Here is a 56,940-nt window from a genome sequence, read left to right on the forward strand (position 1 = left end):
GGCACTCTGTCCACGATGAGCAGCTCGTAGCCGCGCTCGGGAACGAGGCGAGCCTCGAGGCCCTCGCGCGTGCCGAGCACCAGGATCTCGGCATCCGGATCCCGCTCGCGCAGCTCGTCCGCGACGGCGAGCAGAGGGTTCACATGACCGGCGGTCCCACCACCGGCGAGCAGGTACGTCGTCACCCTCCGACCCTAACCCGCCGCGCTCAGCGTGCCGCGGCGGCGGCCGCCCGCTGCCGGCGCGCGGCAGCCTGCTGGATCGCCGCGCGGCGCTTGGCCTCTGCGGCCGGCAGCGTGCGGGCGAACGACAGCAGCACTCCCGAGGCGACCAGCACCGAGAGCAGAGAGGTGCCGCCCTGCGACATGAAGGGAAGCGGGACGCCGAGCACCGGGAACACACGCAGGACGACGCCGATGTTGATGAGCGCCTGGCCCACGATCCACACCGTGATGGCGCCCGAGACGATGCGCACGAACGGGTCGTCGGTCTTGCGGATCACGTGGAACGCGCCGACCGCGAACAGGGCGAACAGGGCGAGCACAACGGCGCAGCCGATCAGGCCGAGCTCCTCGCCCACGATCGCGAAGATGTAGTCGTTGGCCGCCGCCGGCAGCCAGTCGTACTTCTCCTTCGAATTGCCCAGCCCCAGGCCGAACACTCCGCCGCCCGCGAGTCCCCAGATGCCGTGCAGGGGCTGGTAGCAGCTGTTGTAGTAGTCGGCCAGGCAGTCGGCATCGAGGAAGCTCATGATGCGCCGCATTCGGTCGGGGCTGGTCACCGCGAGTGCGGCCACGACGCCGACCGAGACGAGCAGCGGCAGGATGAAGATCCGCAGCTTGACGCCCGAGAAGAACAGGGCGCCCAGCAGGATCAGCACGAGGATCATGGCCGTGCCGAGGTCGTGGCCCCCGAGCACCGTGGCGATCACGAGGGCGCCCACGGGCACCACCGGGATGAACACGTGACGCCACAGGCCCAGAAGCGTCTGCTTGCGGAACAGCACGTAACCCATCCACAGCGCGAGCCCGAGCTTGAGGAATTCGGCCGGCTGGAACTGGAAGCCGGCGATCATGATCCAGTTGCGGTTGCCGTTGGCCTCGACTCCGAGGCCGGGAACGAAGACGAGCAGCTGGAAGAGCACCGCGCCGATCAGGGCGGGCCACGCCGCCCGCTTCCAGAACCCGAGCGGAAGCCGGCTCGCGATGAACATGAGCGGAATGCCGATCACGGCGAACACCGCCTGCTTGATCACCGCCTCATAGGGCGGTTCACCGGCGGCGGTCGCCGTCGCGGACGTGGCCGAGAGCACCATGACCAGGCCGAATCCGGTCAGCAGCAGCGCCGTCGAGGCGATCAGGAGGAACTCGCTCGGCACGGGTGCGAACACCCGGCCCAGCGACACGCGCGCGGCCAGACCGCTGCGCGAAGGAGGGTCAGCTGGGATCCGAGAAGGGCGCTGCGTCGGAGGGCTCTGCGTCGTCGTCGCCACCGGCCCCCCTCGCAGTTCTGTTTCGCACCGCTTCGGCGAAGCGCCGCCCGCGGTCGGCGTAGGAGGAGAACTGGTCGAAGGATGCGGCGGCGGGGGCGAGCAGAACCACGTCCCCGTCACGCGCGATCCCGGCCGCCAGTTCGACAACCCGTGCCATGACCTCTTCAGTCTCTGCGGCGTCCACCTCGAACACCGGGACTGCGGGCGCGTGTCGTGAGAACGCCGAGACGACCGGATCGCGGTCCGCGCCGATCACGATCGCCGCCTTCGCGCTCGCGCCGCGGCCGGCCACGAGTTCGGAGATGTCCACGCCTTTGAGCAGGCCCCCCACCACCCATACCGCGCCCGGGTAGGCCGCGAGCGACGATGCCGCTGCGTGCGGGTTGGTCGCCTTGGAGTCGTCGACCCAGGTGACGCCCTCGATGACCTCGATCACCTCGATGCGATGCGGGTCCAGCCGGAATCCCCGCAGGGCGTCCCGGATCGCGGCCGGCGTGACTTCGAGCGAGCGCGCGAGCGCGGCCGCCGCCAGAACGTTGGCCACGATGTGGGGGGCGGCCAGACCGTGCTCGGCGAGATCAGCGACCGTCGTCAGCTCGAGCGCGCTCGTGCGTCGATCCTCGAGGAAGGCCCGGTCGACGAGGATGCCGTCCACCACGCCGAGGTCGCTCGGACCCGGCACCCCGAGGTCGAAGCCGATCGCACGGGCGCCCTCGATGACTTCGGCGTCCTCGACCATCGTGCGGGTGGCGGCATCCGCCTTGTTGTACACGCACGCGACGCGGGTGTGGTCGTACACGTGCGCCTTCGCGTCGCGATAGGCCTCGAATGTTCCGTGCCACTCGAGATGGTCATCGGCGAGGTTGAGGCACACGCTCGCGTGCGGCGAGACCGGGTCGGTCCCGCTCTGCAGACTCAGGTACCAGAGCTGATGGCTCGAGAGCTCCACCACGAGAACGTCGAACCCGGCGGGGTCGCGCACGGCGTCGAGCACCGGCGTGCCGATGTTGCCGACGGGCGCCGCGCGCAGGCCGCCCTCGACCAGCATCTCGGCGGTGAGCCGCGTCGTGGTGGTCTTGCCGTTCGTCCCGGTGATCAGCACCCAGTCCGCGGGCGATCCGTCTGCGCGCAGCACTTTGTCGCGGACCCGCCAGGCCAGCTCGATGTCGCCCCAGAGGGCCACGCCGGTTTCGCGAGCCCATGCGATGACCGGATGCTGCGGCGCGAAGCCCGGCGAGGCGACGACGACGTCGGGGGCGAAGTCGACGAGCTGCTGCGGCACCGTCGTCAGCGTTCCCGTCCACAGCTGCGCGCCGATCACCGGCAGCAGGCCCACGTACTCCTCGGCCGCCTGCTCGGTCAGCACCAGCACGTCGGCGCCGAGTTCGGCCAGGGTGTCGGCCGCGGAGAACCCGGTCACGGAAAGCCCGAGCACCGCCACGCGCAGACCCGTCCAGTCGGCGTGCCAGCTCGTCAGGTCTTCGAGCCTCGTGGAGGTCATGTCTGCGTGAGCCACTCGACGTAGAAGAAGCCGATGCCCGACACGGCCAGCAGCCCGGCGATGATCCACATGCGCACGACGATCGTGATCTCCGACCACCCGCGCATCTCGAGGTGGTGGTGGAACGGGCTCATGAGGAACAGGCGTTTGCCGCGGGTGAGCTTGAAGTACAGCCGCTGCAGGATCACCGATCCGGGACCGATGACGAAGACGCCGGCGATGAGCACCGACAGCAGCTCGGTGCGCGTCAGGATCGCCATCGCGGCGATCACGCCGCCGATCGACATGGATCCGACGTCGCCCATGAAGACCTGGGCTTTGGGCGCATTCCACCAGAGGAAACCGACGAGCGCTCCGATGAACGCCGCGGAGACGATCGCGAGATCGAACGGGTCGCGGGTGGCGTAGCACGCCGAGGCGACGCCGTCCGAGAGCTCTGCTCCCCCGCTGCAGGACTGGTTGAACTGCCAGAAGGCGATGAGGCTGTAGGCCCCGACGACGAAGACGCCCGCACCGGCGGCGAGCCCGTCGAGGCCGTCCGAGACGTTGACGCTGTTCGAGTACGCGACGCCCACGAACGAGATCCACGTGAGATAGAGCAGCCACCCGATGATGGGGCCGAGCGCCATGAAGGACAGCATGGGCACGTCACGGAAGAACGAGATGTACGCCGACGCCGGAGTCTGATTCCAGGCGTTCGGAAAATTCAGCGCAACGATCGCGAAGGGCACCGCCACGAGGATCTGCCCGACGATCTTGCGCCAGCCGGAAAGGCCCAGGCTGCGCTGCCGGCGCACCTTCATGTAGTCGTCGATGAATCCGACCGCACCGAAGCCGACCATCATCCAGACCACGAGCCAGCCGGAGATCGTCGGGGGGTTGTTGCCGGTGAAGGCGCCGGCGAGATAGCCGACGATCGTGCCGGCGATGAAGATCGTGCCACCCATGGTCGGCGTGCCGCGCTTCTCGCCGTGGCTGGGATTGTGCACGTCGTCGGGCGTGCGGATGACCTGCCCCCAGCCCCATTTGCGGAAGAAGCGCAGGAAGACGGGTGTGAGGAAGAGCGTGAATGCCAGCGAGATCGCCGCTGCCGTCAGAAGTGATCTCACGAGAACGATTCTCCCAGACGATCGCCGAGGAACCGCAGACCCGCCGAGTTCGAGGACTTGACCAGGACGCGGTCGCCGTCCCGCAGCTCCCCCATCAGGTAGTCGTACGCCTCGTCGGCCGTGGCGAAGAAGATCGCCTCGGCATCCCAGGACCCTTGTGCGACAGCCTCGAGATACATGCGCCGGGCGGCAGGGCCGATCACGACGATGCGCTGGATGCCGAGCCGGACGGCCAGGAGGCCGACCCGGTCGTGCTCCTCGTCGGCATACTCTCCGAGCTCGCTCATCGCACCGAGGACAGCCACCGTGCGCTCGCCCGGACCCGTGATCTGGGCGAGCGTGCGCAGCGCCGCCGCCATCGAGTCCGGGCTGGCGTTGTAGGCGTCGTTGATGATCCGCACCCGGTCCGACCCGAGCGGCTGCATGCGCCACCGCTCGGCGAGCTCGACGGTCTGCAGCCGCGCGACGCACGCCTCCAACGACACGCCCAGGGTGATCGCGGCCGCGATGGCCGCGAGCGCGTTCATGACGTGATGCTCGCCCAGCACGCGCAGGTGCAGCGGCTCGGTGCGACCGTACGCCGTGACGAGGCAGCGCGTTCCGTCCGCCGTGACTTCGACGTCATCGGCGCGCACGTCGGCTCCGGGACCGCGACCGAACCAGCGGACCGTCACCTCGCGCTCCGTCGCGATCGGCGCCATCGCGGCCACCCGTGGGTCATCGGCATTGAGGACCGCGACACCCCCGGGCCGCACGGCACGGACGAGCTCGGACTTCGCGCGGAACGTCCCCTCGATCCCCCCGAAGCCGCCCGCGTGGGCGAGGCCGACCATGAGGACGACCCCGATGTCGGGCTCGACCAGACCGGCCAGGCGTGCGATCGCTCCCGGGCCGCTCGCACCGAACTCACTCACGAGATATCGCGTGTCAGGGCCGACGCGGAGCATGGTCAGCGGGGCGCCCACCTCGTTGTTGAACGATGCGCGCGGGGCGACCGTCGCTCCGTCGTCCTCGAGGATGCGGGCCAGCAGGTTCTTCGTGGTCGTCTTGCCGTTCGAGCCGGTGATTCCGACGATGCGCAGGCCTCCGGCATCCCGCACCTCGCTCACGACGTGCCGGGCGAGATCGGCCAGCGCGTCGACCGCATCGGCGACGACGATCTGCGTGACCGGGGCGGCGACGACGTGCTCGACGATCGCGACGGCCGCGCCGTTTCGGACGGCCGCGTCGACGAACAGGTGCCCGTCGGTGACATCGCCCGGCTTGGCCACGAAGATGCCGCCGGTCTCGATGAGCCGGGAGTCGGTGTCCACGGCGCCCCCGACGACGTCCTCCGTCGAGGCGTCGGGGCCGAGATGCAGCTGACCGTCGAGCACATGGGCGAGCTGAGCGAGTGTGAGGGAAATCATCGGGTCTCCGGCCGGTTCGGGCGCCGCTCGAGGGTCGGCAGGGATCAGCCGAACTTCGGAAGCACCGTCGGCGCCGTCGTCGCCGGCATGACGCGGTAGGTCTTGAGGACCTGGGTCATGGCCTTCTGGAACGCGGGCGCATTGGCCGAAGACGAGGTTACCGTAGTGGGTTCGTCGAGCGTCACGGCGACCAGGTACTGCGGGTCGTCGGCCGGGGCGAAGCCGATCATGGTGGTGTAGTACACGCCCGCCTTGTAGCCCCCGTTGCCGTCGGATTTCTCACCGGTTCCGGTCTTGGTCGCCAGCCGGTAGCCGGGAACCTCGATCTGCTTGGCGTAGCTGGCCTGCATGGCGACGTTCTCCAGGATCTCCCGCATCTGCGCGGAGGTCTGGGCGCTGATGACCTGGGTCGGCGCCGGAAGGTCGGGGGTGACGACGGTGCCGTCCGCCTTCGTGCACGACTCGACGATCGAGAGCGGCATCTTGGTGCCGCCGTTGGCGACGGCGTCGTAGGCGCCCATGAGTTCGGGCACGGTCGTCGTCAATCCCTGACCGAAGGAGGTGTTGTACACCTGCTGGTTGTCCCACTGATCGGGCGGATACAGCAGGCCCTTCGACTCGCCCTCGAAGCCGACGGCGCTGCCGGTGCCGATCCCGAACTTCTGCAGGTAATCGAACCGCGTCTGCGGGGTCACCTTCTCACTGAACTTCGAGATGCCCGCGTTGGACGAGTCGATGAGCACACCGGCGAGGGTGTAGTCGTACATGTCGTGCTGGAACGCGTCGCGGACGGTCGCCCCGTTCGGGAACTGCTCACGGCTGGAGGCCTGAACCGTCGAGTTCAGGTCCTGGCCGCCGGCATCCAGCACGATCGAGCCTGTGAGGGCCTTGAAAGTCGACCCGGGCTCGAACGTGTCCAGGAAGATGTGGCTGTTGCGGTCGGTCTGCTCCGACGCATCGATGTTGTTCGGGTCCACGCTCGGGAACTCGGCGGCGGCGCGGATCTTCCCGGTCTTGACCTCGACGACGGTGATCGTCCCGCGCTTGGCGGCCATGTCCTGCACCTGCTCGCCGATCAGCTGCTGCAGGTACCACTGCAGGTCGCGGTTGATCGTCAGCTGCAGGGTGCCGCCGTTGACGGCGGGCTGCTGGATCTCGGTTCCGGGGATGACGACGCCGTCCTTGCCCTTCTGGAACGACAGTGTTCCGTCCGTCGCGAGCAGGCAGTCGTTTTGGCTCTTCTCGATGCCGGCGAGCGCCTCGCCGTCCACCCCCATGAAGCCCACGAGGTTTCCCGCGACGGCACCGTCCGGGTACGTGCGGGCGGGGTGGGCATCGAAGGTCAGGTACGGCGCTCCGATGTCCACCAGCGCGCGGTACTGCTCCGTGGTGAGCCCCCGCTTGAGATAGGCGAACTGCGAGTCGGCGTTCTCGGCGAGGGCATCGGCGACGATCTTCTGCACCTCGTCCGGAGTCTGACCGGTGATCTCGCCGATCTCGGCCGCGACGTCCTTCCACGGCGTGACCACACGCGTTCCGTCCTCGTCGGCACGAGTGAGCGGTCCGACGTTCTTCGGATCGAGCACGCCGTCGTAGAGCAGGATGCTGCCGGCGAGCGTCTGCCCGGACTCGTCGACGATCTCCCCCCGCGTGCCGTACAGCGTCCGCGACGCGCCGAGGGCGACCTGCATCGAATCGGCGATGTGGTCATCCGCGTTAACGATCTGGATGTCCACGAGGCGCACGATGAAGCCGGCGAGCACAGCGAGGACGACGGCGAGCGCGACCACCGTTCGGCGGCGCGGGCTCCGCGTGCTTCTGGTGGTCATGTACTCAGTGTGTGGTCGGGGTGGGCAGTCCGTCGGTGATCGGAGGCGGTGTGTTCGCCACTCCGCCGTCGGTCACCACGACATCCGCCTCGACCGGCGCCCCCTCGATCGTCGCGTCCGGGGCGGTCACGAGGGGCGTGTCGGTGATCAGCTCGTTCGGGACGGCGGCGCGGCCGATCGCGTCGACCGACGAGGCGCCGAGCGCTGCCTGGCCGGCCCCGAGGAGTGCGCCGTCGCTCAGACGCAGGTAGCTGGGCGCCTCTTCGATCACCATGCCGAGGGCCGAGGCGTTGGCTGCCAGGTACTGCGGCGAGCTGAGCCCGGCGACGTCGTCGTAGAGGATCTGCTTCTGGAAGGTGAGCTGCCGCGCCTCCTGGGCCAAGGCCGACAGTTCGTACGAACTCTGGGTGGTCAGGATCGACAGAGCCATCTGCGCGGTGCCGATCGTCAGCGCGCCGGCGAGAGCGACGATGCCGTAGATCAGCTTCGGCCGGCGGCGACGCGAGGGCTCTGCGACGACCCGAAGCCGGCGCTCCGGGGACGTGCGTCGTCCCGCAGAAGAGAGAGCGCCCGCTCCGAGGACGTCGGCGGACAGGGCGTCGACGGCGCTCACGCGGCCTCCCTCACGCGCTCGGCGGCACGCAGTCGCACCGGCGTGGCCCGGGGGTTGCGCTCGCGCTCCGCGTCGGAGGCGAGCTCGGCGCCCTTGACCAGCAGCCGGAACCGCGCCGCGTGGTCAGGCAGCTCCACCGGGAGCCCGGCGGGCGAGGTCGAGGATGTCGCCTCTGCCAGCGCGCGCTTGACGAGCCGGTCCTCGAGGGACTGATAGGCCAGGACGACGATGCGTCCCCCGACCGGGAGCATCTGCAGCGCCGCGGGAACGGCGCGCTCGAGCACGGCCAGCTCGCCGTTGACCTCGATGCGCAGCGCCTGGAACACGCGCTTGGCCGGGTGCCCGGCCCGCTGGGCGGCGTACGGTGTCGCAGCGATGAGGATCTCCACCAGCTGCCCGGAGCGCTCGATGGGCGCTGTTTCGCGCGCCTTGATGATGGCGCGGGCGTAGCGGCCCGACAGCTTCTCTTCTCCGTAGCGCTCGAAGATGCGGCGCAGCTCGCCCTCGCTGTAGGTCTCGAGCACGTACGACGCCATCGGCCCGGTCGTCTGGTCCATGCGCATGTCCAGCGGGGCATCCTGCGAGTAGGCGAACCCGCGCTCGGCGACATCGAGCTGCAGCGAGGAGACGCCGAGGTCGAACAGGATGCCGTCGGCGGCCTCGAAGCCGGCGTTCTTGACGGCCGCCTCGATGCCGTCGTACACCGTGTGCACCAGCGTGATCCGGTCCTCGAACGGCGCGAGCCGCTCCCCCGCGATGCGCAGGGCATCCTGGTCTCTGTCCAGGCCGATCAGGTGGATGCTGGGGAATCGCTCGAGGAAGGCCTCCGAGTGACCGCCCATTCCGAGGGTGGTGTCGACGAACACGGCGCCGTCCTTCTCGAGGGCGGGTGCGAGCAGTTCGATGCAGCGGTCCAGAAGGACCGGTGTGTGGATGTCACGCGGGTTCATGAGGTGCGGGGATCGTGCTCCCCAGATCCTGATCCCCATCCGCTCTGACCTGGCACCGGGGAAGTGTGCCAGGGCGTGAGCGGCTGGGAGTCAGGGTCGGGGGCTCAGAACAGGCCCGGAATCACCTCCTGCTCCAGTTCGGCGTAGCTTTCCTCGTTGCCCTCGGCGTAGGCGTTCCATGCGTCGGCGTTCCAGATCTCGGCGTGAGCGCCCACTCCCGTCACCACGAGCTCCTTCTCGAGCCCGGCGTAGGAGCGCAGCGCCGGCGGGATCGTGATGCGGTTCTGGCTGTCGGGCTTCTCGGCGCTCGCACCCGAGAGGAACATCCGCAGGAAGTCGCGCGCCTGCTTGTTCGAGAGCGGCGTCTCGCGGATGCGCTCGTGGATGCGCTCGAACTCGTCGGCGCTGAAGACGTAGAGGCACCGCTCCTGGCCGCGCGTGACGACGATTCCGCCGCCGAGGTCTTCGCGGAACTTCGAAGGCAGGATGACCCTGCCTTTGTCGTCGAGCTTGGGAGTGTGCGTGCCCAAAAGCATTGCCATCACCCCCTTCGTCCGGCCCCCGTGGGATGATCGCCACTTTACTCCACTTCACTCCACTTTGTCACCCATTCGTGACACAACGGAGCTCTCCGGCTCCCTTCGCGCGCTCCGGAGCAAAGAAAAAAGCACCGACCCGGAGGTCGGTGCTTCTGTGACGATCAGCGTCGGATTCGGCTCACTGCCCTTCGCGGCGGCGATCCCATCGATCGTTCATGCGATCCATGAACGAGGAGGCAGGTCGCGCCTTCGGGGAAGCCGGTGCGGCCTCGACAGGGCCGCGCGGGATGCCGCGGGTCGGGGTGACGGCGAGGATGACTCCACCCAGCATCACGACGAAGCCGATGACGCCCACCACGATGAGCTGCGTCGACACGCCCACGATGAGCGCACCGAGGCCGACGAGCACGAGGATCGTGCCGTACACGATGTTGCGATAGCTCAGCGTGCGGCCGTCGGTAGGCGCGCTGACCACGTCGGCGTCATTGCGCATGAGATGGCGTTCCATCTCGTCGAGCAGACGCTGCTCCTGTTCGGAGAGTGGCATGCATCCCCCTCTGATTGCTCGGACCCGTCGATTCTACGCGTGCCGTGGATCACTAGGCTAGGCCCGTGTCACCCTCCTCGGATGCCGTTGAAGCTGTTTCCCAGCGTCTGAACATATTCCTCTCGGGCCAGAGGGCCGCGACGGCCGATCTCGGGCCCGAGGCGAAGCTCCTGGTGGATGCCGGCGCCACCGCGCTGGACGGCGGAAAGCGACTGCGCGGTCGGTTCTGCCTGGCCGGGTGGAGGGCAGTGGAGGAGGCCGCGCGACCGGTCTCGACGCCGCCCGACGATGTCATCGCAGCCTCGGCCGCGCTGGAGATCTTCCACGCCGCCGCTCTGGTCCACGATGACGTGATCGACAACTCCGACACCCGCCGCGGACGCCCCGCCGCTCATCGAGCCCTCGAGACCGCGCACCGTTCACGGGAGTGGGCGGGAGACCCGGCCGCCTTCGGCCGGTCGGGAGCCGTCCTGCTGGGCGATCTGCTGGTGGCGTGGAGCGACGATCTGCTCGAAGAGGGCCTGGTCGCGGCATCCGGTGCACGTGCGGCCGCCACCCGCCGGGAGTACGCGATCATGCGGCGCGAAGTGACGATCGGCCAATTCCTCGACATCGCAGAAGAGTCGGCCTACGTGAGGGAGCCGGACGAGCTGCACGCCGAGCGCGCGCTGCGGGTCGCGTCGCTCAAGTCGGCCCGGTACAGCATCCAGCAGCCGCTCGCCGTCGGCGCGGCGCTCGCCGGAGCGGACGAGGACCAGCAGGCTGCCCTCGCCGCGTTCGGGCACCCGGTCGGCATGGCCTTCCAGCTGCGCGATGACGTGCTCGGCGTCTTCGGCGACGAGGCCGTCACCGGCAAGCCTTCCGGCGACGACCTGCGCGAGGGCAAGCGCACCGTGCTCATCGCCTACGCGCGGGAGCGGCTCGCTCCCTCGGCACGCCGGATCATCGACGAGCTCGTGGGCGACCCGGGTCTGGATGCCGACCAGATCGCATCCCTGCAGCGGACGATCGTCGAGACCGGCGCCCTCGACCGGGTGGAGCAGCTCATCGCCGAGTACGCGCGCCAGGGTGAGCGTGCTCTCTCGGGTGCCCGCCTGGGCAATTCCGCCGTCGGCGACCTGCGCGATCTTGCGCGCGCGGCGACGGTGCGGACGACCTGAGTCGCGGCCGGGTTCAGGCCAGGGCCTGCGCGACCCGCCGCACTTCGCTCTTGCGACCGGCGCGCAGGGCGTCGACCGGCGCGATGCCGATCGACTCCTCCGGGTTCAGCAGCCAGTCGATGGCCTCGTCGTCGGTGAATCCCGCGTCGTGCAGCACGAAGAGTGTGCCGCGCAGGGAGCCGATCGGCTCCCCGTCCATGATGAAGACGGCGGGCACCTTGAACGCGCCCTCGCGACGCGAACCGACGAGCTGCCGCTCGTCGAGCCGCCGACGGATGCGGCCGAGCGGTTCGCCGAGGATCTCGGTCAGATCGGCGAGCGTGAGCCATTCGGTGTGCACGGGCGTGGCGTCAGAAGTCACGGATCAATGATCGCATCATCGCGCCGGACTGCTCCACCTCGCCTGGGCCCGCGTGGCTCATTTCACTCCAGTCACATTAGCAACGTGAGTTGACAGGCGTTTACTTCCGTGACACGGTTCTTGCCAAGCCATCGAGGGAGATCTCTTGCGATCCGACAGCCCCCACCTGCCCGACCGCGCACGACGAGGGGTCGGCACCGGCATCCCCGTAGCGCTGGCAGGATCGCTCGCGGTGCTCATGAGCGCGGCACCCGCTCACGCAGCGGGATCCGGCGGCTCGGAGGCGTCGTCTCCGCTCAGGCTGCTGGCCTCGCCGGGCGGGGCCCTGACCGCCCTCGGTGCGACAGTGCGAGCTCCGGCCGCAGCGATCGCGGACACGTACGAGGTGCAGGCGGGCGACAGCGTCTCGACCATCGCGGCACGTCACGGTCTGCGCACCGCTGACGTCCTGGCCGTGAACGGGCTGACGTGGTCCTCCATCATCCAGCCCGGCCAGATCCTCCTCCTGGCCGGATCGGCATCCATCGAGCCCGCACCGCCCGCGGCGGCACCGCCCGCCGAGACGGCGGCGCCGGGCTCCTATGTCGTGGCCGCCGGAGACACGATCAGCTCGATCGCCGCTCAGCACGGCGTGTCAGTGGATGCCGTCCTGGCAGCCAACGGCATGAGCTGGTCCTCGATCATCTACCCGGGAGAGAGCATCGCGGTCCCCGGCGCGGCGGCCGCCGCATCCGCTCCCGCCGTCCCGATCCCCCAGGCCGACCCTGTCGCTCCCCCGGCCCCGGCGGCCGCCGGCACCTACGCCGTCGCCGCCGGCGACACCATCAGCGCGATCGCGCAGCTGCACGGCCTGAGCACGCAGATCCTTCTGGACGCGAACGCCCTGGATCGATCGTCGATCATCCACCCGGGGCAGATCCTCGCGATTCCCTCTGCCGCATCCCTCGCGCTGGTCGCCGACACCGCACCCGCACAGGCACCGACCCCGTCGAGCGCTCTGGACGCCGAGCAGGCCGCCAACGCGGACATCATCATCAGCGTCGGGCGGGAGCTCGGCGTCTCCGATCGCGGCATCGCCATCGCGCTCGGCACGGCGATGCAGGAATCCTGGCTGCGCAACCTCGACTGGGGCGACCGCGACTCGCTCGGCCTGTTCCAGCAGCGCCCCAGCACGGGATGGGGCTCGCCCGATCAGGTCCGAGATCCGGTGCGCGCTGCCCGGACCTTCTACGGCGGTCCCGCCGACCCCAACGGCTACACCACGCGCGGCCTGCTCGACATCGACGGCTGGACCGACCTGTCCTTCGCCGACGCCGCACAGGCCGTGCAGATCTCGGCCTTCCCGGAGCGCTACGCGCAGTGGGAGCAGCCCGCCTACGCGTGGCTCGCAGCCCACGGGTGACCGCCCGCGAGCACCGCATCGCGGCCTTGCGGACGGCTGAGCCAGGGGTGAGGCGCTCCGCGGGCTCGCAGGTCCTCGTCCGTAGACTCTGACCGTGAGCACGAGTCAGCAGGCCGACCCGCTGATCGGACGTCTGGTCGACGGCCGATACCGGGTGCGCGCGCGCATCGCGCGCGGCGGCATGGCGACCGTCTACGTCGCGACGGACCTGCGTCTGGAGCGTCGGATCGCGCTCAAGGTCATGCACGGGCACCTGAGCGATGACACCGTGTTCCAGAGCCGCTTCATCCAGGAGGCGAGATCGGCGGCCCGGCTGGCCGACCCCCATGTGGTCAACGTGTTCGACCAGGGCCAGGACGGCGACATGGCGTACCTGGTCATGGAGTACCTGCCCGGCATCACGCTGCGCGAGCTGCTGCGCGAGCAGCGGCGTCTGACGATCCCGCAGACGGTCACGATCATGGACGCCATCCTGTCGGGCCTGTCCGCCGCGCACCGCGCCGGCATCGTGCACCGCGACGTCAAGCCCGAGAACGTGCTGCTGGCCGAGGACGGGCGCATCAAGATCGGCGACTTCGGCCTCGCGCGTGCGACCACCGCCAACACCGCCACCGGCGCCCAGCTGCTCGGCACGATCGCCTACCTCGCGCCGGAGCTGGTCACGCGGGGCATGGCCGACGCGCGCAGCGACATCTACTCGCTGGGCATCATGCTGTACGAGATGCTCGTCGGCGAGCAGCCCTACAAGGGCGAGCAGCCGATGCAGATCGCTTTCCAGCACGCCACGGATTCGGTGCCCAGACCGAGCGTCAAGAATCCCGGTGTGCCCGAGCAGCTCGACGAGCTGGTGCTCTGGGCGACCGAGAAGTCCCCCGACGACCGCCCTACCGACGCACAGGTCATGCTCGAGCGGCTGCGAGAGATCGAGCGCGAGCTCGGGATCGCTCCACAGGTCGCACGCACCCTGTCCGCGGGCATCATCCGCGAAGAGGTCGCGGGCGACTCGGGCGATCTCACCCAGGTGCTGCCCGCTGCGATGACCGCCCCGACGAACGCGGTGGTCGACGTCGACAACGCGACCCGGTTGCGCGCGGCCACCAAGCGCCGCTCGGTCAGGGGCGGGTGGCTGCTGACCCTGGTCCTCCTGCTGGCGGCACTGGCCGCGGCGACCGGGTGGTGGTTCGGTTCGGGTCCCGGCTCGCAGGTCGTCGTCGCCGACGTCGCGACGCTGACGTTCGAACAGGCGCAGCAGCGCCTCGCCGAGGACTCGCTCCAGGCCGTGCCGCAGAACGTCTATGACGTCGACGTCGCACCGGGCGTCGTGGTGGGCACCGACCCGTCCGCCGGGTCCCGGCTCGACAAGAACGCGACAGTGGCCGTGCTGATCTCGCAGGGTCCGCAGCCGCAGACCGTGCAGGCGCTCGCCGGCACGAGCGCGACCGATGCCCGCGGCATCCTGCAGGCGATCAACCTGACCGTCGCCGACCCCGATCAGCAGTACTTCACGGACGAGGCGGAGGGCACCGTCATCGGAGTCTCGGTGACCCCCCGTGCCGGAGGCGATCCGATCGACTGCACACAGGGATGCAGCGCCCTGGAGGGCGACACCGCGACCCTGTCGGTGTCGGTGGGTCCGGTGCCCGATGTCTACGGCCAGAGCGTCGATTCGGCGACCACGCTGCTGGCCGAGAAGGGTCTGTCCGTCGCAGGGACGGCGGACGAATTCCGCGACGACCTCGACGCCGGCCTGGTGGTGTACATCGCCGAACGCGACGGCGGCGGCAACTGGCGGCCCGGCGAGTCGGTCACCCTGGTGGTCTCGGCCGGTCCGGAGCTGTTCCCGGTGCCGGACATCGTGGGCCTCACGCGCGACCAAGCCAAGGCGAAGCTCACCGACGCCGGCTTCGACTATGAGTATGCGACCCTGTGGGACGCGGTCCTCGATGGGATCACCGAAGTGGAATCGCAGCTTCCGGCGGCCGGCACGGAGGCCGCCAAGGGCACGGTCGTCAGCTTCCGGATCAACGGCGCCTTCTGACCCGCGCTACCTCTTGTCGAGCTCCTCGGCCACCAGGAACGCGAGCTCGAGGCTCTGCATGTGGTTCAGGCGCGGGTCGCACAGGCTCTCGTAGCGCGTCGCGAGCGTGGCCTCGTCGATCATCTCCGAACCGCCGAGGCACTCGGTGACGTCGTCGCCGGTGAGTTCGACGTGGATGCCGCCCGGGTGCGTCCCGACCGCGCGGTGCGCATCGAAGAAGCCGCGGACCTCGTCCACCACGTCGTCGAATCGGCGCGTCTTGTAGCCGGTCGGAGTCGTGATGCCGTTGCCGTGCATCGGGTCGGTGACCCACAGCGGCGTCGCACCCGAAGCGCGGACCGCTTCCAGCAGCGGCGGCAGCGCATCGCGGATCTTGCCCGCGCCCATGCGCGTGATGAAGGTCAGCCGGCCGGGCTCGCGGTGCGGGTCCAGCTTGTCGATGAGCGCGAGCGCGGCATCCGGCGTCGTGGAAGGTCCGAGCTTCACACCGATCGGGTTGCGGATCTTCGAGAAGTAGTCGACGTGCGCGCCGTCGAGCTCGCGGGTGCGCTCGCCGATCCACAGGAAGTGGGCGGAGGTGTTGTAGGGCGTGCCGGTGCGCGAGTCGATGCGCGTCATCGGCCGCTCGTAGTCCATCAGCAGGCCCTCGTGGCCGGTGTAGAAGTCGACCCGGCGAAGCTCGTCGAAGTCCGCGCCGGCAGCCTCCATGAACTTGATCGCCCGGTCGATGTCGTGCGCCAGGCGCTCGTACGCCTGGTTGGCGGGGTTCTCGGCGAAGCCCTTGTTCCAGCTGTGCACCTCGCGGAGGTCCGCGAAGCCACCCTGGGTGAACGCGCGGATCAGATTGATCGTCGACGCGGCGGTGTGGTAGCCCTTGAGCAGCCGGGCGGGGTCGGCGCGGCGCGAGCCCTCGGTGAAATCGAATCCGTTGACGATGTCGCCGCGGTAGGCGGGCAGCGTGACGTCTCCGCGCGTCTCGGTGTCGCTCGAGCGGGGCTTGGCGAACTGCCCCGCCATGCGCCCCATCTTCACGATCGGCATGGCGGCGCCGTAGGTCAGCACGACCGCCATCTGCAGGACCGTCTTGATGCGGTTGCGGATCTGTTCGGCGGTGGCGCCGGCGAAGGTCTCGGCGCAGTCGCCGCCCTGCAGCACGAAGGCGCGACCGGATGCGGCATTCCCGAGCTGCTCGCGCAGGTTGTCGACCTCGCCCGCGAAGACCAGGGGCGGAAGCGTCGCGATCTCGGCGGAAACGGCCGCCACAGCGTCCGCGTCATACCACGAGGGCTGCTGCTTGATCGGCAGAGTCCGCCAGTGGTCGAGTGCGTCAAGCTGCTGGAGCATCCGCTCAGTCTATCCGCGCCGCGGTGCTCCCCCGGCCCGCGTGACGGCCGCCCGGCGGCTCAGGCAGCGGGCTTCGCCGGCAGCCGGTTCTTCACGGTCGAGGCGTACACGTCGTCGTACGTCTGCTCGCCCAGACGCTGCAGCGCCACCATGATCTCGTCGGTGACCGAGCGCAGGATGTACCGGTCGCCCTCCATGCCGGCGAAGCGGGAGAAATCGAGCGGCTCGCCGATCACCATCCCCACGCGTCCGACGCGCGGGATGCGACGGCCGATCGGCATGACGGTGTCGGTGTCGACCATCACGACCGGGATCACCGGCACGTGGGCCTCGAGCGCCATCCGGGCAAGGCCCGTCCGGCCGCGGTACAGCCGGCCATCGGGACTGCGCGTCCCCTCCGGATAGATGCCGAGCAGATCGCCGCGGCCGAGCACCTGCAGTCCGGTGTTGAGGGAGGCCTCGGAGGCCTTGCCGCCCGTGCGGTCGATCGGGATCTGACCGGTGCCCTTCATGAACATGCGGGTCGCCCAGCCCTTGAGCCCCCTGCCGGTGAAGTAGTCGCTCTTGGCCAGGAACGACATCGGCCGGTCGATCATCAGCGGCAGGAACACCGAGTCGATGAACGACAGGTGGTTGCTCGCGAGGATGGCCGCGCCTTCCACCGGGACGTTGCGCCGCCCGACGATCCAGGGGCGGAAGATCGCCTTCAGCAGCGGTCCGATCACGATGTACTTCATCAGCCAGTAGAACATCGGCTACGCGCTCCCCACCGTCTGGGTCCGGGGGTGGGTGGTCGCGAGGTCCGCCGCACCGATCAGGCCCGCGTCGTTGCCCAGTTCAGCGATCGCGAAGGCGGCGATCGGCCGGTCGCCGTACCCGGGGAGCGAGGTCTCGTAGGCGATCCGCACGGGGCCGAGCAGGTCCTCGCCCAGTTGGGCGACGCCGCCGCCGATCACGAACAGCTCAGGATCGAGCACGGCCTGGAACCCGCCGCACGCCTCCCCCAGCGCGGTCGCCACGCGCCGCAGCGCTTCGACCGCCCCCGGATCGCCGGCGAGGACCAGCCGCGAGACGGCCGGTCCGCTGATGGCGCCCTTCTGCGCGCGGACGTCGGCCAGCGCTGCGCCGATGCCCCCGGCATCCGCGATCTCGTTCGCCTGCCGCTGCAGGGCGCGACCCGACGCATACTGCTCGAGGCATCCGTTCTGGCCGCAGCCGCACGGCAGGCCGTCGCGGGTGAAGCGGATGTGCCCCAGCTCTCCGGCGATGCCGTGGCCCCCGCGGTACAGCGCACCGCTCGAGATGACGGCGCCTCCGACGCCGGTGCCCATCGTCAGCATGACCATGTCGTCGACGTCGCGGCCGGCGCCGAAGCGGAACTCGGCCCAGCCCGCGGCGTTCGCGTCGTTCTCGATCGTCACGGGGACGTCGATGCGGGCTTCGAGGATCGCCTTGAGCGGCTCATCGCGCCACGCGATGTTGGGGGCGTGGATCACGTTCGCGCGGTCGCGGTCGATGAATCCGGCTGCGGCGACACCCACCGCCGCGATCTCGTGCGCGGCGCTGAAGTGACGGGCCATGTCGATGACGGCATCCGCGAGTGCGCGCGTGTCGACGGGTGTGTCCACACGCAGCTTCTCCACGATCCGGCCATCGTGGCCGACGACACCGCCGGCGATCTTGGTCCCACCGATGTCGATTCCGACCTTGAGCACTGCACTCCTCTGTTCCGACCCGCGCTGCCGCGAGCGAACCGGCGCGGCGGCGGCGGCGCCTTGCAGTCTAGTGGCCTCCTGCGGGCGGCCCCATGCCTGCGGCTCAACCCCCTCGGATACACTCGGATCAGACCTACCCGAGAACGCGACCGGTACCGAAGGAGTTGCCGTGGTTCAATTCGAAGTCCCCGCCATCGTGCCTGCTGATCCGCAGGCCAACATCACCGACCTGCTGGTCGACCGCGTGAAGGCGACGCCGCAGCTGGCCCTTTTCGCCGTCCCCGACGGGGACGGCTGGCGCGACATCACCGCCGCCGAGTTCCAGTCGCAGGTCATCGCCCTGGCCAAGGGATTCGTGGCGGCCGGCATCGAGCCCGGCGACAAGGTCGGGTTCATCGCCCGCACGACATACGACTGGACGCTGGTCGATTTCGCCCTGTTCTTCACCGGTGCCGTGATGGTGCCGATCTACGAGACCAGCTCCCCCGCCCAGATCGGCTGGAACCTGACCGACTCGGGGGCGATCGCCTGCATCGCCGAGTCCGCGGATCACTCGGCCCGCCTCGACGAGGTCCGCGCCGACGTGCCGCTGGTCAGGTCGGTGTGGGAGATGCACCGCGGCGATCTGGACAAGCTGGTCGCGCAGGGCAAAGACGTGACGGATGCCGAGATCGAGCGCCGCCGCAACATCGCCGGCGGCTCCGACATCGCGACACTCATCTACACCTCCGGCTCGACCGGCCGGCCGAAGGGGTGCGTGCTGACGCACAGCAACTTCGTGGAGCTGGTCCGCAACGCGACGCGCTCCAACCAGGAGGTCTTCGAGTCCCCCGGTGCGTCCACGCTGCTGTTCATCACGACCGCGCACATCTTCGCGCGGTTCATCTCCATCCTCGACATCCATGCCGGCGTCAAGACGGGGCACCAGCCCGACACCAAGCAGTTGCTGCCGGCCCTCGGGTCGTTCAAGCCCACGTTCCTGCTGGCGGTGCCGCGCGTGTTCGAGAAGGTCTACAACTCCGCCGAGCAGAAGGCGGAGGCGGGTGGCAAGGGCAAGATCTTCCGCGCCGCCGCCCACACCGCGATCGAGCATTCCTCCCTGCTGCAGGAGGGCAAGAAGATCCCGTTCGGCATGAAGATCAAGTTCGCCCTCTTCGACCGGCTCGTCTACAGCAAGCTGCGCACCGCGATGGGCGGCCGGGTCGAGTATGCGGTCTCGGGCTCGGCTCCCCTGGGCCCGCGTCTCGGGCACTTCTTCCACAGCCTCGGCATCACGATCCTCGAAGGCTACGGACTCACCGAGACGACCGCGCCCGCGACGGTCAACCAGGCGAGCAAGTCCAAGATCGGCACCGTCGGCCCGGTCATCCCCGGTGTCGGCATCCGCATCGCCGATGACGGCGAGATCCAGGTGCGCGGCGTCAACGTCTTCAAGGAGTACTGGCGCAATCCCGAGGCGACGGCCGCGACCTTCGACGGCGACTGGTTCAAGACGGGCGACATCGGCGCGTTCGACTCGGAGGGGTTCCTCACGATCACCGGTCGCAAGAAGGAGATCATCGTGACGGCCGGTGGCAAGAACGTCGCCCCCGCCGCGCTCGAGGACCCGATTCGCGCGAACCCGATCGTCTCGCAGGTCGTCGTGGTCGGCGACCAGAAGCCGTTCATCTCGGCGCTGGTGACCCTCGACAGCGAGATGCTGCCCACCTGGCTCGGCAACAACAGCCTGCCGACGGACATGACGCTGGCGGATGCGGCGAAGAACCCGGCCGTGCGCGCCGAGGTGCAGCGTGCGATCGACGGCGCGAACGCCAACGTGTCGCGCGCCGAGTCGATCCGCAAGTTCACGATCCTCTCGACGGAATGGAGCGAGGCCAGCGGGCACCTCACCCCGAAGATGAGCATCAAGCGCAACGTCATCATGGAGGACTTCGCCGACGACGTCGACGAGCTCTACAACGTGCCGGTGAACACGACGAACGTCTCGCTCGGCTGACCGGCAGGTTCGAGGACGGCCCCGCAGCTCACGCTTCGGGGCCGTTTCCGTTGCCCCGGTTCACCCTCCGTTCGTCCGTCACCGAGGTACGCCCCGGGGCCGCTTTCGCGTGCACAGGTGACGGACGAACGGAGGGGAAAGAGGTGCCGGCGCAGCGTCGTCTCGGTCGGCCCGGTCGACCCGCCTTCGTTCGTCCGTCACCGAGGTACGCCGCGGGGCCGCTTTCGCGTGCACAGGTGACGGACGAACCGAGGAGGAAGAGGGACGGATGCTGCCGCTTCTGCGCCCTGCCCGAGAAGGCAGGGCGTCCTCGAGGAGGCAGGGGCGTTTCCACAAGAACCCCGCGCCGGCACTCAGAACCAGTCGGACTCGCGGATCTCGCGCATCGCGATGCGGCGGGACTCCGCGGGGAGCCGCTGGAGGTACAGCATTCCGTCGAGGTGGTCGGTCTCGTGCTGCAGCGCCTGGGCGAGCAGGCCATCACCCTCCAGCACCACTTCCTCGCCGTCCAGATCGACGCCGGTGACCCTGGCGTGCGGGTACCGCAGCGCCTCGTGCCACAGCCCGGGAACGGACAGGCAGCCCTCCCCGACGAGTTCGGGCTCACCCGAGACCTCGGCGAGCACGGGGTTGAGGACGTACCCGATGTCGCCGTCGATGTTGTAGCTGAACGCACGCAGTCCCACGCCGATCTGGGGAGCGGCCACGCCGGCGCGACCGGGCAGCTCGACAGTGTCGACCAGATCGCGCACGAGCGCCCGGATGCCGTCGTCGATCTCCTCGATCGGCGCACTGACGGCGCGCAGCACCGGGTCGCCGAAGACGCGGATGGGTCGAACGGCCATGCGCTACGCCGCGGGCGTGAGGGCGCGCAGGCCCTCGACGACGGTGGCGGCCAGGTCGCGCGCGGCCAGGCGGGTCGCCGGTTGCAGGTCCCGGAACGAGATGGCACTGCCGGCGGCGATGTGCGGATCGTAGGGAACCCGCACGACTGTCCGCACGCGGGTGCGGAAGTGTCCCTCGAGCTCGTCCTGGCGCACGAGCGGCGTGCCGGGGCGCGAGTTGTTCAGCACCACGATGGCGTTGCGCACCTGCTCGGAGTAGCCGTTCGTCTCGAGCCAGGTGAGGGTCTCCGAGGCCAGGCGCGCCTCGTCGACGCTCAAGCCGGTGACCACGACGAGCTGGTCCGCGAGATCGAGCGTCGCACCCATGACCGAATGGACGATGCCGGTGCCCGTGTCGGTCAGCACGATCGAGTAGTAGTGCGCGGCGAGGCTTGCGACGTCGTGATAGTCGCGGTCGTTGAGCGCTTCGGACACACGGGGATCGGCATCCGACGCCAGCACGTCCAGCCGGGTCTCGTCGCGGGCGACGATGTTGGAGATGTCGTTGTACCCGGTGACCTCTGAGCGGATCTTCACCAGATCGCGCACCGTCTTGCCGCTCGAGCGCGAGATGCGCTCGGCGAGCGTTCCGCGGTCGGGGTTGGCGTCGACGGCGATGATCCGGTCGTCACGTGCGTCGGCCAGGGCCATGCCGAGAAGCGTCGTGACGGTCGTCTTGCCCACGCCGCCCTTGCGCGAGAGCACGGGCACGAAGCGGGCGCTGCCGCTGAGCGGCGCGGCGATCCGGCGGTCGAGCTCCTTGCGGGCGCGGGCGCGCTTTCCGTCGCCGAGGTTGATCCGTCGCCGCGAGAGCGAGTAGACCAAGTGCTGCCACGCGCCCTCGGGCTCGGGGCGAACGACCTGGCTGGGATCGAGCAGGCGGTCGGCGGTGAGCAGGTCCGCCGTCTCGCGTCCGGCCTCGAACTCACCGAGTCGCTTCGAGGTCATGGTCACGTCCGCACGCGGGATGACGCGCTCGACGGCGCGGGCGGGCTCCGGACGCTCTTCGACATCGGGATGCTGCGCCTCCCACCGCGTGGCGGGGACGGAGCCGGTGGTCGGCGTCGACCCCGTGCGCGAAGGCAGCGGTGGCGCCGCGGGGATGGTCGCCGCATCTGCGGCGAACGCGGGAGAGGCATGCTCCGGCTGCGCGGACCCGTCGTGCAGCGATCCGAGCGACGGTTCACCGTGCTCGCCCGCAGCCTCCTCATCGTCGACGACGGAGGCGTCCTCGATCGCGGGCGTGCTGTCGTAGACGCTCTCCGCGTCCGTCCACTGCTCCGGCTCGGCATCCTGTTCCCCCGGCGCGGCAGCTTCGGCATCCGAGCCCCGATCCTCGGCCTCGATGAACGCCACCTCATCATCGATCACGTCGTCGTCGACCAGGTCGTCCTCGTCGTTCGAGGGCAGCACGACGCTGACCTGCTCGGTCTGTCCCCCGAGGAATCCGATGCCCGCCGTCCCGACGCTGCCGGTGTCGGACAGCACGCCGTTCAGCTCGTTCTCGGCATCATCGGCGTGCGTCTGGTCGGTGCGATCGGGCGTCACAGCGGTATCTCCAAAGACAGGAAAGGATTGTGCGGGGGGATGCCGCACCCTCCAGGTTACTGTCCGGGACGGATGACGACCAAAAGGTCGCCCGCCTCCACCTGCTGGGTCTCGCTGATCGCGACCCGCTCGACCACACCGCCGATGGGCGCCGTGATGGCCGCTTCCATCTTCATCGCCTCGATCGAGGCGACAGGCTGGCCGGCGGTGACTGTGTCGCCGACCGTCGCTTTGAGGGTGACGACACCGGAAAACGGGGCGGCGACCTGGCCCGGCCGGGAGGTGTCGGCCTTCTCCACGGCCTTCGTCTCGACGGCGATGCCGCGGTCGCGCACGTACACCGGGCGCAGCTGGCCGTTCAGGGTCGTCATCACGGTGCGCATGCCCTTGGCATCCGCCTCGCCGATCGCCTCGAGCCCGACGTACAGCTGCACACCCGGGTCGATCTCGGCGATGTGCTCCTCGCCGGGCTTCAGCCCGTACAGGTAGTCGGGCGTGCCGAGGGAGGACAGGTCGCCGTACGCCTCACGGTTCGCCTCGAACTCCTTGGCAGGCGCCGGGAACAGCAGCCGGTTGAGCGTCCGGCGTCGCGCTGCCGCGTCTCCGGACAGACCCTCGCGCTCGGCATCCGTCAGAGGCGGCACGTCGATCGAGATGTTCCGTCCCGCGAGCACCTTCGTGCGGAAGGGCTCGGGCCATCCGCCCGGAAGATCTCCAAGCTCGCCCGCCATGAAGCCGACGACCGAATCGGGGATGTCGTAGTTTTGCGGGTTCTCGGCGAAGTCGGCGGGATCGGCCTTGGCCGCGACGAGCGCGAGCGCCAGATCGCCCACGACCTTGGAGGACGGCGTGACCTTCGGGATGCGCCCGAGGATGCGGTCGGCCGCGGCGTACATGTCCTCGATCTGCTCGAAGTCATCGGCCATCCCGAGTGCGATCGCCTGCTGACGCAGGTTCGAGAGCTGCCCGCCGGGAATCTCGTGGTGGTACACGCGTCCGGTCGGGCCGGGCAGGCCCGACTCGAACGGCGCGTAGAGGTGACGGACGCCCTCCCAGTACGGCTCGAGGTCGCTCACGGCGTGGAGGTCGATGCCCGTGTCGCGCTCGGTGTGCGCGAGCGCCGCGACCAGCGCCGACAGGGAGGGCTGGCTCGTCGTTCCCGACAGGGGCGCAGCTGCGGCATCCACCGCGTCGACGCCGGCGGCGCTCGCGGCGAGCAGCGTGGCCAGCTGCCCGCCCGCGGTGTCGTGCGTGTGCAGGTGCACCGGAAGGTCGAACCGCTCCCGCAGAGCCGTCACGAGCTTCGCCGCGGCGGCGGGACGCAGCAGACCCGCCATGTCCTTGATCGCCAGGATGTGGGCGCCGGAGTCCACGATCTGCTCGGCGAGGCGAAGGTAGTAATCCAGCGTGTAGAGCCTCTCGCTCGGGTCCAGCAGGTCGGCGGTGTAGCAGACGGCGACCTCGGCGACGGCGGTGCCCGTCTCCAGCACGGCGTCGATCGCCGGACGCATCTGGCTGACGTCGTTCAGGGCGTCGAAGATGCGGAAGATGTCCACACCCGTCGATGCCGCTTCGCGCACGAACGCCTGGGCGACCTCGACGGGCCGCGGCGTGTAGCCGACGGTGTTGCGCCCCCGCAGCAGCATCTGGATCGGGATGTTCGGCACGGCTTCGCGCACCGCCGCCAGGCGCTCCCACGGATCCTCGGCGAGGAAGCGCAGCGCCACGTCGTACGTGGCACCGCCCCACGCTTCGATCGACAGCAGCTGCGGCGTCATGCGTGCCACATGCGGACCGACCCGCACCAGATCGCGGGTGCGGACGCGGGTCGCGAGCAGCGACTGGTGCGCGTCGCGGTAGGTGGTCTCGGTGACCGCGAGCGGGGTCTGCTCGCGCAGCGCCTGCGCGAAGCCCGCGGGGCCCAGAGCGCGCAGGCGCTCGAGGTTGCCGGACGGCGCCGGTGCGCTCAGGTCGATGACGGGCAACTTGCTGCCCGGGGAGACCGACACTGGCTTCTCCCCGTAGGGCCGGTTGACCGTGACGTCGGCGAGCCAGTTGATCAGCTTCGTCGCCCGGTCGCGCGACGGGTGGCTCGTGAGCAGCTGCGGGCGCTCTTCGATGAAGGCGGTGCTCAGGTCGCCCGCGACGAACGACGGATCGTCGAGCACCGCGCGCAGGAACGGGATGTTGGTGGAGACGCCCCGGATGCGGAACTCGGCCAGCGCCCGCTTGGCGCGCGCCACCGCCGAAGGGAAGTCCCGGCCGCGGCAGGTGAGCTTGGCGAGCATGGAGTCGAAGTGCGGGCTGATCTGCGAGCCCGCCGCAGTCGTGCCGCCGTCGAGCCGGATGCCGGCGCCTCCGGGCGAGCGATACGTGGTGATGCGGCCGGTGTCCGGCCGGAACCCCTGCGACGGGTCCTCGGTGGTGATGCGGCACTGCAGGGCGGCCCCCCGCAGGACGATGTCATCCTGCTGAAGGCGCATCTCCGCGAGCGTCTGGCCGGCGGCGATACGCATCTGCGACTGCACGAGGTCGACGTCGGTCACCTCTTCGGTTACGGTGTGCTCGACCTGGATGCGCGGGTTCATCTCGATGAACACGTGCTCGCCGGCACGTTCACCGGCGGTGTCCACGAGGAATTCCACCGTGCCGGCGTTGAGGTATCCGATCGAGCGCGCGAAGGCGACGGCATCCCGATGCAAAGCGGTGCGCAGCTCGTCCGAGATGTTCGGCGCGGGCGCGATCTCGATCACCTTCTGATGCCGGCGCTGCACCGAGCAGTCCCGCTCGAACAGGTGGACGGTCTCGCCTGTCGCGTCGGCGAGGATCTGCACCTCGATGTGACGGGGGCGCAGGACCGCCTGCTCGAGGAAGACGCGGGCGTCGCCGAACGCGGCACCGGCTTCGCGCATCGCCTCGGCGATCGCGGGGGGCAGCTCGGCGGGAGTCTCGACGCGACGCATGCCGCGGCCGCCGCCGCCGGCGACGGCCTTGACGAAGATCGGGAAGCCGATCGCCTCCGCCTGCCCGACCAGTTCGTCGACGTCGTCGGATGCCGGTGTGGAGCGCAGCACGGGCACGCCCGCAGCGATCGCGTGCTCCTTCGCGGTGACCTTGTTTCCCGCCATCTCGAGCGCGAGCGCGGGCGGGCCGATGAAGGTGATGCCGTTCTCGGCGGCGCGCGCGGCGAGCTCCGGGTTCTCGGAGAGGAAGCCGTAGCCGGGGTAGATGGCGTCCGCGCCCGATTCGAGCGCGACCCGGATGATCTCCTCGACATCGAGGTAGGCCCGCACGGGGTGGCCCGGCTCGCCGATCGCATACGACTCGTCGGCCTTCTGACGGTGCAGTGATCCGCGGTCCTCATACGGGAACACCGCAACGGTCCGGGCACCGAGTTCATACGCAGCGCGGAACGCGCGAATGGCGATTTCTCCGCGGTTGGCGACCAAGATCTTTCGGAACATTCGCACCTCGCTGCGCGCCTGGGATCGGGCTGAGTGTGCTCTCAGCCTAGGGGACGGTAACGTTGAGGATTGTGCACGTACTCTCCGTCAGCTCCCTCAAGGGCGGGGTCGGCAAGACAACCGTGACTCTAGGACTCGCCTCCGCGGCATTCGCGCGGGGAGTTCGGACTCTCGTGGTGGATCTCGACCCGCAGTCCGATGTCTCCACCGGCATGGACATCCAGGTCGCCGGGCGGCTGAACGTCGCCGACGTGCTCGCCAATCCCAAGGAGAAGGTCGTCCGTCAGGCGATCACCTCGAGCGGCTGGGCGAAGGTGCACCCCGGCACGATCGACGTCATGATCGGCAGCCCCTCCGCGATCAACTTCGACGGCCCGCACCCCTCGGTGCGCGACGTCTGGAAGATGGAAGAGGCCCTCGCGACCATCGAGGCCGACTACGACCTCGTGCTGATCGACTGCGCCCCGTCGCTGAACGCCCTCACGCGCACCGCGTGGGCGGCATCCGATCGGGTCATCGTCGTGACCGAGCCCGGACTGTTCTCCGTCGCCGCGGCCGACCGCGCGCTGCGCGCGATCGAGGAGATCCGCCGCGGCCTCTCCCCCCGTCTGCAGCCCCTCGGCATCGTCGTGAACCGCGTGCGTCCGCAGTCGATCGAGCACCAGTTCCGCATCAAGGAGCTGCGCGACATGTTCGGCCCGCTCGTTCTGTCCCCGCAGCTGCCCGAGCGCACGTCGCTGCAGCAGGCGCAGGGCGCTGCCAAGCCGCTGCACATCTGGCCCGGCGACTCCGCCCAGGAGCTCGCGGCCGACTTCGACGCGCTGCTGGACCGGGTCATGCGCACCGGCCGCATTCCGGTCGCGGGCGAAGCGCGCGCGTAACGCTTTTCTGGGGCCCCCCTTTTAGGGGTTCGTCCGTCACCCGTGTACGCCGGGGACGCGGAAACGCGTACGTTCGTGACGGATGAACGGTGGTGGGATGTCGCTGCTTCCGCGACCGCCACTGGCCCCGGACGGATGCCGGTCAGCGCTGCGCGGCAATAGCGGCGCGAACCCGCCGCGAGATCGACTCCGGGTCGGAGAACACATGATCCCGCGAGACCCGGATGACCCGCCACCCGAGGTCAGCCAGGGCTTCATGCTTCTCGATGTCGCGCTGCCACTGGCGCGGGTCGGTGCGATGCTGATCGCCCTCGTACTCGATCGCGATGCGCAGATGTGGATAGGCCAGATCCACGCAGCCGACGAACCGACCGCGCCCGTCGAACACGTCGTGGTCGATCACCGGCTCCGGGAGGCCGGCATCCACGATGATGAGGCGAACCCACGTCTCCATGCGCGAAGCCGAACCTGCGCGGATGCGCCGCAGCGCGTCCCTGAGAGCGGCCGCTCCGCGTCGCCGACCTGCTCGCAGCGCCACATCGAGCTCTGCCACCGTGCCCCACGCGTCACGCTCGATCCGCGGGGTCGGACCGGGGATGCGCGGAGTGCGCACGATCGCGTCGCCGGCCGCGACGAGGTCGTAGGGATGCCGCAGCATCCCGCCGAGCATCGCCCAGGTGGTCGCCGGATCGGCCACCCGCAGTCCGTGCTCCGGATGTGTCACCACGCGCGCCAGCGAGTCAGCGATCTGGTGTCCATGGATGCCCGCGAGGCGGGGAGCCCGGCCGCGGACGCTCACGTGCGGCAGGGCATCAGGCAGCAGGGGAGTGGCAGGTCCCAGAGCACGGCCGCCGTGGTGTGGCTGAAGTACTCCCCGGCGTGCATATGCGCCGAGAAGTGAACCGCGGCACGTGCGATGGCCGCCCGCTGAAGCGGCCCTGGCCGGCCGGCTGCGTCCTCGGCCTCCTCGGCGCGCGTCACCCGCAGTCCTCGGTAGGGCCGGTCGAAGTCGTCCCCGTCGATCCAGCGACGAGGTCTCCCCGCGCGTCGCGCATCCGCGACCCTGAAGATCGCCCCCCGGGTCAGTCGTCGTCATACCCTCACTGTGCCGGGCGTGCCCAGTGCGCTGCTGCGGTTTTCCACAGCTCCCCCCATTCGTCCGTCACCTATGTACGCCGCAAGGCCCCGACGACGTACACCGGTGACGGATCAAGGGATGGCAGCGGCACGTGCCCCATTCGTCCGTCACCTATGTACGCCGCAAGGCCCCGACGACGTACACCGGTGACGGATCAAGGGATGGCAGCGGCACGTGCCCCATTCGTCCGTCACCTATGTACGCCGCAAGGCCCCGACGGCGTACATAGGTGACGGACGAAGGAGGGTGGGGACGGGCACCCGGGCGCCGAACGCGTGGGCGCCGAGCGCGTGGGCACGGAGCGTCGGAGCGCCGGAGCGGGCGAGCGCGTGGGTGCGTGAGCGCGCGAGCGCGGGAGTGCGCGAGCGCGCCGGGGACTACGCCGTGCGGGCAGCGCGACGGGCCGAGAGCTCGTCCATCGCGTCAGGCGCCTGGGCCTCGAAGTCCACGAGCGTGGACTCGACCTCGTGCAGCACTTTGCCGACCGCGATGCCGAAGACGCCCTGGCCGCGGCTGACGAGGTCGATGACCTCGTCATTCGAGGTGCACAGGTAGACAGAGGCGCCGTCGCTCATGAGCGTGGTGCCGGCCAGATCCCGGATGCCGGACGCGCGCAGCTGATCGACCGCCGTGCGGATCTGCTGCAGCGAGATTCCGGTGTCCAGGAGGCGCTTGACGAGCTTGAGCACGAGGATGTCGCGGAAGCCGTAGAGCCGCTGCGACCCCGAGCCGCTCGCCCCGCGCACCGTGGGCTCCACGAGCTCGGTACGGGCCCAGTAGTCCAGCTGGCGGTAGGTGATGCCGGCTGCGCGGGCGGCGACCGCACCGCGATAGCCCACTTCGTCGTCCATCTCGGGCAGTCCGTCGGTGAAGAGGAGGTCGGCGACGAACTTGGGTTCGTCCGCGTCGTGAGCGTTCATACGCTTCCTCCTTGGTGATCGGACATGTCCACGTTAGATGCGGCCCGGCCGCCGGGCAACGACATCCGCGTTCGCCGTCCCGGCGTGTCGCGGCCGGGCAGGGCTGCGGGCGTCAGGACAGCATCCGGTCCAGGGCCGCCCGGGCGAAGATCGCGCGCACGTCGTCGAGCCGCTTGGCCAGCTCCGGTGCCACTTCGCTGGCGCGAGCGCGGGATGCCGCATCCGTCCGCCGCAGGAGGGGTGAGAGCGCCTGCTCGACGAGTGCGACGTCGCGCTCCGCGCTCTGGCGGAGTGTGCGCACGTGCCGCGGCTCGATGCCGTGGCGGTCCAGCGCCACCAGCGCCCGCAGGATCGCGACGGCCTGATCGTTGTAGCCGTCGGCTGCGGTGAGGACGCCCGTGCTGATCGCATCGTTGAGCAGCTGCGGGGCCGCCCCGGCGGCGGCGAGCAGCTCCTCGCGCCGGTAGCGGCGCGGGGCGGGCACGATGGACGGCGGCATGGCGGTCGGCGGCGCGGGGTCGCGGCCGGCGTCGACGTCGGCGAGGTACTCGCGGATGACGACCAGGGGCATGTAGTGGTCCCGCTGCAGCGTCAGTGCGAGGCGCAGCCGCTCGAGGTCGTCCTGAGAGAACTTGCGGTACCCGGACTCGGTGCGGGTGGGGGTCACGATGCCCTGCACCTCGAGGAAGCGCAGCTTGCTGGAGGTGAGATTCGGGAACTCGGGATTGAGCCGAGCCAGCACCTGACCGATGCTGAGAAGCCCCGCGGACGACGAGCGTTCGCGGGCTGAGGACGCCGGCATCAGCCGTCCGCCGCCTGCGGCAGATCGGCGGGCGAGACGAAGAAGTTCAGCCGGAATTTGCCGACGCGCACTTCGGATCCGTTCGTCAGCACCGCGCGGTCGACACGCTCGCCGTTGACGTAGGTGCCGTTGAGCGAGCGCTGATCGACCAGTTCGAAGGTGGAGCCCGTGCGCGTGATCTCGGCGTGACGGCGCGAGACGGTGACATCGTCGAAGAAGATGTCGGCCTCAGGATGTCGGCCGACGGTCGTCACATCCGTGTCGAGCAGGTACCGCGCGCCGGCGGTCGGTCCCGACCGCACGAGGAACAGTGCGGCGCGGGAGGGCAGTGCCTCGATCGCGTCGAGTTCGGCATCGCTCAGATCGCTGCCGAACGGCACGAACGACAGGTCGGAATCGTGCCCGAAAGTCTGCGTCGTATCGGTGGCACCGTGCGAGTCACCCGCGTTGGCGCCCGCTCCGGAAGCCCTGCGGATCTCGTCCGGTTCGGGGCGGCGGTTGTCCTCCACGGTGTTCCTCCTTTGATTCCAGCGTATCCGATCGGGCACCACTCGAAGGGGCCCGATCGAGCCGGGGACGCGGCGTCCCGCATTGTTTCGTCGTGTGTCACCTGAGATGACCGTCGGAGGCGCGACGCCTAGCCTGACGAGTAACCGAACCTACTTCCAAGGAGACCGTCGTGTCGAGTCCGCACCGCCACCTTCCGCCCCTTCAGGTGCGTGAGCGTGCGGCGTGCATGTGCAGTCTCGGCGGATCCTGCTCGTCCTTCGCACCCGGTCACGCCCTGCACCTCATCCAGGCGCGCCTGTCCTCGGCCACTCCGACGGAGTGGGTCGACGCGATCGTCGAGGCGACGGATGCCGCGCACGGCGTCGTCGTCGTGCGCACGCTCGTGGCGGGCGAGCTGGTCGAGCTGTGGAGCGGCGCGGGTGCGGCGCACGACGCGGTCGTGGGTGCGCCGGTCGCGCTGCACAGCCGGTACGACGTCCTCGCCCTCGGTGCAGCGCGCTTCAACGTCCTGCGCGGCTGACGCCGGCAGGTCGGTGCCTCCTCGAGAGGGGACGCCGGTGGCCGTCAGGCCATCTTCATCATGCTGTCCTTGAGCGCCATGCACGCTTCCATGCAGGCCTGGCACGACTGAGCGCACATCTTGCAGACCTCGCTCATGTCGGCGTGCGCCATGCATTCGTCCATGCACTGCTGGCACATCGCGATGCAGGCGTCCAGCATCGCCATCATGACCGGGGGCGTGGCGCCCTGCATCCGCAGCATCGTCCGCATCATGGTGTTGCACATGTCGGCGCAGTTCATGCACGCCGGCGAGCAGTCCATCATCTGAGTCGAGCACACCGTGCACGCCTGCTCGCAGGCCGAGCAGGCATCCATACACGCCTGCATGAGCTGCATGTCCATCGTGCTCATGCCGGCCTTGGACATGTCCTTGGACATCATGTCCATCATCATCGCGTCCACGTGATGATCCTTTCTTCGCGGTCCGGGCGACACCCCGTCGCCCCGAGTCGCACGCTACTCCTCGAGCCCTTCCGCGTCACGGGGTCGCGCGCACGCTCAGCACGAATTCACATGCCCGTCACAAGGAGACCGACTGGGAGGGTCACGGAGCTCCGCGGCGTAGCCTGGAGGCGATGCCTACGAACACGCAGACCCGCCACCCCCTTCGCCGCCGGCTCGCCGCACTGACCGCCGCCCTGCTGCTCACCGCGGGAGGCGTGCTCGTCGCCTCGCCCGCCAGTGCGCACGACGAGCTGGTCTCTACCGATCCCGCCGCCGATGCCACCCTCGATGCCCTTCCCGATCAGCTGACCCTCACCTTCAGCGGGGAACTGGCGACCGATCCGGGGGCGACCGAGCTGCAGGTGACGGATGCCGCCGGTGCGAACCTCGCCGACGGCGATCCGCTGGTCGAGGGAACTGAGGTGACGCAGGCGCTCGCGGGAGCGGCATCCGGAGTCGTCACGGTCCTGTGGAAGGTCGTCTCCAGCGACGGGCACCCGATCTCGGGCGAGTTCGCGTTCTCCGTGCCGACCGCGGCGACCCCCACCCCGACGGCCACGCCGACCGCGACTGCCAGTCCTTCGCCGAGCGAGACGCCGACGGTCGAGCCGACGCCGACTCCGACGGCCGATCCCGTGCCGGCCGACAGCGGCAACGCCGCCCTCCCCTGGATCATCGGCGGCCTGTTGCTGCTCGCGCTCATCGGCGGCGCCGTGGTCTATCTCCTCACCTCGCGCGCGCGCCGGATCCGCGACGAAGAGGCGCTCCGCGCCAGCGCCGCCGAGGCGGCCGCGGGCGGGTCCGCACCCCGTTCCGAGCCTCCCGCCGAACGATAGGCTTGAGCAATGCCTCACTATGACGTCGCCATCCTCGGCGCCGGCCCCGGCGGTTACGTCGCGGCCGTCCGATCGGCTCAGCTCGGCCTTTCCGTTGCGATCATCGAGGAGAAGTACTGGGGTGGTGTCTGCCTGAACGTCGGCTGCATCCCCTCGAAGGCGCTCCTGCGCAACGCCGACCTCGCGCACGTATTCCACCATCAGGCCGAGCAGTTCGGCATCTCGGGCGACGTCCACTTCGACTTCGGCGTCGCGTGGGACCGCAGCCGCAAGGTGGCGGACACGCACGTCAAGGGCATCCACTACCTGATGAAGAAGAACAAGGTCACCGAGTACGAGGGTCGCGGGTCGTTCGTCGACGCGAACACCATCGACGTCGTGAAGACCGACGGCTCGCACGAGCAGGTGACCTTCGACAACGCGATCATCTCGACCGGCTCGAAGGTGCGTCTCCTCCCAGGCGTCACGCTGAGCGAGAACGTCGTCACCTACGAGGAGCAGATCCTCACGCGCGACCTGCCGAAGTCCATCGTCATCGTGGGCGCCGGCGCCATCGGCATGGAGTTCGCCTTCGTGATGGTCAACTACGGCGTCAAGGTCACGATCATCGAGTTCCTCGACCGCGCGCTGCCGAACGAGGACGCCGACGTGTCCAAGGAGATCGCCCGCCAGTACAAGAAGTACGGCGTCGATATCCTGACGTCCACGAAGGTGGAGTCGGTCACCGATCACGGCGACCATGTCACCGTCACCTACACGCCCAACAGCGGCGGACAGACGCAGTCGATCGACACCGACAAGGTGCTGATGTCGATCGGGTTCGCCGCGAACGTCGAGGGTTTCGGGCTCGAGAACACCGGTGTCAAGCTCACCGATCGCGGCGCGATCGAGATCGACGACTACATGCGCACGAACGTGCCGCACCTGTACTCGATCGGCGATGTGACCGCGAAGCTGCAGTTGGCGCACGTCGCCGAAGCGCAAGGCGTCGTCGCCGCTGAGACCATCGGCAAGGCCGAGACCATGACCCTCGGCGATTACCGCATGATGCCGCGGGCCACGTTCTGCTCGCCGCAGGTCGCCTCGTTCGGCCTCACCGAACAGCAGGCGCGTGACGCGGGGTACGACGTGAAGGTCGCGAAGTTCCCGTTCTCGGCGAACGGCAAGGCGAACGGCCTGGGCGAGCCCGTCGGCTTCGTCAAGCTCATCGCCGACGGCGAGCACCTCGAGCTGCTCGGCGGACACCTCATCGGCCCGGACGTTTCGGAGCTCCTGCCCGAGCTGACGCTGGCGCAGAAGTGGGACCTCACCGCCCTCGAGGCCGCGCGCAACGTGCACACGCACCCGACGCTGTCCGAGGCTGTGCAGGAGGCCTTCCACGGCCTCGCCGGCCACATGATCAATCTGTAGCGCTCGCCGCGGCGCGCTCACTGGGCGCGAACCGTCGCCTCAGCCGGCGCATCCGACGGAATGCGCCCAGTGAGGCGGTTCCGCGCACAGCTGACAGCAGTCGCGCCCAGGTATAGCATTCGCGCATGGCGAGCTCGCCGCTGGCACGTCGGACCGTCGTCGGGGCGATCCTCGTTGCGACCGCCTTCTTGTCTGCGTGCACCTCGCCGCCTCAGAGCATCGCCCCCGCCAACCTGGACATCGTCTGCGAAGGTGAAGGGACGCCGACCGTAATCCTGATCCCGGGTCTGGACACCCCCGCCGACACGTTCGAATCCTTGCAGGCTCAGATCGCGACCGACACGCACGTCTGCAGCTACTCCCGTGCCGGCATTGGGACGAGCCCTCCCTGGCCCGAGGACCTTCCCGACCCTAGCGCGGGCACGGCGGCCGACCAGCTGCGCGCGACACTCGAAGCAAATGAGGTGTCCGGGCCCTTTGTTGTGCTCGGCTGGTCGTACGGCGGTCTTGTGACGCAGGCCTTCGCCGCCCGGCACCCCGACGCCGTAGCCGGGCTGATCTTCGAGGACAGCTCGATGATGGGCCAGTTCGAAAACGAGATCTTCGACCCGTCCAGCTTCGTGGAAGGCGGGCGGTCGGTCGACCTCGATGGGACCGCAGAGGAGATCGAGGGACTGAGCCTTGAGGGCCTGCCGGTCATCGTGCTGACGGAGGGAATCCCTCCGGAAGGGATCGATGGGGCAACGCTCGAGTGGTACACGCAGCTGCACGACGACCTGTCGGCGCTCTCGGACGACTCGTTGCACGTGATCGCGGTGGATGCCGGGCATGCGATCCACTGGGACTCGGAGGCACTCGTCGAGAAGGCGGTCGGCACGGTCGTCGATGCCGTCCGTTCCGGCGACGCGATGTCCGAGTGCGACGATACGGTCTGGGTCCCCTACGGGGGCGAGTGCCGGGTCGGGTGACCGCCGCTCAGTAGCCGAGAGCGCGGGCGAGTTTCGACGCGGATGCCGCAGCCCTGCCGCCGGCGGCGCGAACGGCTTCCTCCACCTCGGCGAAGAACGGGCGCGGGTCGGCCGAGGCGGCGGGACCGAGCTCGATCTCCCACTCGCGCCAGCGGCGGACCGCCCCCGTACGGATGTCGGTGGCCGTGACGCGGTCATCGACGAACTCGGCGACCAGTCCCCCGTCCTCTGCGCTCAGGGCGTAGGCGGTGCGGGTGTTCAGGATCCGGGCGATCGGCCGGAGGTCAGCATCCGTCACCGGCGAGACCGCGGCGCGCAACGCGTCCGGGACGGGCTCTTCGGGGTCGGGGCCGAGCGGCCAGTGCTGCTCGACGCGCCCCCCGCCGATGCGCGGGCCCTTGATGTGCCAGCCGGCATCCGGACCCCCGCTGCGGCGGCGGAGCGCGTAGCCCGCCGAGGCGAGCGAGAACTCGGCGGTGTCGTAGTACCGGGCATCGAGGTCGCGACGTTCGGCGACGCCGACCATCGCTACTCCGGGCAGCGCGGTGAAGTCCGGGAGCGGAGTGTCGTCGTCCGCGTCGAACTTGAGCTCGATCTCGACCGAGCGGGTCGATCCGTCCGACGCAGTGCCGGACGGATCTGTCGAGCTGTCGTCAGCGGCGGTCACGCGGGTTGTCGCTGTACGGGTCGATCTCGCCCTCGGACTCGACGAACCAGAACTCCGCCTCGGTCGGGCCGTCGTGCTCACCCGTGTTCTCGGGAGCGCCCTTGCGCTCGTAGACCACCTGGGTCTCGCTGTAGGGGACGATGAGTTTGTCGAGTTCGGGATCTTCCAGGGGCAGGAGCTGCCCGTCAAGGGGTCCGCCGTGCAGACGTGCGATAGCCATAGGGCGAGCCTAGTCCGACCCTCGGCGAAAGACCGGAGGCTTGACGCGCTACCCCGTGGGCCCCAGCACGAGCAGCGAACTCGTCGCCGTGGCGACGACCCGGCCGGCGGCATCCACCAGCTCACCCTCGGTGAAGATCACCCGCCGCCCCGGCTTCACGATCCGCCCGGTGGCGCGAAGCAGACCCGAGGCGTGCGTGATCGGCCGCAGGTAGCGCACGTTGAGGTCGATCGAGGTGTAGCCGACATCCGCCGGAAGCGTGCTGTGCCCGGCGCAGCCCAGCGCGGAGTCCAGCAGCGTGCAGGCAAGCCCGCCGTGCACCGCGCCGATCGGGTTGTAGTGGAACTCGGCCGGCTCGCACTCGAACACCGCCACGCCCTCGCGCACCTCGACGAGGGCGAAGCCCATGAGACTCGCGATCGGCGGCGGCGGGATCGCGCCGTCGATCATCGCCTGCAGCGCCTCGAGGCCGGTGCCGGCGCTGCGGGCCTGCGTCAGCGCCTCGGCGGGGTCGGACCAGTCGAAAGTGCGGGAACGGATGTCGGTCATGCTCCGATCCTCTCGCACTCTCCCCGGGCGAGCACTCGAAGCCGAGACCCTAGGCTTGAGCGGTGAAGCCGTTCGTCCTCCTCGCCACCCGGGCCGAAGACCTGCCCGCCGACGAGGAATACGCGCTGTTCCTGCGCTACAGCGGCCTGAGCGAAGAGCAGCTCATCCGTGTGCGCCTGGAGGCCGAGCCGATGCCGCGATTCGACCTCGACGCGCTCTCGGGCATCTTCGTCGGCGGCGGCCCGTTCAACGCGTCGGACCCCGCCGCGAAGAAATCGGCCGTCCAGAACCGGGTCGAAGCGGAGTTCTCCGCGCTGCTGGGCGAAGTGGTGCCGCGTGACTTCCCGTTCCTCGGCGCCTGTTACGGCGTGGGCACGGTGGGCTCCTACCTCGGCGCGACGATCGACCGCACCTTCACCGAGCCGATCAGCGTCGTGCCGGTGACGATGACGGATGCCGGAGCCTCCGACCCGCTCCTGAAGGATCTGCCGCCCACGTTCGAGGCGTTCGTCGGCCACAAGGAGGCGATCACGCAGCTGCCCGCATCCGCGGTCCTCCTCGCGTCCTCGCCCGGGTGCCCGGTGCAGATGTTCCGGGTCGGGCAGAACGTCTACGCGACGCAGTTCCACCCCGAGCTCGACGTCGAGGGCATCACCACGCGCATCCACGCCTACGCCGATCACGGATACTTCGCCGCGCACGAGCTCGAGGTCACCCTGGGCGCGGTGCGCCGTGCTCCGGTGTCGCACACGAGCCGCATCCTGAGCGCGTTCGTCGAGCGCTACGCGCGCTGACCCGTCGACCCGCCGGTGCCGCGGTGCGCAGAGCGGAGGAGATGCGCAATCCGGAGGTCCGAACCCGCGATCCGGTCCTCCGCTCTGCGCATCTCCTCCGGTTTCGGCCCGGAAGCCCGATCAGAACGAGGGCGGCGTGTGCCAGATGCGGTCGATGTAGTCGCGCATCGACCGGTCCGAGGAGAAGAAGCCCGTGCGGGCGACGTTCAGGATCGCGGCCCGGTTCCACGCGTCGGAGTCCGCGTACGCGGCATCCACCTTCGCCTGCTCGGCGATGTATGAGGAGTAATCGGCGAGCACCATGAACCGGTCGTCGTAGAGCAGGTTCGACACGATCGGCTCGAAGGTCGACCGGTCGCCCTGCGAGAACACCCCCGAGGCGATCAGGTCGAGCGCGCGGCGCAGGTTATCGTCGGCCTGGTAGAACTCCGCCGGCTTGTAGCCGCGCGCCCAGAGCTCCTCCACTTCGGGCTCGCTCATGCCGAACAGGAAGAAGTTCTCGTCGCCGACGAGCTCGCGGATCTCGACGTTCGCGCCGTCGTCCGTGCCGATCGTGAGCGCGCCGTTGAGGGCGAACTTCATGTTGCCGGTGCCCGAGGCCTCCTTGCCGGCGAGCGAGATCTGCTCCGACAGGTCGGCGGCGGGGATGACCCGCTCGGCGAGCGTGACGTTGTAGTTCGGCGGGAACAGCACCTTCAGGCGCCCCTCGACGCGCGGGTCGGCGTTGACGACCGAGCCCACGGCGTTGATCAGGTGGATGATGTGCTTGGCCATCGCGTAGCCCGGCGCCGCCTTCGCGCCGAAGATCGCGGTGCGGGGCTGCACGTCGGATGCCGCCACCCGGCCCGACACGATGCTCTCGTACTGCGTCACGATGTGCAGCACCTTGAGCATCTGCCGCTTGTACTCGTGCAGGCGCTTGACCATCACGTCGAGCATGTGCCCGTCGCTGACCTCGAAGCCGTCGCGCTCGCGGAGCACGTCGCTGAGGCGGCGCTTGTTGATCGCCTTGACCTCGGCGAAGCGCGCCCGGAACTCCGGGTCTTCGGCGTGGTTCTCCAGCTCCCGCAGGCGATCGAGGTCGGTGACCCAGCCCGAGCCGAGCGCATCGGTGATCAGCGACGACAGCGACGGGTTCGCCAGGCGCAGGAACCGCCGGGGCGTCACGCCGTTCGTGACGTTGGTGAACTTGCCGGGGAAGAACTCGTTGAAATCGGGCAGCACCTTGTCGCGCAGCAGTTGCGAGTGCAGCTCGGCGACGCCGTTGACCTTGGACCCTGCCACCGTGGCGAGGAATGCCATGCGGACGGAGCGCACCGGGTGCTCGCCGATGATGGACATCGCGCGGATCCGCAGCTCATCGTCGCCGAAGCGCTCGCGGACGGCATCCAGGAAGTCGTCGTTGATCCGGTAGATGATCTCGAGGTGGCGCGGCAGCAGGTGACCCAGCAGGTCGACCGGCCAGACCTCGAGCGCCTCGGGCAGGAGGGTGTGGCACGTGTAGGCGAAGCACTGCTGGGTGATCGCCCACGCGGCATCCCACTCCATGCCCTTCTCGTCCACGAGCACGCGCATGAGCTCGGGCACCGCGATCACCGGGTGCGTGTCGTTGAGCTGGAAGATGACCCGCTGCGGCAGCTGGGTCAGGTCGAAGTCCTTGGGCAGGGTGACATCGAGGAAGTCCTTGATGGATGCCGCCACGAAGAAGTACTGCTGCTGCAGGCGCAGCTCCTTGCCCTGCGGCGTGGAGTCCTCGGGGTAGAGCACCTTGGAGATGTTCTCGGCGTAGGTCTGCGCGCGGACGGCCTCGGCGTAGTCGCCTGAGTTGAACACCCGCAAGTCGAACGAGTTCGTCGCCTTGGCGCTCCAGAGCCGCAGGGTGTTGACGCGGCCGTTCTGGTAGCCGGGCACCATGTAGTTGTAGGGCACGGCCTGCACGCTCCACGCGGGAATCCAGCGCGAGCGCGTCACTCCCCCGTCGTCGTAGGTCTCGGTGTGGCCGCCGAACGAGATCGTCTGCGCGGCCTCGGGGTGCGGGAACTCCCACGGCGAGCCGTACGAGAGCCACGCGTCGGGCTGCTCGACCTGCTGCCCGTCGACGAAGGTCTGGCGGAAGATGCCGTACTCATATCGGATGCCGTACCCGGTGTTCGGCACACCCAGTGTCGCGAGCGAGTCGATGAAGCACGCCGCGAGGCGCCCGAGGCCGCCGTTGCCCAGGCCGGGCTCGACCTCCTGCTCGCGCAGCTCATCGAGACTGATGCCGCACGCGGCGAGCGCGTCGGCGGCGATCGTGGACAGACCGCTGGCGAGCAGGTTGTTGTCGAGCTGACGCCCGAGCAGGTACTCCGCCGACAGGTAGCAGACGCCCTTGGCCTGCACCTCGCGCTGGCGGCGGCCGTCTTCGAGCCATCGCGCCATCAGGTAGTCGCGCACCGTGTAGGCCAGGGCGTAGTAGCGGTCGGTCGGGCTCGAGGCCGACAGTGCGACGCCGCGGTTGAAGTTGAGGTTCTGCAGGAATTCGCGGACGAACCCGTCGACGGTGCTGGCTGGAGGGGCGACCGGGGCGAGCGCGAGGGGGTGCGTCGCGAGCGGGCGCGCGGACGCGGCGTCGTCGGACGAAGCGAGGGGGGTCTGGGGCATCCTACGAAACTACCTACCACCGGCCCATAACGTCGATTCTCGGGGGCGCTTGTGCGCGAGGTTTAACAAGGTCTTCACGTGTCCTGGGTGGTCGGTGCAGGGATGCCGCGCGCGGAGCGCCGGTGCTACGCTCACCGCAACGGCGCTGATCGTCGGGACCGGGGTGGGGTCATGGGGTCCAAGGGGTATGTCTTCGCGGGCGGCATCGTCGCCGTGGTCGCCGCCGGCGCGCTGCTCGTGCCGAGCCTGGCGTTCGGTCAGCCGATCGCCGCGGTGCTTCCCGGGGCTGTCGCGGTGCAGGATGCCGGTCAGGGTGAGCGTTCGGGGCCGGGCAACGGGCACGGCAACGCGTGGGGTCACCACAAGGACTCGCCGGACTTCCCGGGCAAGGGCAAGGGGCTCGACAAGAACCAGGACAAGGGCGACCCGGCCGGGAAGAACGGGCACGGCAACAAGCGCGGGCACGACAAGGATCACGGCGACCCGCACACCGACGACGACTAGGGTCGTCCGGCGAGCGCGTCGCGGGACCGCGGGCCGGTCCCCTTCGTTCGTCCGTCACCTCTGTACGGTCGCGGCGGTGTTTTCCGTGCACAGGTGACGGACGAACAAGGGGCGCTGGCGTTGGTCCGTCACCTCTGTACGGCCGCAGCGGCGTTCTCCGTACACAGGTGACGGACGAACGAGGGTGGCTGGGCGGCGTCGTGTGAGCGCGGCCAGTCCTCTTCGTCCATCCGTCACCTAAGTACGGTCGCGGCGGCGTTGACCGTGCACAAGTGACGGACGGAACGAGGGTGGGTGTGCGCGTCGCGTGAGCGGCCGGGTCTCTTCGTTCGTTCGTCACCTAAGTACGGTCGCGGCGGCGTTCTCCGTGCATAGGTGACGGACGAACCAGGGTGGCTGGGCAACGTCGCGGGACCCGCGGTCGGTCCTCTTCGTTCATCCGTCACCTGTGTACGATCACGGCGGCGTTCACCGTACATAGGCGACGGACGAACGAGGGGGCTGGGGCTACTGAGGTCGCCCGACGAGGGCGTAGGCCACGGGTGCGCTCGTCAGCGGCGGTTCGGTGAACGGCAGATCGAAGTCGACGAAGACGGTCGCTCCGGCCAGCTCCCGACCGCGATCGGTGTCGAGTCCCGGCTTCATGGCGCCGAACGTGACCGTGACCGAGGCCGGCAGCACCACGTCGTCGGCGGTCGTGCCTTCGTCGGGATGAAGCCCGCTGGGCAGGTCAACCGCGATCACCCGCGGTCGTCCGAACCGCACGTGCGGCAGCAGAGCCGTCACGACGTTCCGCGCATCGCCGCGGAGGGCCGCGTTCATCGTGGCGCCGATGCCGAGGATGCCGTCGAGGATGATGTCGTACCGGGCCGCCCTCGCGATGACGTCCGCGAGTTCGATTCGCTCGGCGCCCGCAGCGAGCGCGGTCGCGAGGGCTTGGGCGTGCGCCTCGCCCGCGGTGCAGAAGACGTCGATATGGAGGTCGTCGGCCGGTGGCTCGGCGGAAGCCGCGCGCTGCGGCATCCACTGCAGCAGGGCGGCCGCGGCGAACAGGGCGTCTCCCCCGTTGTCGCCCTTGCCTGCCAGCACGAGGACGCGCCCGATGAGCGGGGCCCCGCCCTGCCCGGGGAACTGCGGATAGCCCTCAGCCTCAGAGGCGCCCGGCTCGACCAGTTCGTCGGCCGTCACCATCGCCAGTGCCCGCGCCGCCCACAGCATGAGCGGCTTCCCCTCCTCGAGCAACGGCTTCTCGGCCGCGCGGACCTGCGCGGACGTGAACACCGGAACCCACTCGCTCATGCGCCGACGCGCTCCTTCTCCTCCTCGGCGCGGGCCGTGCGCAACTCGTCGGTTGCGAGCCGCACACCCTCCTCAGCGCGCTTGACCCGCCGCTGCGCGAAGGTCGACGCGCCGAAGCGGGCCCGCACGCGATCCTGCTCCTCGTCGACGCTCGTGATGATGTAGGCGCCTGCGATCAGGATCACCTGCGCAGACAGGTTGAACCACAGCAGCAGGGCGATGAGGGAGGCGAAAGAGGCCAGAAGCGGGTTGGATGCCGCTCCCCCGACGAACAGGCTCGACAGCTGCTGCAGCACGGTGAGGCCGACCGCTCCGTACAGGGCGCCAGGCACCAGCGCGCGCCACGACGCCTTGACCCCGGAGAGCGTGCGGAACAGCACCGCAATGGCGGCGGCATCCAGGACGAAGACGAGCAGGAGGGAGACCCCGCGCGTGCCGATCACCGAGAGCGGGTTGCCTTCGGAGAGGCCGAGGAAGTCGCTGAGCGCGCCGATGCCGGCGTTGGCGAAGAAGGTGATGGCCGCCGAGGCCGCGAACGCCGCGCCGATGCCGATCGCGATGATGAGGTTGCGCACGAGCACCCAGATCCAGAAGACGTCGTCGGTGACTTTGTCGGCCAGCATCCGGAATGCAGCGCGAAGGGATCCGATCGCGCCGATCGCCGCGCCCACCAGACCGACGATCGACAGGACGGTGGTGATCGAGAGCCCGAGCGGGATGGCGATCGCGGACGGGTCGATGAGGCCTTCCTCGCCCAGCAGACCGGGGATGGCGGAGTTGACCGCCGCGATCAGCGACTGCAGCAGCTCGGGGTTCCCCGCCAGTACGAGGCCGGCGATCGAGAAGCCCAGCAGAACGCCCGCGAAGACGCTGAACAGGGCGCGGTAGGTGACGCTGTCGGCCAGCATCGGCCCGCGGCGCTCGCTGTAGAGCAGGAACGCGCGCACCGGTTTGCGTTCGAGGGCCCAGGCGATGATGCGCGCAATGAGGTCAGCCATGGTTTCGAGGCTATCCGGCAGGTGCACCGGGCTCGGGGTCTTGACCACAACGCTGCCCCGTGCTCGTAGGATGAGCCTGGGGATTGGGGAATTCACATGCGTGGACTCGCACAGACGCTTGTACTCACCGGGGCGGTTCGCGCGGCGGAGATGTCGGCCGCGATCGCCGAAGTGGGCGAAGGGCCGGAACTCGAGCAGCTGCTCGTTCGCTCGAAGATGGTGTCAGAGATTCAGGTCGCGCAGGCGATTGCGCTCCACACCGGGCACCGTTATGTGGATCTCTCGACGCTGCCGCTCGACCCGAGCGTGGTTGCTCTCGTGCCCAGCAACCTGTGCCGCCGGTTTCAGCTGATTCCGATCGATCGGCGCGGAGAACGCCTGACTGTCGGCATTGTTGACCCGACGGATATCGTCGCGCTTGACGACGTCGCGAGCGTCACTGACCTTTTCGTCGAACCCGTTGTCGTCGCCCAGGACGCGCTGGCTCAGATGTTCGAGCGCTTCCTGCGCTCCGATGAGGAACTCAGCGAGCTGTCGTCGACGATCGAGGAGTCGGCCGAGTCGAGCTCAGCCTCGATGACGGAGAACCTCGAGGAGCAGGACAACGACGCGCCCATCGTGCGTTTCGTGAACCTGCTCATCGCCCAGGCGATCAACGACCGCGCGAGCGACATCCACGTCGAGCCCGGAGAGCGGCAGTTGACTGTCCGGTTCAGAATCGACGGCGTGCTGCACGAGATGCAGAAGGCGGACCGTGCCATTCAGGACGGCATCATCTCGCGCCTGAAAATCATGTCATCGATCGACATCGCCGAGAAGCGCAAGCCCCAGGACGGCCGCCTGTCGGTCACTCACGAGGGTCGACCTGTCGACCTTCGTGTGGCCACACTGCCCACGGTGTGGGGCGAGAAGATCGTCATGCGAATTCTCGACAACACAGGTCAGGTCATGACCATGCGCGACCTGCTGTTCTCTCCGACGAACGAACAGCGTTTCCGTGATGCGATCAGCAAGCCGCATGGAATGATTCTCGCCACGGGACCCACGGGTTCGGGCAAATCGACGAGCCTCTACACGGCGTTGCGGGCTATCGCCAATCCGAAGATCAACGTCATCACCGTTGAGGATCCGGTCGAATACCGTATCGGCGGTATCAATCAGGTGCAGGTGAATAATCGCGCCGGCCTCACCTTCGCGACCGCGCTGCGCTCGATTCTTCGCTCCGACCCTGACGTCGTGCTGGTCGGTGAGATCCGAGACTTCGAGACGGCGAACATCTCCATCGAGGCGTCTCTGACAGGCCACCTCGTGCTCTCCACCCTGCACACAAACGATGCGCCGAGTGCTCTCACCCGCCTCACCGAGCTCGGCTGCGAGCCGTTCCTCGTCGCTACCGGTCTCACGGCGGTTATAGCTCAACGCCTGGCCCGTCGGCTCTGCATGAAGTGCCGAGAGGAGGCCGTCGAACCTACGGAGGTACTGACAGCACTCGGGTTCGCCCACGACCCGTTCGATCTGCCGCAGATCTTCAAGGCCGTGGGCTGCGCCGCCTGCTCGAACACGGGATATCGCGGCCGAGTCGCCTTGCACGAGATCATGACGATGAGCGACGAGTTGGAGACGCTTGTTGTCACGCGGTCGACCGGAAACGAGATCCGCGCGACGGCGCTCGCACAGGGCATGGTGTCGCTGCGCGACGACGGATGGTCCAAGGTCTCGCAGGGTCTGACGACGATCGAGGAAGTTCTTCGGGTCTCGGCGTGACGTCGACCACCCCTACTGGTTGGCGATCTCTCCGTACAGGGTGAAGATCGGCAGGTAGAGCGAAATCACCATGCCCCCGATGATGATGCCCAGGCCGACGATGAGCACCGGCTCGATCGTGGCCGAGAGCTGCTCTGTGGCCGTCTCGACCTCGTCCTCGTAGAACTCGGCGATGCTCTTGAGCATGTCGACGAGCGTGCCGGATTCCTCGCCGACCGAAACCATCTGCGCCACCATCGCCGGAAACACTGCGGACTTGGCGAGGGGTCCCGAGAAGGAACGTCCCTGACGGATCGATTCCTGGATGTCGCGCACAGCGCCCTCGATCTTCCAGTTGTTCGATGCTTGGCCGACGATCGAGAGCGCCTGGATGATCGGCACGCCCGCGGCGAGCATCATCGACAGGTTGCGGCTGAACCGGGCAACCGCGATCTTCGTCGCGAGCTTGCCGAAGATCGGAAGCTTCAGCTTGAGCGGATCGACGACTCGCCGCACCTGCTCGGTGTGCTTGTTGGCGCGCCACCAGATGACGGCAACGATCACCACAACGGCGATGATCGGCAGGACCCACCACATGTTCTTCGAGAGGGTGACGAGGATCTGGGTGGGCAGGGGCAACGAGGATCCCAGACTCGTGAACATGTTCTCGAAGACCGGCACGACGAAGGTGACCATGACCAGCACGCCGATAACGGCGATGATGAGCACGATGATCGGATACGTCACCGCGGCGCGAATTTTGTTCTGAAGCTCCGCCTCGCGCTGGTAGTTCTCGGCTATCGAAGAGAGCGCGGCGCCGAGGAATCCACCGGTCTCGCCAACGCGAATGATGCTCAGCATCAGAGGCGGGAACGTCTGCGGGTGTCGAGCCATCGCGCCGGAAAGCGACGAGCCGCTTTCGACATCGGCTTGCACCTGCACGAGCGCGGGCTGCAGCTTCTTGTCGTCGGTTTGCTCGATGAGGATGGCAAGAGTCCGCATCAGAGGTAGACCGGCATTGATGAGACCTGCCATCTGTCGCGAGAAGACGGCCAGAGAACGCGCCTTCACGTGCTTGGTGCCACCTGGCAGTTTGATGTCGCGGTTGAGTCCCGTCTTGGACTTGAGGTGCACTTCGAGAGGCGTCAAGCCCTGCGCCTTGAGCTTGCTGGTGACGGCCGACTCCGTGGGCGCCTCGATGACACCCTTGAGCACTCCGCCGCCCCGCGGGTCTACGGCCCGGTACTGGAATTCCTGCAGAACTGCCATGACTAGCCTTCCGATCCCGTGCCCACGGGCGTCCCGAAGCGCGATCCCATACCCAGCCCGGTCCCGACTTTCGTGTCTGCTACCGCTCGGTTGCCCGGCACCGGTTGATGCCACTCACCGGCGTGATGCGACCACGCCTCGGCGTCGAAGTCCTGCGCGCGCACACGAACATCGTCGAGGTTGCGTGGATCCACAGCGAACGACCGCGCAACGTTCGGCGCGATTGTTCCCTCCTCGACCAGCCGGCGCAGATCCTGATCGAGTGTGTGCATTCCGACCGAAGAGCCCGCCTGCATCGCGGAGTAGAGCTGCGCGATCTGACCTTCGCGGATCATGTTCGCGACGGCAGGAGTGTTCACCAGCACCTCGGTGGCGATCGTCCGGCCGTTGGTCTGGGCAAGGGGCATAAGCGTCTGGCTGATGACACCTTGAAGGGTGTCACCCAGCTGCGTTCGAATTTGCTGCTGCTGGTCGGCGGGAAAAACGTCGACGATGCGGTTGATGCTCTTCGATGCCCCCTGCGTGTGAAGGGTCGACAGCACCAGGTGGCCTGTCTCGGCTGCCGAAAGAGCAGCGTGGATGGACTCCGGGTCACGCAGCTCGCCGATGAGGATCACGTCCGGGTCCTGTCGGAGCACGCGGCGAAGGGCCTCGGCAAAGGATCCGGTGTCGGTGCCGACCTCGCGCTGGTGGACCAGGGCTCGCTTGCTCTCGTGATGGAATTCGATTGGATCTTCAATAGTGATGACGTGAACGGGAAGCAACTCGTTGATGATGTCGACCATCGCGGTCAGCGTCGTCGATTTACCCGAACCGGTGGGGCCGGTGAGCAGCACGAGCCCGCGTGGGAGCAGCGCCAGGTCGCGCGCGATCGGCGGCGCCCCTAATTCCTCGAGGGAGTACACGCGGTCGGGGATGAAGCGAAGTGCGACAGCAATGGACCCCAGCTGGCGGAACACGTTGACTCGAAAGCGACCGATGTCGTCCGCGGCGTGAGCGAGGTCGACCTCTCCACGCTCCTGGAACTCCTGGATCTGTGACTCCGTCATGAGCCCGAATGCGGCGTGCTCCACCCATTGCTCAGAGAGCGCTTCGGGATAACCGTCGATCGGCACGAGGTCACCGTCCACCCGCTGCAACGCCGGGAACCCCGACGTGAGGTGGATATCGGAAGCGCGGCTTCGTGCCCCTTGAAGGAGAAGCGCGTGAAAATCGATTCCAGTCACTGTCGTCATCCTCACTCGTCGACGAAGGTGAGCGCGGAGACCTGCAGGGCGACGCCGCCCTCGCCGTTATCGGAAGCGGTGGCCGTGATGCTGCTCAGCAGTCGCGGGCCTGCTCGCAGTGCATCGAGAAAGGCGGTGGCTTGGTCCATGGTCGGCGCAGTGACGGTGATCGCGAAGTCGACCTGCTGACGGCCTGCGGCGGGGGCGACAGGCGGGATTGCGTCGTCCGGCACGCCGGCCTCCGGAGCCTCTGAGGCGTCAGGTGCCGGTGTCGCCACTGCCGGCGGTGCTTCGACGCCATCCTCCTCCACGCCAGTGCGCACGACGAATGCGGTGGTTTCGCCTGCGGTGATACTGAGGATCGACGCACCGGAAGCTTCCGCCGCCCGACCGATGACTTCGAAAACGTCATCGAGCTGACCGGAAGCGGGGATCTGTGCACGCAGACCAGCGACTTCGCCGTTGATCGCGTCGAGATTCTCTTCCTGATCGCCCAAGGTGTCCACTTGCGACTGGTAGAGAGCATTGGTCGACTGGACAGTCTGCGTTTGCGCATCGACCGCGACGGACTGGAGCCAGATCGGCAGAGCGACCAGGAAAAAGCCCAGCGCTATGACGCCGATCGAGACGACGACCCCGATGAGTGTGATCAGTCCCTTGGACATCAGTTCTCACCTTCCGCGGCAGCCGCAAACGCGCCCGAGTAAATGGATTGGTCGAAGACGACGTTCAGAAGGTAGGCATAGCGACCAGAGTCGACCTGGCTCGAGGTCACGGATTGTCCGTCTGCGAACAGGACACCCTCGACTCCGCGCAACGACCGGATGAGACCCACAATATCGAGCGGCGTCGGACTGTCGAAGCTGACGGTGCCCACGAGACCCTGCTCTGCCGTCGGGTCATCGGATTGGGGAGCGCCGCCCACCGCGAAGTCGTAACCTGTCAGTCGCGTTTGACCGGGGAGGACGCCCGTCACCTTCGCGATCACGGGAGCCCAGACGAGATCAGCGGCCATGGACTCGCTGCGGAAGGCGGTGAGCTCCGCCTGGGCAGCCAGCGCCTCGCTGACCTCCGAAAGCGAGGCGATCTCGAGCAGGAGTTGATTGCTCTGCGCCTGCTCCGCCGCAAGCCTCTGGTCGGCACTCCACTTGAGGTAGAACGCTGCGGCAATGATGAGGACGGCGACGATGATCGCTCCGAGAACGCCCCACACCCACGCCCGCGTCAGCTTGTCCCGCTCGCGGCGCGCGACTTCCGATCGGGGCATGAGGTTGACGCGAGGGAAACCCCCCAGCGCCGACACCGCGACTGCGGCCATCAGCGACCTCCTCCCGTAGCGATTCCTACCGTGCCAACCAGGTTCAGCCCGAACTCTCCTCCGGGCGAGGCTGCGCTCATCCCGATGACATCTTCTACGTTCACCACGCGCAACGGGGTGTCGACAGCAGCCGCAAGGGCAGGCAACATTCCCTCGATCGCGATGCCGGCACCCGTGACGAACACCTGCGACAAGGCCGTCGCGTTAGGTCGGCTGGCGAAGAACGCCAGCGTGCTACGTAGCCGCGCGGCGAGGTCCGACACTCCCGGCGACGCCGAAGATCGCATTGCACCGCGGGGTCGAGTGCTGGCCGCTGAGGCGTACTCCAGCGACGGAGCCTGGGCGAATTCGTCTGCGACGGCGTGCCGCTGGGTTGCCGTGGTGGGCACATCGACCGGAAGCAGCCGGACGAACTGAGGGATGCCACCACGGGAGACCACCACCTGTGTCGTGTGGTCGCCGATGTTGACGCTCGCTACCGTTTCGTCCGCGTTCGCGAGCGGCGCCGTGACCCGCCCTAAGCCGAAAGCCGCGAGGTCGACAGCGCGTGCCCTGAGCTTGACCCGCGACAACGTAGCGATGATCTGTTCGACATTCTCGGCGACCGCGGCGACCAGCAGACCCGAGACCTGGCCATCGTGCTCGGCCAGCGGATAGAAGTCCAGCACAGCTTGACTGGCCGGTACCGGCAAGAGATCCTGCACCTGATACGGCAGCGCGTCGCGAAGCAAGTCAGCACGCATGACCTGGGTCGTGTATTCGCGCACGAGGATGCGGCGGCTTGCGAGACCGAGCACGACATCCTTGCTCTTGAAGCGCGCTCCAGTCCACAACTGGCGCAGCGCCACCGCCACCGCCCCCTGGTCGATCACCTCGGAGTCTTTCGCCGACTCGGGCGGCAACGGCACCTCGCCGTAGGCGACCAGCTGCGGCTTGCGACCGAGTGAGACCTCCGCTGCGCGCACGCTCTCTTCGGTCACCTCGAGCCCCACGATCGTCTTTGCCATTCGCTGTCCTCTTCCTCAACCCGCTGTGATCAGATTCACGTACCAACGGCCGACGGCGTCGCCCGCGAAAACACCCGTCCATGCGCCCAGGATCATCCATGGTCCGAAGGGGATGGCAGTCTTGCGTCCGGCTCGACGTCCAATCAACAGTGCGATGCCGAACACGCCGCCGTAGAAGAACGCAGCGAACGCGCCGACTGCCAAGGCGCCCCATCCGACCCAGCCCAAGTACAGGCCGACGACACCCGCCAATTTCACGTCGCCACCTCCCATGCCGCCGGGACGCACCAAGCGCAGTGCCAAGTAGAAGCCGTACATCGCCGCCATTCCGATGGCAGCACGAAGAAGCGCAGTCCATTCGTCACCGAGAATGGCAGCCGCCGTAAGTAGGGCGCCAGCGACGAGGTAGCTGGGCAGCACGATGTTGTTCGGCAGGCGGTGAGTATCTAGGTCGATGAGGGTCAGCACAATGCTGATGGACGCGAAGTATAGGAACGCGACGATTATTAGGCCGAGCGACCAGGCGTCGGCCGACGTTGCGCGAGAGATGTCGGATGTCGCCAGGAGCCACCACGTCACCACTCCGAACCCCGCGCCGGTTAGCGCCTCGACGACCGGATAACGCCCTGAGATCGGCGACGAGCATGACGCGCATCTGCCGCGAAGCGCCACCCAGGACACGACCGGCACGTTCTGCCAGGGTTTCACCGTGGCATCGCAGTGTGGGCACCGACTCTCCCGCAGGAGCGAGATGTGCGCGGGCACGCGGTAAGCGACGACGTTCAAGAACGAGCCGATTACCAAGCCCAAGACGGCGGAAACTGCTACAACTAAGGCGACCAGGTACTCCATCCGCTACCGCTCGGTCTGATAGACCAGAAGGTCCAACGACACAACGTCCTTCGACGTGTCAAGAGCTCCGCCTTCACCCTTGACACCACAACTGAGGTTTCCAAAAGCGGGCAGCCAACCCATCGGTGTGCAAGTGAATGAAGAAAGCACCAAGTGGTTGCCGGAGTTGGCGGTGTAGAGCTGTCCGCTGAACGCCACCGAAAGATTGCCGTTCAGCCCGCAGGGGCTGTAGATCATGGACCGCGGGCCGACGGACGCAGATATTTTTAGACCGTCCTGACCCTCGGCGCAGGCAGTGGGAGCACCGTCGCCGCTGTTGCTGTCCGCGTGCACGAACAGCAGCTCAGGATCGCCCGAGGCTTTCGAGATCGGAGTGGTTATCTGCAGGTCCATCTGCTTGTTGGCAGGGACGTAGAAGACGGCGTCACGAGCCACCGATATGGCCGCACCCTCCAGATGAACGTTCACGGTCTTCTTGCTGGGCGTGAGGCATGCGGACATGTCGAACAGTGCCCGACCCGCACTGGCGTTTGCGAGCTGGGTGCGAATGACCGCGGGGTCGCAGGTCGTATACGTGGTGGTGCTCGGCGTGGATGAAGGGGAACCCCAAACTCCGGGTGACGTGATCTCCAACCACTTGGTGACATCGAAGACCGCAGTCAGCGTGGGGGCGAATACGGGAGCGGGCGCACCTTGAATCGGCACGATGGCCGTTTCTGGTGGACCGGGGTGAACCCATTTGTCACCGACGGTAGCGGTCGTCCGCGCTATCACGTCACCGACGACGGTGCCCTTGGTGCTACCTGTGTTGCTGAGAGTCACCTTCGCGCCCGACTGAATCTTGCCTCCAACGGTGACACCATTGGAGGTCATATTGACGTCGCCGCCCGCGATGAGGTCCCCGCCGATTTTGATGCCACTGCTCGATCCGTCGACCGTGCCGAATACATAGACACTCCCCGTGATGGTGCAGTCCGTGCTGAGGATGACGCTTGCCTTCACAACCCAGAGATCACCGTCGATCACGCTGGAGTTGTTGCACGTATAAGGCGCTGTACCACGGATCACCAGATCGCCCTCATAGGTCGACTTCGTCGCCTTGAACTCTCCATCGAAGTAGGCCATGGTTCCCGCAGGCTGCTCAATGTGCGTGACACGCCAGGGGTACACGGAGTCAATTCTCGCCGTAGAACCATTGGGGGCAGTGCCTGTCGACTGTACGACTACGAACTTGGATGCGACTGTCGGACATGTATCCGAAAGGCCAGCAGTCTCCCAGGTGAGAGGTCGCGTCGTATTGACGGTGGAACGAATTTGATACGTGTACATGGGGTCGGTGCCGGTTCCGCTGAGCAGACCCGAATTGCAGACGAGATCGCCTGACGCGTTAATCGCGCCTGAGAGCGAAGCGAGAGCAGCATCCCTCCCAGACTCTGCGGAGATGAAGGCCTGAGTGCGATCCGTGTTTCCGACATTCGATCTGATGGTGAACAGCACCGATGCAGCAATCACTGTCGAGACAACGAAGCCGACAAGCATGACCACGACGACGGTGACGAGAACGGCACCGTCGTCGTCCCTCCTGCGCAGCAACCGGTGGGTCACCAGCATGATGGACTCCCGCTCTCTACCCATCGGAGGGAGGCTTCGCCGCGGAACTGCACGGGAGCAGACTCTGTCTCGATGTCGAATGTGTACGTCAATGTCTCGCCAGTGGCAACGAAGAAGCTGGTTGAGCCGGACTGTCCGACGAGAGCTTGCCATCCGCGATCTGCATCCTCCGCAAGCCAAGTCCCCCATGGCGCGGAAGGCAATCCGCTCTCAGCAGTCTTTAGTTGAGCGACTTCCTCGTCGAGCCGAAACGCCTGACACTTGAGCTGTCCGTTGAGAGTCGTCTCGATCATGAGGACAGTTCCTCCCGCAGAAACATCGAAATAGAGGCCGTTGCGCATAGCCTTCTCTACTGCGGAACTCACTAGTTGGCCGCGGTTTGTCGCCTCGCTCGTCGAAATCACGTCGCTCTGCGTGAGCCACGCTCCAATGAGAATGGAACTCACGCCCATCAATACGACGGTGGAGACGAGGATTCCGACGATCAGTTCAATCAGAGTCACCCCGGAATCATCCCGAGTTCCCCCGGAATCATCCTCCACTTTCACTTCCATGACCGTAGCGATCATCCGCTCGCAAACACTTTCGCTGTGATGGTCGCCACCGCAGCGCCCGACATATCGGTTGCCGTCATCTGTATCGGAACCAAAGTCTTGGAAGCGCAGGTGAAAGGTGCTGTCGTGATCTCGAAGTCGTATGGGTTCCCAGCTACTACGCCGCCATCACGAAACTTCTTGGACGTTGCAACACCGCCCAATGTCGCACACGAAGGGTCTTCACGCATCTGCTCAACTAACGCATTTAGCTGGCGGGTGGCTGTTGCAACGACGGACTGCTTCGAGGAGAGCTCGACACCCTGCCAAAGTGGAGGAATGAGCGCGATCGCAATGATCCCGAGAATGAGCATGGCGATAACAACCTCAACGAGGCTGAACCCCTGATTTTCATCCATGACCGAACCTACCGTCACAATCTCCAGCGGAGAATGGCCCGGGACCCGCTTGGCAGGGTCCCGGGCCATGTCTTCTATTTATCCTGCTGGTACTGCCGAGCAGGCGGGCCCAGACGTCTGCGGGTCGATGTCCCAAGCGGCGTTCTCCGCGCTCGCGCAGATGGCGTCAATGGTTGTGACAGTCTCGTCCACGAGGGAAACTTCGATGCCGTCCTGACCTGCCGTAGCGGCGGCTGTAACCGCATCATCCGCAGTTCCACCCTCCTGCGCAAGCGCGGCGGCAGCGGCAGTTGCGCCGCTTGCGGCTGCTGCCTTCAGCGCGTTCGTCTGAGCCTGTAGCTGAATGTTCGCGAATAGCGGGATCGCGATTGCTACCAGGATGCCCAGGATCACGACGACGATGATGAGCTCGATGAGCGAGAAGCCCTCTTCGCCTGTCTCTTCGAGCTTCTGACGCTTCTTGGCGTCGATGTAGTTCTTCACGAAAGTGTGCATGTGCGTGCAACTCCAATTGGATGTGTTGTTGATGGTCAGCTCTGCAGTGACCAGCCATGGGCCAGTTGCGGCAACACCCAGCAGCGCGTTCCCAGATCCCCCAGAGCGGGTCGATGACGCACGCGCGCACGTACCTCGTTCCGCCATCCCCAGAAATGGAACGAGTCGCTTCACCATGGATCCCTGGCGAACTCCCCAAAAGCCGCTACGGGATCCACGCAGGCGTGAATCTTCTCCCAATCACCAAGCATGAGATTTCTCTCATCCTCTGTCAACGGAGTTTAGCTCAGGCTTCGCACAGTTTGGGCCCAAGGCCGCAGGGGTCAAACAGCTGAATCACCCGTCCAGCACTTCAAGTCGCACGTACACCGGCCCGCCGTCGACGAGGGACTCGGCATCCCGAACCTTCTTCTTCAGCGGCAGCACATAGACACCGTCGGAGCCGGGGAAGATCGACGTCGTCCAGTCGGACCCACCCACTCGAGCCCGCACGCGAACCGATCCGAACCCGCGCTGGGGCCGGGGGATCTCACGGATATCCGCGCTCAACTCGGGCGGAACGGCGGTGAAGAACCAAGCGGCGTCCTCGCGGGCCTCCCACCGAAAGATCTCGCCGTCGAACGCGACGATCACGAGGCCGCCCGGATGTCGTCGAGGATCTCGTTCAGCTCGTCAGCATGCTTCGCGACTTCGCTGGGATCGGCAGCGATAGCCGCACCGAGCGCCGTCAGTCTTGCCTGCAAAGCAGCGCGGTCGGCTTCGGGGATGTCCAACGACGACAGGCCGGCCGTCACCTCAGCGATCCGCGACGTGAGCTCTTGAACTGTCGCATCGCCCGCCACCGACTTGGCCCACGGAATCAGATCGATGAGGTCGCTCACCGGGTTCGGGATTGGAGCTGGCGCCGGCATCGCACATCCGCTCAGCGTCGCGGCTAGTAGGAGCGGAGCAACCAAGAGGCGCCACTTGTTCATGCCGGCGAGCCTAGCCCCCGCCGGCGACCATGCCAGCCCCGACGACTCGCGCCGTGAACACCACGATCGTGCCGACGATGAGCAGCGATGACACGACCAGGGCGAAGACGGGCTCGCGCATCTTGGTCGGGCGCTGCACCGATGCGACGACGGCGATCACGGCCAGGATGAACGCGACAAGCAGTATGGCGCCATTGACGAGGTTGACGATGCCGACGAGCGCGGGGTCGGCGCCCGTGACGAACCAGAAAACGGCCACCCCGCCGAGCAGGCTGATGAGAATCAGAATCAGCGACGCCCTCGCCGGACCGTTCTTCTGCGGGATCGCCAGATAAGTCGCCCGCGTCGACGCGACATGCGTTCCGGGCGGTGGCCGATAGGTGACCGGCGCCAGCGGTGGACGGTACTCCCCCATCCGCGGTGTGCGGTCCATGATCTGGTCGGGAAAAGCCTCGGCAAGGCGGCTTGCGGCGGGGCGCTCGGGCGGCGCTCCTGGGGCGATGGCGGGCGGTGTCGCCGGTTGCGGCTCCACGGTCGCGGACGCCACCGCCACCGGCGGTGGGGATGCGGCATCCGTTCGTCGCTCGGTGCTTTCTGCGGCCGCCCTGCGCTGGGCGCGCGTCGAGGGTGGTGCGGCCGTCTCTGGCGCGCTCGGCTCGATCACCGGTACTGCGTCGGTCTGGCCTTGATAGTGATCGGTCCAGGCGGCGCCGTTCCACCAGCGCAGGCGCGCGCGGGTCGGCGAGTCGGCATACCATCCTGGCGGCGGCGCCACCGGCGGCGTGCTGTCAGCCATCATCTCCCCCAAAGAGACACTGCCGGCAGTCGTGTCGCCCCCACGAGACGTCCTGCGGTTCGCCAACCATAGCGCCGTGGCGACTGGATGCGATATTCCGCCGTCACACGACGACCCGCAGGAGTCGGGCTCACTCGGCGAAACGCGTCTACTTCTTGAAACTCACATCGAAGGTATGCACCGTGTCGTCGGACAACGTCAGTTCGAATCGGCCTGTCTTGAGCGACAGGGTCTTCGCGGTCTTCCAGACGTAGGTGTAGACGCTGGTGGAGGCGTCATAGCTCAGACCGCTGCCGCCGGCCGTCGTCGCCGGAATCAGCTCGCCCTCCGGCGTCAGGTCTGTGCCCTCGACGATGAAGCGAGCAGAGGTCACCACATCGAGGCCCTGATCGCCGTTCAGCGAGAACTTGACCGGAATGGCCTGACCTGGCTTGGCGAGGTTCTCGGCATTCATGGAGACCGGGCTGAAGAAGCCCGTGAAGTCGAACTCGTCGAGGTAACCGAGAGCGAAAGGCGAGAAGCTCGTCGTAAAGCCGCAGACAACGTCGTCTCCGTAGGTGGAGGTGATGTCGTCCCACGCGTCGAGCGCCACATCGTAGTGAAACAACCGAGGCTCGTCGTACACCGCCGAGTCGTACGTGAGACAGACCTTTGCTTCACCCTGAAGCGTCACCGTTGAATTGATGTGGACGTAGAGCGGCGAATCCAGCGCGAGCTTGAACCCGGTCGGCAGCGGACCCACCGCGCTGGACACCACTGTCGTCTGACCTGCTGACGAACCCTGGGCGAAGGTGAGCAGCGCGTTGAGCCCGAAACCGTCGAGGTCGAGCAGATCGAAGGATGCGGCCACCGCCCCGCTCGTCGCCGCAGGCGTCTGCCACAGCGCTTCAGGAGGCGTCGGCTTGATGACGAAGTCGTCCCACGTACCGGCCGGCCAGTAGCGCTCACCGCGCACCCCGGCGACCATCTGGTACGACGTATCCTCGCGGAGCCCCAACGGGAGGACGAACACCCCGCTCAGCAACCCGTTCGAATCGACGGTCCGGGTACCCACCTTGATTGCACCCGCCGGGAGCGCTCCGCCCATGACCTGGAATAACGCGTAGTTGTAGTCCTCGATGACCCACAGCTCCAGTTGCTCGTTCGGGGGAAGCCCGGACGCTGTCACTGTGCCGGCAAGACCGGAATAGAGGTCCGGGGTCTCGACTCCGGCAACGCTCAGGCGGGTCCCCATCGCGGCTGACAGGTTCGCGATATCGAGGTTCCCATCGTCGAGGTTCGCGGCCACGAAACGACCCGGCGTGGTCACCGATGCGAGGGACGTCGCGGTGGGGTCGGCCTCGGCATCTTGGGGGTCGGGAGTGAGCTGGAAGACCGTAATCGTGTGACCTGACCACGACGGCATCCCTGCATCCCACGTGCCGAGGCCCGCGGATGACTGGTGCGGACCAAGCTCGAGCACGAAGTTCCCCAGGATGCCGCTTTCGTCGGCGAGCTCGTCGAATGCACCCCAGGCTTCAGCAGTCCACAGATGGTCGACCTGCCCCTGGATGGTGAAGTCCGTGCCAAAGCCGAACAGCCGTATCTCATCTGAGTCGTTCCGGATCACCGGGCGGTACGCGATCATCGGATCGAGCAGTTCCTCGCGGTTGAAGGGCGACGTGGTCGACGACGCGCTCTGGAACTCGACCGACACTTCCCCCGTGACCACAGGGAATCCGGGCATCGTCTGCCAGTCGGGGGAATCTTCGGCGAAGGCCGGGCCGGCGGTGAGGCCGGCGATGATCAGCACGCCAGCGAGTGCTCCTGACGCGATCCGCCGTGAGTTCGACATCGATGTTCCCCCAGCCGGTGGCCTTCGGTCGGCCCCCGCCAACCCACCATGCGACGTCAATGTCGCCGATGGCGCACATCATGGCCCGCCATCAGCGCGCTGTCAATGGTGCTCCCGCGCGATCGCGACGAATGCCCGACCTCCGGCACGAGCTGAGCAGTCGGGCTGCGAATCCGGTCAGGCCCCGACCTTCGCCTTCACGGAGTGGGCCGCGCCCGTGGGCAGAACCGATTCATACCGACCGCGAACCGATCGACCCTGTCTTGTCGTCCAGACGTAGGAGTACCGCTCGGTCACCGCTTGCGGTGTGACGGCGGGTACGCGCGGTGCTCCATGTCGTGCCGCCCGGACAGGCCGCGGAGTTCTCGGCTTCCGCCGGAAGGTCAGGCCCGCTCCGATGTCGGCCAAAGCCGTGCGGGTCCCGACGAACGCGATCGCACCGACGAGCGAGGCGAGGCCGGTCACGCACGCGAACACGAAGCCCGCCCAGTGTCCTTCCGCGGCGGCCCGCCACGCCAGCAGCCCGAGGGCGACCACGGTCGCGTAGGGCAGCACCACGAACAGCGCGGGAGCCGCCACACGGTCCACGATCTTCGGTGTTCGCGCAAACGGGATCTTGCGTCTCGTGAGTCCCTGTTCCATCGACTTGAGGACTCCGGCCATGTTGACCGGGATGAGCACCAGGTTGAGGCAGAAGACCCACACCACATCGATGGCGCGGTGCCCGCCTGCCCGCAGGTCCAGGGTCATGGCGGCGAAATACGGCAGGGCGATCAGGAACAGCACCGGACTCATCAGCCGCCCCGCCTCGGGCAGGA

Annotated in this window: 55 protein-coding genes (2 of these 55 only partly in view); 12 read left to right on the forward strand and 43 right to left on the reverse strand. The window is 67.8% G+C overall.

The annotated features are described in order from the left end of the window. The 10 genes from murG to RWQ91_RS03385 all read right to left on the reverse strand — a co-directional run. Positions 1–185: the start of an undecaprenyldiphospho-muramoylpentapeptide beta-N-acetylglucosaminyltransferase gene (murG, locus tag RWQ91_RS03340; RefSeq protein WP_314502605.1), read on the reverse strand. Its footprint begins 895 nt before the window's first position; the window shows 185 of its 1,080 coding nt (coding positions 1–185); its start codon is at positions 183–185; its stop codon lies off the left edge, out of view. Between the two features lie 23 nt (positions 186–208). Beyond that, positions 209–1,447 carry a putative lipid II flippase FtsW gene (gene ftsW, locus RWQ91_RS03345; protein WP_314502925.1) on the reverse strand — a complete coding sequence of 413 codons (1,239 nt, stop codon included), beginning with the start codon at positions 1,445–1,447 and terminating at the stop codon, positions 209–211. After that, positions 1,437–2,993, reverse strand: coding sequence for a UDP-N-acetylmuramoyl-L-alanine--D-glutamate ligase (gene murD / locus RWQ91_RS03350; RefSeq protein WP_314502606.1), 1,557 nt, complete (start codon positions 2,991–2,993; stop codon positions 1,437–1,439). The genes ftsW and murD overlap by 11 nt, the downstream gene beginning before the upstream one ends. Further along, a complete protein-coding gene (mraY, locus tag RWQ91_RS03355; RefSeq protein ID WP_314502607.1) occupies positions 2,990–4,102 on the reverse strand; it encodes a phospho-N-acetylmuramoyl-pentapeptide-transferase in 1,113 nt (370 codons plus the stop codon). The genes murD and mraY overlap by 4 nt, the downstream gene beginning before the upstream one ends. Beyond that, entirely contained in the window at positions 4,099–5,511 is a 1,413-nt protein-coding gene (gene murF, locus RWQ91_RS03360; protein WP_314502608.1) for a UDP-N-acetylmuramoyl-tripeptide--D-alanyl-D-alanine ligase, read from the reverse strand. Before murF ends, mraY begins: the two co-directional genes overlap by 4 nt. Before the next feature lie 44 nt (positions 5,512–5,555). After that, the gene (locus tag RWQ91_RS03365) at positions 5,556–7,340 is read right to left on the reverse strand and encodes a penicillin-binding protein 2 (RefSeq protein ID WP_314502609.1); all 1,785 of its coding nucleotides are present in this window, start codon (positions 7,338–7,340) and stop codon (positions 5,556–5,558) included. A gap of 4 nt (positions 7,341–7,344) precedes the next feature. Further along, the gene (locus RWQ91_RS03370) at positions 7,345–7,953 is read right to left on the reverse strand and encodes a hypothetical protein (RefSeq protein WP_314502610.1); all 609 of its coding nucleotides are present in this window, start codon (positions 7,951–7,953) and stop codon (positions 7,345–7,347) included. Further along, on the reverse strand, positions 7,950–8,903 hold the full coding sequence (gene rsmH / locus RWQ91_RS03375; protein ID WP_314502611.1) for a 16S rRNA (cytosine(1402)-N(4))-methyltransferase RsmH: 954 nt from the start codon (positions 8,901–8,903) through the stop codon (positions 7,950–7,952). Before rsmH ends, RWQ91_RS03370 begins: the two co-directional genes overlap by 4 nt. A 104-nt stretch (positions 8,904–9,007) precedes the next feature. Further along, positions 9,008–9,439: a division/cell wall cluster transcriptional repressor MraZ gene (mraZ, locus tag RWQ91_RS03380; protein WP_314502926.1), complete on the reverse strand. Its 432-nt coding sequence runs from the start codon at positions 9,437–9,439 to the stop codon at positions 9,008–9,010. A gap of 181 nt (positions 9,440–9,620) precedes the next feature. Continuing rightward, on the reverse strand, positions 9,621–9,989 hold the full coding sequence (locus RWQ91_RS03385; protein ID WP_314502612.1) for a DUF3040 domain-containing protein: 369 nt from the start codon (positions 9,987–9,989) through the stop codon (positions 9,621–9,623). 65 nt (positions 9,990–10,054) lie between these two features. Between RWQ91_RS03385 and RWQ91_RS03390 the strand changes: the two genes are divergently transcribed. Then, the gene (locus RWQ91_RS03390) at positions 10,055–11,149 is read left to right on the forward strand and encodes a polyprenyl synthetase family protein (protein ID WP_314502613.1); all 1,095 of its coding nucleotides are present in this window, start codon (positions 10,055–10,057) and stop codon (positions 11,147–11,149) included. Between the two features lie 13 nt (positions 11,150–11,162). On the opposite strand, the gene RWQ91_RS03395 is transcribed toward RWQ91_RS03390, so the two are convergent. Next, positions 11,163–11,510 (reverse strand): Rv2175c family DNA-binding protein, encoded by a 348-nt coding sequence (locus RWQ91_RS03395; protein ID WP_314502614.1) that lies wholly within the window; start codon positions 11,508–11,510, stop codon positions 11,163–11,165. A gap of 145 nt (positions 11,511–11,655) precedes the next feature. On the opposite strand from RWQ91_RS03395, the gene RWQ91_RS03400 reads away from it, so the two are divergent. Then, positions 11,656–12,912, forward strand: coding sequence for a LysM peptidoglycan-binding domain-containing protein (locus RWQ91_RS03400; protein ID WP_314502615.1), 1,257 nt, complete (start codon positions 11,656–11,658; stop codon positions 12,910–12,912). A 94-nt stretch (positions 12,913–13,006) separates the two neighbouring features. Then, positions 13,007–14,950 (forward strand): Stk1 family PASTA domain-containing Ser/Thr kinase, encoded by a 1,944-nt coding sequence (gene pknB, locus RWQ91_RS03405; protein ID WP_314502616.1) that lies wholly within the window; start codon positions 13,007–13,009, stop codon positions 14,948–14,950. Between the two features lie 6 nt (positions 14,951–14,956). Here the strand turns inward: pknB and RWQ91_RS03410 are convergent, their stop codons facing one another. From RWQ91_RS03410 to RWQ91_RS03420, 3 genes are read right to left on the reverse strand one after another with little or no spacing between them, the layout of a single operon-like run. Continuing rightward, positions 14,957–16,294, reverse strand: coding sequence for a class II 3-deoxy-7-phosphoheptulonate synthase (locus RWQ91_RS03410; protein ID WP_314502617.1), 1,338 nt, complete (start codon positions 16,292–16,294; stop codon positions 14,957–14,959). Between the two features lie 59 nt (positions 16,295–16,353). Further along, entirely contained in the window at positions 16,354–17,046 is a 693-nt protein-coding gene (locus RWQ91_RS03415; RefSeq protein ID WP_314502618.1) for a lysophospholipid acyltransferase family protein, read from the reverse strand. Between the two features lie 3 nt (positions 17,047–17,049). Next, positions 17,050–18,009: an ROK family glucokinase gene (locus tag RWQ91_RS03420; protein ID WP_314502619.1), complete on the reverse strand. Its 960-nt coding sequence runs from the start codon at positions 18,007–18,009 to the stop codon at positions 17,050–17,052. A gap of 169 nt (positions 18,010–18,178) precedes the next feature. Between RWQ91_RS03420 and RWQ91_RS03425 the strand changes: the two genes are divergently transcribed. After that, positions 18,179–20,005, forward strand: a complete 1,827-nt coding sequence (locus RWQ91_RS03425) for an AMP-dependent synthetase/ligase (RefSeq protein ID WP_314502620.1) — start codon at positions 18,179–18,181, stop codon at positions 20,003–20,005. 353 nt (positions 20,006–20,358) lie between these two features. Here the strand turns inward: RWQ91_RS03425 and RWQ91_RS03430 are convergent, their stop codons facing one another. The 3 genes from RWQ91_RS03430 to RWQ91_RS03440 are packed head-to-tail and all read right to left on the reverse strand — an operon-like array spanning position 20,359 to position 25,901. Further along, positions 20,359–20,850 (reverse strand): peptide deformylase, encoded by a 492-nt coding sequence (locus RWQ91_RS03430; protein ID WP_314502621.1) that lies wholly within the window; start codon positions 20,848–20,850, stop codon positions 20,359–20,361. A 3-nt stretch (positions 20,851–20,853) separates the two neighbouring features. After that, positions 20,854–22,437 carry a MinD/ParA family protein gene (locus RWQ91_RS03435; RefSeq protein ID WP_314502622.1) on the reverse strand — a complete coding sequence of 528 codons (1,584 nt, stop codon included), beginning with the start codon at positions 22,435–22,437 and terminating at the stop codon, positions 20,854–20,856. Positions 22,438–22,493: 56 nt separating this feature from the next. Continuing rightward, complete coding sequence (locus RWQ91_RS03440; RefSeq protein WP_314502623.1) at positions 22,494–25,901, reverse strand: pyruvate carboxylase; 3,408 nt, start codon at positions 25,899–25,901, stop codon at positions 22,494–22,496. A gap of 71 nt (positions 25,902–25,972) precedes the next feature. Between RWQ91_RS03440 and RWQ91_RS03445 the strand changes: the two genes are divergently transcribed. Next, positions 25,973–26,782, forward strand: coding sequence for a ParA family protein (locus RWQ91_RS03445; protein WP_314502624.1), 810 nt, complete (start codon positions 25,973–25,975; stop codon positions 26,780–26,782). Between the two features lie 142 nt (positions 26,783–26,924). On the opposite strand, the gene RWQ91_RS03450 is transcribed toward RWQ91_RS03445, so the two are convergent. From RWQ91_RS03450 to RWQ91_RS03465, 4 genes are all read right to left on the reverse strand, one after another. Next, a complete protein-coding gene (locus RWQ91_RS03450) occupies positions 26,925–27,581 on the reverse strand; it encodes a DUF559 domain-containing protein (RefSeq protein WP_314502625.1) in 657 nt (218 codons plus the stop codon). Between the two features lie 716 nt (positions 27,582–28,297). Further along, positions 28,298–28,840, reverse strand: coding sequence for a MerR family transcriptional regulator (locus tag RWQ91_RS03455; RefSeq protein WP_314502626.1), 543 nt, complete (start codon positions 28,838–28,840; stop codon positions 28,298–28,300). A gap of 112 nt (positions 28,841–28,952) precedes the next feature. Next, entirely contained in the window at positions 28,953–29,642 is a 690-nt protein-coding gene (locus RWQ91_RS03460; protein ID WP_314502627.1) for a MerR family transcriptional regulator, read from the reverse strand. Beyond that, on the reverse strand, positions 29,642–30,151 hold the full coding sequence (locus RWQ91_RS03465) for an FHA domain-containing protein (RefSeq protein WP_399545782.1): 510 nt from the start codon (positions 30,149–30,151) through the stop codon (positions 29,642–29,644). The genes RWQ91_RS03460 and RWQ91_RS03465 overlap by 1 nt, the downstream gene beginning before the upstream one ends. A gap of 170 nt (positions 30,152–30,321) precedes the next feature. Here RWQ91_RS03465 and RWQ91_RS03470 point away from each other — a divergent pair, with 170 nt between their 5' ends. Continuing rightward, positions 30,322–30,672 carry a hypothetical protein gene (locus tag RWQ91_RS03470; protein ID WP_314502628.1) on the forward strand — a complete coding sequence of 117 codons (351 nt, stop codon included), beginning with the start codon at positions 30,322–30,324 and terminating at the stop codon, positions 30,670–30,672. A gap of 44 nt (positions 30,673–30,716) precedes the next feature. Here the strand turns inward: RWQ91_RS03470 and RWQ91_RS03475 are convergent, their stop codons facing one another. Next, positions 30,717–31,106: a hypothetical protein gene (locus tag RWQ91_RS03475; protein ID WP_314502930.1), complete on the reverse strand. Its 390-nt coding sequence runs from the start codon at positions 31,104–31,106 to the stop codon at positions 30,717–30,719. Positions 31,107–31,288: 182 nt separating this feature from the next. On the opposite strand from RWQ91_RS03475, the gene RWQ91_RS03480 reads away from it, so the two are divergent. From RWQ91_RS03480 to RWQ91_RS03490, 3 genes are all read left to right on the forward strand, one after another. Beyond that, the gene (locus tag RWQ91_RS03480; RefSeq protein WP_314502629.1) at positions 31,289–31,993 is read left to right on the forward strand and encodes a copper resistance protein CopC; all 705 of its coding nucleotides are present in this window, start codon (positions 31,289–31,291) and stop codon (positions 31,991–31,993) included. 9 nt (positions 31,994–32,002) lie between these two features. Further along, entirely contained in the window at positions 32,003–33,403 is a 1,401-nt protein-coding gene (gene lpdA / locus RWQ91_RS03485; RefSeq protein WP_314502630.1) for a dihydrolipoyl dehydrogenase, read from the forward strand. A 125-nt stretch (positions 33,404–33,528) separates the two neighbouring features. Then, a complete protein-coding gene (locus RWQ91_RS03490) occupies positions 33,529–34,371 on the forward strand; it encodes an alpha/beta hydrolase (protein ID WP_314502631.1) in 843 nt (280 codons plus the stop codon). A 7-nt stretch (positions 34,372–34,378) separates the two neighbouring features. On the opposite strand, the gene RWQ91_RS03495 is transcribed toward RWQ91_RS03490, so the two are convergent. From RWQ91_RS03495 to RWQ91_RS03505, 3 genes are read right to left on the reverse strand one after another with little or no spacing between them, the layout of a single operon-like run. Beyond that, positions 34,379–35,038, reverse strand: a complete 660-nt coding sequence (locus RWQ91_RS03495; RefSeq protein ID WP_314502632.1) for a CYTH domain-containing protein — start codon at positions 35,036–35,038, stop codon at positions 34,379–34,381. Continuing rightward, positions 35,025–35,258 (reverse strand): response regulator, encoded by a 234-nt coding sequence (locus tag RWQ91_RS03500; protein ID WP_314502633.1) that lies wholly within the window; start codon positions 35,256–35,258, stop codon positions 35,025–35,027. The genes RWQ91_RS03495 and RWQ91_RS03500 overlap by 14 nt, the downstream gene beginning before the upstream one ends. Before the next feature lie 48 nt (positions 35,259–35,306). Then, positions 35,307–35,807, reverse strand: a complete 501-nt coding sequence (locus RWQ91_RS03505) for a PaaI family thioesterase (RefSeq protein WP_314502634.1) — start codon at positions 35,805–35,807, stop codon at positions 35,307–35,309. Between the two features lie 62 nt (positions 35,808–35,869). On the opposite strand from RWQ91_RS03505, the gene RWQ91_RS03510 reads away from it, so the two are divergent. Next, positions 35,870–36,601: a glutamine amidotransferase gene (locus RWQ91_RS03510; protein ID WP_314502635.1), complete on the forward strand. Its 732-nt coding sequence runs from the start codon at positions 35,870–35,872 to the stop codon at positions 36,599–36,601. A 120-nt stretch (positions 36,602–36,721) separates the two neighbouring features. Here the strand turns inward: RWQ91_RS03510 and RWQ91_RS03515 are convergent, their stop codons facing one another. Continuing rightward, on the reverse strand, positions 36,722–39,244 hold the full coding sequence (locus tag RWQ91_RS03515) for a glycogen/starch/alpha-glucan phosphorylase (RefSeq protein ID WP_314502636.1): 2,523 nt from the start codon (positions 39,242–39,244) through the stop codon (positions 36,722–36,724). 171 nt (positions 39,245–39,415) lie between these two features. On the opposite strand from RWQ91_RS03515, the gene RWQ91_RS03520 reads away from it, so the two are divergent. Next, on the forward strand, positions 39,416–39,748 hold the full coding sequence (locus RWQ91_RS03520) for a hypothetical protein (protein ID WP_314502637.1): 333 nt from the start codon (positions 39,416–39,418) through the stop codon (positions 39,746–39,748). 507 nt (positions 39,749–40,255) lie between these two features. Here RWQ91_RS03520 and RWQ91_RS03525 read toward each other — a convergent pair. Both RWQ91_RS03525 and RWQ91_RS03530 read right to left on the reverse strand, forming a co-directional pair. After that, positions 40,256–41,047 (reverse strand): NAD(P)H-hydrate epimerase, encoded by a 792-nt coding sequence (locus RWQ91_RS03525; RefSeq protein ID WP_314502638.1) that lies wholly within the window; start codon positions 41,045–41,047, stop codon positions 40,256–40,258. Further along, entirely contained in the window at positions 41,044–42,045 is a 1,002-nt protein-coding gene (locus RWQ91_RS03530; RefSeq protein WP_314502639.1) for a YihY/virulence factor BrkB family protein, read from the reverse strand. The genes RWQ91_RS03525 and RWQ91_RS03530 overlap by 4 nt, the downstream gene beginning before the upstream one ends. Positions 42,046–42,141: 96 nt before the next feature. On the opposite strand from RWQ91_RS03530, the gene RWQ91_RS03535 reads away from it, so the two are divergent. Beyond that, positions 42,142–43,809 carry an ATPase, T2SS/T4P/T4SS family gene (locus RWQ91_RS03535; protein ID WP_314502640.1) on the forward strand — a complete coding sequence of 556 codons (1,668 nt, stop codon included), beginning with the start codon at positions 42,142–42,144 and terminating at the stop codon, positions 43,807–43,809. Positions 43,810–43,821: 12 nt separating this feature from the next. Here the strand turns inward: RWQ91_RS03535 and RWQ91_RS03540 are convergent, their stop codons facing one another. The 15 genes from RWQ91_RS03540 to RWQ91_RS03610 all read right to left on the reverse strand — a co-directional run. Further along, positions 43,822–45,171, reverse strand: coding sequence for a type II secretion system F family protein (locus tag RWQ91_RS03540; RefSeq protein ID WP_314502641.1), 1,350 nt, complete (start codon positions 45,169–45,171; stop codon positions 43,822–43,824). Then, on the reverse strand, positions 45,060–46,283 hold the full coding sequence (locus RWQ91_RS03545; RefSeq protein ID WP_314502642.1) for a type IV pilus twitching motility protein PilT: 1,224 nt from the start codon (positions 46,281–46,283) through the stop codon (positions 45,060–45,062). Before RWQ91_RS03545 ends, RWQ91_RS03540 begins: the two co-directional genes overlap by 112 nt. Before the next feature lie 11 nt (positions 46,284–46,294). Beyond that, positions 46,295–46,948, reverse strand: coding sequence for a hypothetical protein (locus RWQ91_RS03550; protein ID WP_314502643.1), 654 nt, complete (start codon positions 46,946–46,948; stop codon positions 46,295–46,297). Beyond that, positions 46,948–47,601 carry a hypothetical protein gene (locus tag RWQ91_RS03555; protein ID WP_314502644.1) on the reverse strand — a complete coding sequence of 218 codons (654 nt, stop codon included), beginning with the start codon at positions 47,599–47,601 and terminating at the stop codon, positions 46,948–46,950. Before RWQ91_RS03555 ends, RWQ91_RS03550 begins: the two co-directional genes overlap by 1 nt. Continuing rightward, positions 47,601–48,608, reverse strand: coding sequence for a pilus assembly protein PilM (pilM, locus tag RWQ91_RS03560; protein WP_314502645.1), 1,008 nt, complete (start codon positions 48,606–48,608; stop codon positions 47,601–47,603). Before pilM ends, RWQ91_RS03555 begins: the two co-directional genes overlap by 1 nt. A gap of 15 nt (positions 48,609–48,623) precedes the next feature. Further along, positions 48,624–49,460 carry an A24 family peptidase gene (locus RWQ91_RS03565; protein ID WP_314502646.1) on the reverse strand — a complete coding sequence of 279 codons (837 nt, stop codon included), beginning with the start codon at positions 49,458–49,460 and terminating at the stop codon, positions 48,624–48,626. 3 nt (positions 49,461–49,463) lie between these two features. Continuing rightward, complete coding sequence (locus RWQ91_RS03570; RefSeq protein WP_314502647.1) at positions 49,464–51,095, reverse strand: hypothetical protein; 1,632 nt, start codon at positions 51,093–51,095, stop codon at positions 49,464–49,466. After that, positions 51,062–51,640 (reverse strand): prepilin-type N-terminal cleavage/methylation domain-containing protein, encoded by a 579-nt coding sequence (locus RWQ91_RS03575; RefSeq protein WP_314502648.1) that lies wholly within the window; start codon positions 51,638–51,640, stop codon positions 51,062–51,064. Before RWQ91_RS03575 ends, RWQ91_RS03570 begins: the two co-directional genes overlap by 34 nt. Continuing rightward, positions 51,637–52,023 carry a prepilin-type N-terminal cleavage/methylation domain-containing protein gene (locus tag RWQ91_RS03580; RefSeq protein WP_314502649.1) on the reverse strand — a complete coding sequence of 129 codons (387 nt, stop codon included), beginning with the start codon at positions 52,021–52,023 and terminating at the stop codon, positions 51,637–51,639. Before RWQ91_RS03580 ends, RWQ91_RS03575 begins: the two co-directional genes overlap by 4 nt. Positions 52,024–52,101: 78 nt before the next feature. Continuing rightward, positions 52,102–52,506 carry a prepilin-type N-terminal cleavage/methylation domain-containing protein gene (locus RWQ91_RS03585; protein WP_314502650.1) on the reverse strand — a complete coding sequence of 135 codons (405 nt, stop codon included), beginning with the start codon at positions 52,504–52,506 and terminating at the stop codon, positions 52,102–52,104. A 348-nt stretch (positions 52,507–52,854) separates the two neighbouring features. Further along, entirely contained in the window at positions 52,855–53,151 is a 297-nt protein-coding gene (locus RWQ91_RS03590; RefSeq protein ID WP_314502651.1) for a DUF1905 domain-containing protein, read from the reverse strand. Further along, positions 53,148–53,399 (reverse strand): hypothetical protein, encoded by a 252-nt coding sequence (locus tag RWQ91_RS03595; protein WP_314502652.1) that lies wholly within the window; start codon positions 53,397–53,399, stop codon positions 53,148–53,150. Before RWQ91_RS03595 ends, RWQ91_RS03590 begins: the two co-directional genes overlap by 4 nt. A 103-nt stretch (positions 53,400–53,502) precedes the next feature. After that, positions 53,503–54,288, reverse strand: coding sequence for a DUF2510 domain-containing protein (locus RWQ91_RS03600; RefSeq protein WP_314502653.1), 786 nt, complete (start codon positions 54,286–54,288; stop codon positions 53,503–53,505). Positions 54,289–54,436: 148 nt separating this feature from the next. Then, complete coding sequence (locus RWQ91_RS03605) at positions 54,437–56,080, reverse strand: PxKF domain-containing protein (protein WP_314502654.1); 1,644 nt, start codon at positions 56,078–56,080, stop codon at positions 54,437–54,439. Positions 56,081–56,299: 219 nt separating this feature from the next. Continuing rightward, on the reverse strand, positions 56,300–56,940 hold the end of the coding sequence (locus tag RWQ91_RS03610; protein WP_314502655.1) for a glycosyltransferase family 2 protein. It continues 1,567 nt past the right edge of the window; 641 of the gene's 2,208 nt are visible here — the last part of the coding sequence; its start codon lies off the right edge, out of view; its stop codon occupies positions 56,300–56,302.

This window comes from uncultured Microbacterium sp., assembly GCF_963524805.1.
Lineage (GTDB): Bacteria > Actinomycetota > Actinomycetes > Actinomycetales > Microbacteriaceae > Microbacterium.

Coding starts and splice junctions, on each gene's coding strand:
- murD (WP_314502606.1), bottom strand. CDS start 2,993: ATGACCTCCACGAGGCTCGAAGACCTGACGAGCTGGCACGCCGACTGG.
- murF (WP_314502608.1), bottom strand. CDS start 5,511: ATGATTTCCCTCACACTCGCTCAGCTCGCCCATGTGCTCGACGGTCAG.
- RWQ91_RS03365 (WP_314502609.1), bottom strand. CDS start 7,340: ATGACCACCAGAAGCACGCGGAGCCCGCGCCGCCGAACGGTGGTCGCG.
- rsmH (WP_314502611.1), bottom strand. CDS start 8,903: ATGAACCCGCGTGACATCCACACACCGGTCCTTCTGGACCGCTGCATC.
- mraZ (WP_314502926.1), bottom strand. CDS start 9,439: ATGCTTTTGGGCACGCACACTCCCAAGCTCGACGACAAAGGCAGGGTC.
- RWQ91_RS03385 (WP_314502612.1), bottom strand. CDS start 9,989: ATGCCACTCTCCGAACAGGAGCAGCGTCTGCTCGACGAGATGGAACGC.
- RWQ91_RS03410 (WP_314502617.1), bottom strand. CDS start 16,294: ATGCTCCAGCAGCTTGACGCACTCGACCACTGGCGGACTCTGCCGATC.
- RWQ91_RS03415 (WP_314502618.1), bottom strand. CDS start 17,046: ATGTTCTACTGGCTGATGAAGTACATCGTGATCGGACCGCTGCTGAAG.
- RWQ91_RS03430 (WP_314502621.1), bottom strand. CDS start 20,850: ATGGCCGTTCGACCCATCCGCGTCTTCGGCGACCCGGTGCTGCGCGCC.
- RWQ91_RS03440 (WP_314502623.1), bottom strand. CDS start 25,901: ATGTTCCGAAAGATCTTGGTCGCCAACCGCGGAGAAATCGCCATTCGC.
- RWQ91_RS03455 (WP_314502626.1), bottom strand. CDS start 28,840: ATGAACGCTCACGACGCGGACGAACCCAAGTTCGTCGCCGACCTCCTC.
- RWQ91_RS03460 (WP_314502627.1), bottom strand. CDS start 29,642: ATGCCGGCGTCCTCAGCCCGCGAACGCTCGTCGTCCGCGGGGCTTCTC.
- RWQ91_RS03475 (WP_314502930.1), bottom strand. CDS start 31,106: ATGATGATGGACATGATGTCCAAGGACATGTCCAAGGCCGGCATGAGC.
- RWQ91_RS03480 (WP_314502629.1), top strand. CDS start 31,289: ATGCCTACGAACACGCAGACCCGCCACCCCCTTCGCCGCCGGCTCGCC.
- lpdA (WP_314502630.1), top strand. CDS start 32,003: ATGCCTCACTATGACGTCGCCATCCTCGGCGCCGGCCCCGGCGGTTAC.
- RWQ91_RS03490 (WP_314502631.1), top strand. CDS start 33,529: ATGGCGAGCTCGCCGCTGGCACGTCGGACCGTCGTCGGGGCGATCCTC.
- RWQ91_RS03500 (WP_314502633.1), bottom strand. CDS start 35,258: ATGGCTATCGCACGTCTGCACGGCGGACCCCTTGACGGGCAGCTCCTG.
- RWQ91_RS03505 (WP_314502634.1), bottom strand. CDS start 35,807: ATGACCGACATCCGTTCCCGCACTTTCGACTGGTCCGACCCCGCCGAG.
- RWQ91_RS03515 (WP_314502636.1), bottom strand. CDS start 39,244: ATGCCCCAGACCCCCCTCGCTTCGTCCGACGACGCCGCGTCCGCGCGC.
- RWQ91_RS03520 (WP_314502637.1), top strand. CDS start 39,416: ATGGGGTCCAAGGGGTATGTCTTCGCGGGCGGCATCGTCGCCGTGGTC.
- RWQ91_RS03525 (WP_314502638.1), bottom strand. CDS start 41,047: ATGAGCGAGTGGGTTCCGGTGTTCACGTCCGCGCAGGTCCGCGCGGCC.
- RWQ91_RS03530 (WP_314502639.1), bottom strand. CDS start 42,045: ATGGCTGACCTCATTGCGCGCATCATCGCCTGGGCCCTCGAACGCAAA.
- RWQ91_RS03535 (WP_314502640.1), top strand. CDS start 42,142: ATGCGTGGACTCGCACAGACGCTTGTACTCACCGGGGCGGTTCGCGCG.
- RWQ91_RS03550 (WP_314502643.1), bottom strand. CDS start 46,948: ATGTCCAAGGGACTGATCACACTCATCGGGGTCGTCGTCTCGATCGGC.
- RWQ91_RS03555 (WP_314502644.1), bottom strand. CDS start 47,601: ATGGCCGCAGTCGCGGTGTCGGCGCTGGGGGGTTTCCCTCGCGTCAAC.
- pilM (WP_314502645.1), bottom strand. CDS start 48,608: ATGGCAAAGACGATCGTGGGGCTCGAGGTGACCGAAGAGAGCGTGCGC.
- RWQ91_RS03565 (WP_314502646.1), bottom strand. CDS start 49,460: ATGGAGTACCTGGTCGCCTTAGTTGTAGCAGTTTCCGCCGTCTTGGGC.
- RWQ91_RS03570 (WP_314502647.1), bottom strand. CDS start 51,095: ATGGGTAGAGAGCGGGAGTCCATCATGCTGGTGACCCACCGGTTGCTG.
- RWQ91_RS03575 (WP_314502648.1), bottom strand. CDS start 51,640: ATGATCGCTACGGTCATGGAAGTGAAAGTGGAGGATGATTCCGGGGGA.
- RWQ91_RS03580 (WP_314502649.1), bottom strand. CDS start 52,023: ATGGATGAAAATCAGGGGTTCAGCCTCGTTGAGGTTGTTATCGCCATG.
- RWQ91_RS03600 (WP_314502653.1), bottom strand. CDS start 54,288: ATGGCTGACAGCACGCCGCCGGTGGCGCCGCCGCCAGGATGGTATGCC.